A 56,279-nucleotide genomic window follows, 5' to 3' on the forward strand; every position below is an offset into this window, starting at 1 on the left:
TGGTCATGCCTGGCGACAACGTGTCGTTCGGCGTTGAGCTGATCGCACCGATCGCGATGGAAAACGGTCTGCGCTTCGCGATCCGCGAAGGTGGCCGCACCGTCGGCGCCGGCGTTGTGTCGAAAATCATCGAGTAATCGGTGACGGTGCTGAGATTATTCGTCGAATAATCTCGGACCCAACCGGTTGAACTAAAGAAGGCCGTCCCACTTGGGGCGGCCTTTTTATTTTTCACATTCTTCAGCTAAGGCTTTTCCAGAAAACAATTAATCGAATGGTGATCGGGAACGTGATCCAGAACAAAGCCGCTGCAGATAAAGCTGGCGCAAAAAGGACGATGATGATCATCCAACCAGGTGCTTGTATTAGGCCAAACCATGCTCCTGACAGCGCAAAAAACAGAAAGGTCAGGAGCAGCGCAAAACCCCCGATTTTCCTTGAACAGTTAGTGATTTCTTGTTGAGCTGCCGTTGTGGCGTGCCGTTTGAAGTAGAAAATTGCTGCCAGTGAGGCCCCGATTGCAAAGGGTAACAACAACAGTGAAATTTGAGCAATAGCCCCAATCACTCCAAAGCGACCGAAAGGTACCCCCCTAGGTATGCCCATTAAATCGTGGGAGAAGATAGAAATCAGATAAGATACCGCGATCCCGGGTATCAAAAATAGCCAAAACTGCCAGAATGATCTTGCCATTGTCTTCTCCAGCATTGAATGGCCATTCGTTTGAATATTGGTCATGTCGTCGCTTTGAGAAAAGGCAGGCAATACCCACTTGCCAAACCCGACCAACGCCAATAGCGCGCGGGTTCTCAACAAGAACGTCAAGGCGGCGTGAATCCCGCTTTTGGGGTTCGAAGAGGGTTGGCGATGCGCATTTTGCCTAGCGGCTTGCGCTCAAGACACCCCTGTCTCAGCCGCTACCCGCACAGCCTGGATGTTTTGGCCATAAACCTCAGGCTTATCCACTGATCCACCTTTGAATACCGCGGACCCGGCAACCAGCACATCCGCCCCCGCTGCCGCAACCAGCGGGGCTGTCGTTGGGTCAACACCACCATCGATTTCGATATGCACCGGGCGGTCGCCGATCATCTGTCGCAGCTTGCGGACCTTGTCGGTAAGGTCGATGAACTTCTGGCCTCCGAAACCGGGGTTCACGGTCATGACGCAGACAAGATCCGTAAGATCCAGCAAATGCTCGACCGCCTCGGCTGGGGTGCCAGGGTTAAGCGCAACGCCTGCTTTCATCCCTGCCGCTCGAATGGCTTGTAATGTGCGATGCGTATGTGGCCCGGCCTCGACATGCGCGGTCAGGATGTCGGCACCTGCGTCGGCGTACGCCTGAATGTACGGATCGACAGGAGTGATCATCAGATGCACGTCCATTACCGTCTTTACGTGCGGGCGGAAGGCTTTGACGGCAGGGGGGCCAAAGGTCAGGTTTGGTACAAAATGCCCGTCCATCACATCAACATGCACCCAATCGGCACCTTGCGCTTCGATCGCCTGAATCTCGGCGCCGAAATTGGCAAAGTCGGCGGACAGAATCGACGGAGCGATCTTGATGCTGCGGTCAAAGCTCATTGGGGGCCTCATGTCAGAAATCGAGTCGGCCCGCGTATACCTGCGATATGCGAGGTTGGGTAGGCCCCTTGGCGCTGTGGGCGTTTACAAAACTTTCACCGAACTTACACAAAGCCGTTGAAGATCGTCTTTAGCTGACCCCCAACATGAATTGGGGGTGGCTCGTGCTGCACATCAAGAAACTGACCAAGCGTTTTGGTGACAACGTCGCTGTGGACACTGCGACGCTGGAAATAGACAAGCCCGGGATGATCGGGATCATCGGACGCTCTGGTGCAGGTAAATCGACCTTGCTTCGGATGATCAACCGCCTGACCGACGCCAGTGAAGGTGAGATCAATTTTGAAGGTCGTGACGTAACCAAGCTGAAGGGTCGCGACAAGCGCGCCTGGCAGGCGGACTGCGCGATGATTTTCCAGCAGTTCAACCTGGTGCCCCGCATGGATGTGGTCTCGAACGTTTTGCATGGCACGCTGAACCGCCATTCCACGTTGGCCACCATGTTCAACCTGTTTCCGATGGACGAGATTCACCGCGCCATCGATATTCTAGATCGCCTGGGCATTGCAGAACACGCCCCTAAACGCGCCGAGGCGCTGTCGGGTGGACAACAGCAACGCGTAGCCATTGCGCGCGCGCTGATGCAGGACCCCAGCATCATTCTGGCGGATGAACCCATCGCCTCGCTTGACCCGATGAACGCGCAAGTTGTCATGCAAGCCCTGCGCCGTATCCACGAAGAAGACGGCCGCACTGTCATTGCCAATTTGCACACACTGGACACCGCCCGCCGCTATTGCGACCGCGTTGTGGGAATGCGCGACGGGCGCATCGTGTTTGATGGCCTGCCCGAGCAACTGACAACCGGTGTCGCCCGCGAAATTTATGGCGCTGATGCAAGTTTCTCGGAAGAGGCAACCTCGACCGAGATCGAAACGCTCGACGCAACCCAAAAAGCCCTGATGGAAGCAGAAGCGACCATCTAAACCACCCACCCCTTTCATCGACCGGCCGATGAAAGGCCGGCATATCAAACCGGAGAGACTCGAGATGAAAAAACTGATTGCTGCCCTGGTGGCCACAACTGCAATGGCCACACCGGCCCTGGCTGCGGATATCAACGAATTCCGCATCGGCATTTTGGGCGGCGAGAACGCTCAGGACCGTTTGAACAACAACGAGTGCCTGCGCGAATACACCGAAGAAACACTGGGCGTTGAAACCAAACTGTTCGCGCCTGCCGACTATGACGGCGTGATTCAGGGCCTGCTGGGCGGCACCATCGACATGGCATGGTTGGGTGCCTCGGGCTACGCCAAGACCTATCTGTCTGACCCAGAAGCCGTCGAACCGGTGCTGGTCAAGGTGAACCTGGACGGTGGTTACGGCTACTATTCGATCGGTTTCGCGCGCAAGGACAGCGGCATCACCTCGCTGGAAGATATGAAGGACAAGACCTTTGGTTTTGGTGATCCGAACTCGACCTCGGGCTATCTGATCCCTTCGATCGAAATCCCTGCAGCCACCGGCGCGACCATGGATTCGGGCGACTACTTTGGCGAAGTGAAATTCACCGGCGGCCATGAGCAAACCATCGTAGCGGTCAACAACGGTGACGTTGATGGCGGCGTAACATGGGCCGACGGTCTGGGCGATTGGGAAGACGGTTTCAACTCGGGCGCACTGCGCCGCGCGGTTGACGCAGGTCTGGTCGACATGAACGACATGGTCATGATCTGGCAGTCCAAGCCGATCCCGGAAGGCCCGGTTGTTCTGCGCCAAGCTCTGCCAGCAGATGTGAAAGAAAAGATGACCGCTCTGATGGCTGGTCTGGCTGAGAAAGACCGCGAGTGCTTTTACGGCGTAGCCGCGGGTGAAGCGAAGGCGTTCGAGCCGATCACCCACGAAGCCTACGAAGTCATCATCGAAGCACGCAAGCTGAAGTCTAACTAAGCCTGCACATCCCCAAGATCGGGGTCCGGTGTCGAAACCGGGCCCCGTTTTTCCACTCAGGAGCATTCCATGACAGACCTGACCGCAGGGTCCCCCAGCGTCGACCAGATCCGGGTCGACTATACCGAGATGACACGACGCAAGCGGGTCTATGGTGGTATCCTTCTGATCGTATTCGTGGCCCTCATGGCCGCCGGTTTCCAAACAGCTGACGATCGCAACGCCGGTAGCTTCATTGATGGCTGGCACCGCATTTTTGACTATCCGGCCGAAGTTTTGTCCGAGGCGTGGGAAAAAATCGACGCTCTGCCCGCCAATCTGGTCAAGTTCTTCCCCGCACTGATCGAAACGATCAACATTGCGGCCGCTTCGACGCTGCTTGGTACCATCGCTGGGACCTTTCTGGCGCTTATGTCGACGCGTGGTATGGCGCTTTGGCCATCGCTGATCCCGCTGTTTCGCCGCATCGCCGATGTGTGCCGCGCAATCCCCGAAATCGTGATTGCCTTGGTTCTGATCTTTGTACTGGGCGGCGGCCCGGTGCCTGCGATGATCGCTATCGCCATCCATACGGCGGGTGCGCTGGGTAAGCTGTTCTCGGAAGTGAACGAGAACGCCTCGTTGAAACCCGTCGAAGGGTTGCACTCGGTGGGCGCGAACTGGTCGCAAAGGATGTATCTGGGGGTCATCCCGCAGGTCGGTCCGAACTATGTCAGCTATGCTTTGTTGCGGTTCGAAATCAATATTCGCGCGTCGGCCATTCTGGGTTTTGTCGGTGCGGGCGGGCTTGGCTATGAACTGCGCAATTCGATGTCCTGGGGGCAGGGGCGCTACGACGAAGCCGCTGCGATCTTTCTTCTGCTGTTTGTCACCATCGTTGTTGTTGACCAAATTTCGGGGCTGCTGCGCGATCGCCTGACCCACGGATCCGAGAAAGGAGCGCGGGCATGAGCACCTTCGCCACAAATCTCAGCATTGACGAGCTTAAGGCTGAAGCCGGAAGTCTTTTCAATCGCAAGCGGCTACTTAACTTCGGCCTTCCCGGAGTAGTTCTTGCCTACCTGATTTACGTTTTCTTCGCGTTCGATGTGCCCGGACTGGCCGAGCGTGCAAATTGGGAAAACGGCAAGACGCTGGTTGCGGACAGCTACAGCTATAAGACCCATGTCGAACGCGATAACCGCAATGGCGAAGTTTCGGTCGCCATCGAGGGTGAGCGCAAGGGTGCCTATCCAGACGGTGAAGCCCCGGATTGGGTTACTCTGGGTGAGACAACGGTGATTGATCTGGAAGACGGTCACGTCGTGCGCTTTGGTCCAGAGACCGTTGAATATGACATTCCCGGCTACGGAACCGTTCGCGCCACGCCGACCCGTTCTGCAGGGGTTCAGGCAGAGCTGCCATCGTCTGAGGTGCCAGAGTGGATCAATGTTTCAAAAAACCGGATGGCGATTACCACGGATGCGGGCCGATTGACGGTAACCCGCAACCGGTCTGAGGTGTTCCGCTATTTCAACGGCTGGGAATTGTTCTGGTTCACACTGGACAGCCCCTACTATGGCAAGTCCTTCCCGCAGTTGGTCGGGCTGGCTGCCTCGGGTGAAGCGGGCGCGATCTTCAACGATTTCTGGACGAACAAGATGTGGCGGCACCAGGATGTGGCGTGGGCAATTTTTGAGACCATCCTCATGGCCTTTCTGGGAACGCTTGGGGCGGGTATGATTGCGCTTCCGCTCGCTTTTTTGGCGACGCGCAATTTCAACCCGCTAAAGTCGGTGCGGTTTCTGACACGTCGCGTGTTCGACTTTGTTCGGGGCGTTGATGCCTTGATCTGGACGGTCGTTCTGGCCCGAGCATTCGGTCCAGGCCCTTTGACCGGAGCGCTGGCCATTCTGGTTACTGATACGGGAACTTTTGGCAAAATCTTCTCGGAAGCTTTGGAAAACGTCGATCAAAAACAGATCGAAGGGGTGCAGTCCACAGGTGCGAATGCGCCTCAGCGCTACCGCTTTGGCGTTATTCCCCAAGTAACGCCGGTTCTGTTGAGCCAGCTGTTGTACTTCCTCGAGTCCAACACCCGCAGCGCGACGGTTATTGGTGCCATCACGGGTGGCGGTATCGGGCTTTTGCTGACTCAGGCGATTATTACCCAAAAGGATTGGGAAGAGGTCGCCTATTACATCGTCCTCATCATCCTGATGGTGATGTTGATGGATTGGTTCTCGGGTTGGCTGCGGCGGCGCCTGATTCAGGGTGAAGTCAAACCTAAACGGACGAAGGCCAAGGCCGTTAAAGCGGCCTGAGGTATCCTGAGTAAACACATGGCAAGACTTCAAGCGGATCAGCCGTTTCTGCATCCCGACTGCGCAATCTCTAACAGTGTGTTTGGTGCCTATGTCGAGATTGGCGCAGGAACTCGCGTGGCAAACTCAACGTTCGGGGATTATTCCTATTGTGATCGCACCTGCGACATTGCGAATGCGCGGATTGGCAAGTTTGCCAATATCGCCAGTTTTACACGGGTCGGCGCCACAGATCATCCGATGGAAAAAGCATCGCTGCACCACTTTCTGTACCGGTCTGCGGATTATTGGGACGGAGAGGCAGACGATGCAGATTGGTTTGCGCACCGGGCCAGCCGTACAACCGAGATTGGGCACGATACCTGGATCGGCCACGCGGCTATCATCAAGCCCGAGGTGACGATCGGACACGGGGCAGTTGTCGCGTCCGGGGCGATCGTAACAAAGGACGTGGCGCCTTATACGATTGTTGCAGGTGTCACGGCAGAACCGATCAGACCGCGATACCCCGCTGGCGTGGCAGAGCGTATGATGACCCTGGCTTGGTGGGATTGGGACAACGCGAGACTGCGTGCCGCTTTGCCTGATTTCCGGTCATTGTCTGCAGAAGCGTTCCTTGAAAAATACGAATAAGGTTTTTTATCCGACAACGTGGTTCTCCCGCGCCCGCGTGCGCCTCGGCAAAGCCGAAACGCACTTGCGGCCTTGGGCATAGCGCCGCGCTTTGCGCGGCGCTATGCCCAACGGGATGAGGCCTCTGTAAAGAGGTCGAAGACGGGCGGGAGGACCGCTGCGTTCAATCCTTGTCCAAGGTCAAAGTGACGCGTTCACCGGCAAAATAGGTCCGGCCGTACTCGACCGGTATATCGTTTACATCGGCGTTGACACCCACTGAATGTAACACTGGCGCCCCTTCTTGTAGACGCAGATGCAGCGCTTGAGTTGGGGTCGCCGCTCGTGCAGTCAGACGGGTCGATATACGTACGTAATCTGATACACCGCAAAGCTGCAGCGCTTTGGTGACGGACTGGGTGTCCGAAAGCGCCGTCAGAATGTTCGGCAGGCGCTCTGCGGGAAAAACGCTTTGAAACAAGGCGATTGGTTGCCCGTCTGCAAGGGACAATCCGTCATATACATGGACAGAATCCCCAGCGTTGAGGCCTAAAGCCTCGGCTTCAGCCAGATCCGCGGCGCGCGTGGTCAGCGTCAGGATTTTCTTGCCCGGAATTTTCCCGCTGGCGGAAATACTCTTGTGATACCGAACACGTTTTCCGATCGGGTAGTCCGTTGGCCGCGCTGCTACGAAAACACCCGCGCCGCGCCGGGCGTGAACAAGACCTTGCTCGGATAAGTCTGATAACGCCCTGCGCACAGTATGGCGGTTTACCCCATGTTTTGCTGCCAATTGCGCTTCGGTCGGAAGGCGGTCGCCGGTGTCAAAGCGCCCTTCGGCGATGTCGGCGGTCAGGCTCAGGGCGATGCTTTTCCAGACGGGTGTTTTGCTCATGTCATTAAATCTTCACACGCTAGCGGATTGCAGAGGGCGGGGTAGAGGTGTAATATTTGTCTAGTTGTATAGTTCAAGTAGACAACCCGGCCAAGAGGCTTTCATGGAAGATTTTGACAAACCAGTCGATGTTGCCCGTCAGAAGCGGATGGGCTTACTGGCCCGCGCGCCCGAAGAAGCCCTTATGGCGCTTTGGGGTCAAACGGGCGTTCATCCAGCGTATGAATGGCTGCGCGCCCCTGAAGTTGGCGGTGTGATGGTCCGGGGGCGGGCGGGAGCGGTTGGCGCTCCGTTCAATCTTGGGGAAATGACTGTTACGCGCTGTTCGTTGGTGTTGAAGGACGGAACGGTTGGCCATGGCTACGTGCAGGGGCGATCAAAGCCCAAGGCCGAGGTGGCGGCTTTGGTAGATGCTCTGATGCAGACCGACGCGGCCGAGGCCATCGACACGCAGGTGGTCCAACCCTTGGTGCAGCAGATGACGGCCACACAGACCAGCCGTGCGGCCAAAGCTGCCGCCACGAAAGTGGAGTTCTTCACATTGGTACGCGGAGAAGATTGATGAACGCACAACAGCAGTTCTCAGGCGGGTTTTCAAACGCCCCGATCGACGCAGCTCATGCGTTTCGGGCGGCCATGACAGTTATGGCGCGACCGGGTGAAATCAGGCAGCTTGCTGGTGCACGCCCGCCGGAGCCTTTGTCCGTGGCGGCCGGGACTTTACTGCTGACACTGTGTGATCCCGAAACAAGCGTCTACTTGGCGGGTGCGGCGGATACGGCGGATGTACGTCAGTGGCTGACCTTCCATACCGGCGCACCGATCGTTGATGCGACCCGTGCGGATTTTGCGCTGGGTACATGGCAGGCTTTAGGCGGCTTGGCACCGTTTCGCACTGGCACGCCTGAATACCCGGATCGCTCGGCGACACTGATCGTCGAATGTGACGCGCTTGCTCCGCAAGGCGCGACGTTGCGGGGGCCCGGCATCAAGGACACATCGCAGCTCTCTTTGCCAGATGTCTCAGCTTTGCAGGCGAATGCGTCGCTCTACCCGTTGGGTTGCGACTTCTTTTTTACCTGCGGGGACAAGGTCGCAGCCCTGCCGCGCAGCACTCAAATCTCTACGGAGGCCTGAACATGTATGTAGCTGTAAAAGGCGGTGAAAAGGCCATCGAAAACGCGCATTCCTGGCTGGCCGAGGAACGCCGCGGGCCAACTGACATTGCAGAGCTAAGTATCGCGCAGATCCGCACGCAGTTGAGTCTTGCGGTCAATCGGGTGATGGCCGAGGGGTCTTTGTTTGACCCCGACCTTGCAGCGCTTGCCATCAAGCAGGCACGGGGGGATCTGATCGAAGCAATTTTCCTGGTGCGGGCATACCGCACGACCTTGCCTAGGTTTGGCTACACGAACCCGGTTGAAACGGGCCAAATGGCCTGTGATCGCCGCATCTCGGCGACATTCAAAGATGCGCCGGGTGGGCAGGTGCTGGGGCCGACCTTTGACTATACGCATCGTCTGCTGGACTTCAAACTGGCCGCAGAAGGCGGCGAGGCGACCGCTCCCGAAGGCCCGCCTCGCATGGAGCCGACGCCGCATATAACTGAATTTCTCAAGGGCGAAGATATCATTCAGGAGGAACCGGCCAGTGACGCTGTTCCGGGTGACCTGACGCGTGAACCGATGCAGTTTCCTTCGAACCGTCCTTTGCGACTGCAGTCGCTGACGCGCGGGGATGAAGGTTTTGTGCTGGGCATGGCCTACTCCACCCAACGCGGGTACGCGCGCAACCACGCATTCGTGGGCGAGTTGCGGATCGGCAAAGTTCCTGTCGAAATGGATATCCCTGAACTCGGCTTCGCGATCGAAATCGGAGAGGTTGAGCTGACGGAATGCGAGACCGTCAACCAATTCCAAGGATCAAAGACCGAACCGCCGCAATTCACCCGCGGGTACGGGCTGGTTTTTGGTCAATCTGAACGCAAGTCCATTGCAATGGCACTGGTTGATCGCGCGCTTCGGTGGGAAGAGTTGGGCGAAGACAATGTCGGTGCGCCGGCGCAGGACGAAGAATTCGTCCTGAGCCACGCCGACAATATTCAGGCGACTGGGTTCTTGGAACACATCAAGCTGCCCCACTACGTGGATTTCCAGTCGGAATTGGAGCTGGTCCGAAAACTCCGCCGCGAAGCCCAAGAACGGATCACACCGAAGGAGGCTGCGGAATGAAGGCCGTTGTTTTCGATATCGGTGGGGTCCTGATCGACTGGCAGCCCCATCTGGCCTGGATCGATGCTCTGGGCTCGGAAGAGGCCGTTCACGCCTTTCTGGAACGCACCGATTTCCGGGCCAAGAATGCGCGTGGCGACAACGGAGAGCGCTTCGCGGACCTCGCCAAGGAACTGGATGATCCGCAGGATCAAGAGCTTTTTGCTTCGTATGTCGAACGCTACACCCGGACAGTGGAAAACCCGATACACGGAACATGGGATGTTCTGGATCGCCTGATGGCGCAGGGGACACCGGTTCATGCGATCACCAACTGGTCGGCAGAGACATGGCCCGAGGGGCTGAAGGTACACCCACGCTTGGGTGAAGTGTTCGGAACCCTGGTGGTTTCCGGTCAGGAAGGGGTGATGAAGCCCGACGCCCGGATTTTCCGAATGCTCTGTGACCGCGCAGGACACGCGCCAGAAGACTGCATCTTTATCGACGACGGGCTGCACAATGTCGAAGGCGCGCGGGCTGTCGGGATGGAAGGCATCCACTTTACCACACCGCAAGCGCTTGAGGCGGATTTGACGGAGCGAGGCGTGTTATGAGCGAATACAACTTTGCCTATCTGGACGAACAAACCAAACGGATGATCCGGCGGGCGATCCTGAAGGGCCTTGCCGTTCCGGGATATCAGGTCCCCTTTGCCAGCCGAGAGATGCCGATGCCTTATGGCTGGGGAACCGGCGGGGTACAGGTTTCGGCGGCAACGCTGACACCCGATGACAGGTTCAAAGTCATTGATCAGGGTGCCGATGACACCACCAATGCAGTTTCCATTCGCAAATTCTTTGAAAACACGGCGGGCGTTGAGACGACGGAAGAGACCGAGAAGGCGACCGTGATCCAAACCCGCCATCGTATCCCCGAAGCAAAGCTGCGCGAAGATCAGATTCTCGTCTATCAGGTGCCCATCCCGGAACCGTTACGCTTTCTTGAACCGCGCGAGACTGAGACGCGCAAGATGCACAGTCTGGAAGAATACGGGCTGATGCACGTAAAGCTGTATGAGGATATCAGCCAGCACGGGGCGATTTCGACCTCTTATTCATATCCAGTGATGGTGTCGGACCGCTACGTGATGGATCCGTCCCCAATCCCGAAATTCGATAACCCCAAGCTTGAGATGGACGCGATCCAGTTGTTCGGCGCCGGGCGTGAGCAGCGCATCTATGCAGTGCCTCCCCATACCAAGGTCGTGTCGTTGGATTTCGAAGATTATCCTTTTGAAGCCTCAAAGGCTGACCACCCATGCGATCTATGCGGGGCGGAAGACAGCTATTTGGACGAGGTCATCATGGATGACGCAGGAAACCGGATGTTTGTCTGCTCGGACACGGATTATTGCCGGTCTCGCCGTGAGGCCGGGCACCAAGGACGTTTGGCCAAGGAGGATGCGGCATGATGCGTGAGCACGTTTTGGGAATTGATCATCTGGGCCTGACGGTTGCTGACCTTGAGGCCACCAAAACCTTTTTCGTCGATGCCTTGGGCTGGGACGTGGTGGGTGGTCGGCCCGAATACCCATCAGCCTTTATCAGCAACGGCTCGGCAGTTCTGACGCTATGGCAGCAGAAAGGCGACGATCAGCGTGGCTTTGATCGGCACGCGAATGTGGGGCTGCACCATGTCGCCTTCAAAATCCCGTCGCGAGAGTCGCTGGATACCGTGTTCGACGCGATTAAGGACCGGCCCGGCGTTCAGGTGGAATTCGCGCCCGAGCCGTCCGGCGCAGGGCCCAAGATACATTTCATGATCCGCGAACCCGGCGGCAACCGGATCGAATTTGCCTATGACCCGAGGTAAGTGACATGACGCCGTTATTAAGTGTGAAGGACATCCGGAAAACCTACGGGGCCCGTATCGGGTGTGCGGATGTCAGTTTCGATCTCTACCCGGGTGAGGTGATGGGGATCGTGGGTGAAAGCGGATCAGGCAAGTCGACATTGCTGAATTGTCTGGCTGGTCATCTGGTTCCAGATCATGGGCAGGTCGTTTTTGATACGCGCGCGGATGGTCCGGTGGATACCGTTACCATGTCCGAGCCAGAGCGGCGGATGCTGGGCCGCACCGACTGGGCCTTTGTGCACCAACACGCCCGGGACGGCCTGCGCATGTCAGTCAGCGCGGGTGGGAACATTGGTGAGCGTCTGATGGCGGTAGGTGATCGCCATTATGGTCAGATCCGGGAACGTGCGGTCGATTGGCTTGGCCGTGTCGAGATTGACGAAAGCCGGGTGGACGATCGCCCGACGGCCTTTTCCGGTGGGATGCAACAACGTCTGCAAATTGCGCGCAACCTTGTGACTGGCCCCCGGCTGGTCTTCATGGATGAGCCCACGGGTGGGTTGGATGTGTCTGTTCAGGCCCGTTTGCTGGATCTGTTGCGGGGTTTGGTCCGCGAGATGGGGCTGAGCGCCATTATCGTCACTCATGACTTGGCCGTTGTCCGCCTGTTGGCGGATCGCCTGATGGTGATGAAGGACGGGCAGGTGGTTGAAACTGGTTTGACCGATCAGGTGCTGGATGATCCGCAACATGCATATACGCAGTTGCTGGTCTCGAGTGTGCTGCAGGTTTGAGAGGGCGACATGATCGAATTACAAGGCGTCAGCAAAAGTTTTACCCTTCACAATCAAGGCAGTGCAGTCATTCCCGTCATGGAGGGCGCGACCCTGAAGGTGTCCGCAGGGGAATGCGTTGCGTTGACCGGTGCTTCGGGCGCGGGCAAATCGACCTTGATGCGTGTGATCTACGGCAACTATCTGGCTGCGTCAGGTCAGGTGCTGGTCGGTGGTCTTGACGTCGCTCGGGCCCAGCCGCGCGAAATCCTCGCTTTGCGGCGCGATACGCTGGGATATGTCAGTCAGTTCCTGAGGGTCGTGCCGCGCGTGCCAACGCTTGAAGTCGTGGCCGAGCCTTTGTTGGCTGTTGGATGTGACAAGCAAGCCGCATTGGACAAGGCTGCCGGACTGCTTGCACGTCTGAACATTCCAGAACGCCTGTGGTCCCTTAGCCCCACGACCTTTTCCGGTGGTGAGCAACAACGGGTCAACATAGCCCGCGGCTTTGCACATGATTATCCTGCGATGTTGCTGGATGAACCAACCGCATCTTTGGATGCGCAAAACCGCGAAACCGTTTTGTCGCTGATCGAAGAGGCCAAGGCGCGTGGTGCTGCCATTGTAGGTATTTTCCACGACATAGACGCGCGCAACCGGGTGTGCGATCGCGAAATCGACGTGTCCGGTTTTACCCCCAAGGCCGCCGCATGACCCTAGCACCCGTCATAGCGGTTGTTGGTCCATCAGGTGTTGGCAAGGACAGCGTTATGGAAGCGCTTGACGCGACCGCTCCGGGTATACGTCGCGTACGTCGTGTGATTACCCGACCACCCGGTGAAGACGGCGAGGATTTCGACCGTGTATCTGCGGCCGAGTTCCAGCTGATGGTGGCCAATAGTGCCTTTGCACTGCATTGGTCGGCGCATGGGTTGTTGTACGGCGTCCCGCGCGAGATTGAAGCAGATCGTCAAGAGGCGGATGCTGTACTGGCCAACCTGTCCCGATCGGTTTTGTTGCAAGCACAAGCAGTATTCAAAGACCTGATCGTGATCTCTCTGACCGCTGATCCAGAGGTTCTTGCGCAGCGTTTGTGCAATCGCGACCGCGAAAACGCGGCAGAGCAGGCCCGACGCCTTGCGCGTGCATCGGCCCCCTTGCCCGAAGGTTTGGACCGTGTGATCGAGATAGACAACTCTGGTCCACTGACGCAAACGATCGACGCAATCCTGTCGCAGCTTCAACCTGAGAGGGCGTAGCGTTGGATCAGGTGGAACATACCATCCTCGGCCTCGCCCATAAGGGCCAAGTCGTTGATCTGAAAGGGCGCGGGCAACAACGGTGCCAACTCTGCTTCGAGCGTGGATTGAACCTTGGCCAGCGTTTCTTTGTCCAAGCGACCGCTGAGTGTGATGTGAAAGCGAAAGGCGTCCATCACGTAAGGATAGCCCCATTGAACAAGATTGGCGTCCTGCATGGCGTTCAGCCCCGCTGCCCGGCGCCGTTCCAGTTCGTCATCAGACGGGGGCTTGCGAAAGCTATCCAGATCGCGAACACAAGCCGCGGCCAGCGCATTCAGTTCAGTGGCATCTCCGACGGGGCGAAGGGCCAAAAACCGACCAAGCCGCGCAATTTCCAGCCCATCCAGCGTCACGGCAGGGCGCGCATGGGCAAGCTTGGCGCAAGCGTTCTGCAGGTCGGCAACTGTATTCCCCTCAGTCAGACGAAAGGGCGGCTTCATCGTTGCATGCAGGCCGTATTTACGCGGCACTGCGGTGACGGCAGCAAGGTCTATGCCATTCGCAGGTGGATGTTCCACCTCTCTCCCCGCTGCCATGTCCCAGCCCAGCCAGCGGGTTCCGAACTCAGTCCATTTGGCCCCGGCTGGGGGCGCAAAGTAAATCGCGTATCGCGTGAATGTCACATTGGCCTCCTAAGTGTGGCCTTCCCAATAGCTCAAACCGTGTGAAGTTCAGATGACAGAAGAAATGATCCTTGCCAATGCGACGCTGGTGCTTCCGAATGAAACGGTAACCGGCAGTGTGCGGATTGTCGGTGAAACGATTGCCGATGTTGCGACCGGCTGTGGTGTTCCGGCAGGCGCAGTGGATTGTCAGGGCGATTACGTGTGCCCCGGGCTGGTCGAACTGCACACTGACAATCTGGAACGTCACATCCAGCCACGTCCCAAGGTCGATTGGCCCCATGCCGCGGCTATCCTGGCCCACGATGCAGAATTGGCCAGCACTGGCATTACAACAGTTTTCGACGCCATGCGCATCGGGTCGATCCCAAGCGGGCAGCGTTACCAAAAATATGCGCGTGATTTGTCCCGCGAGCTTTGGCAGCTGCGGGAACAGGACGCGCTCAAGATCAGCCACTTCCTACACCTTCGGGCCGAGGTCTGTTCGGAAACGCTTGTTGAGGAGCTGGACGAATTCGATGCCGAGGATCGCGTCGGCCTTGTTTCTATCATGGACCACACTCCAGGGCAGCGGCAGTTTCGGGATATGACCCAGCTAGAGGCCTATATGAAGGGCAAGCACGGGATGAACGATGACGATTTTCTGCAGCACGTGGCGCACCTGAAATGTCTGCGTGACCGCCACGGCGACAAGCATGAGACCGAAACTGTCAAGGCGGCAAACCGGTTCGGCGCCATGCTGGCCAGCCATGATGACACAACGCGGGAACAGGTGTGCACTTCAGCGGGCCATGGGATTAAGCTGGCGGAATTTCCGACGACGGTCGAGGCTGCGCGCGCCTGTCACGATCATGGGATCAAGGTGATGATGGGCGCCCCAAATGTGATCCGAGGTGGGTCTCATTCCGGAAACGTCGCCGCGCGCGATCTGGCCGAGTTGGGCCATCTCGATATTCTGTCGTCCGACTATGTTCCCGCAGCGCTGCTGTTGTCGGCAACGCGCCTGGGTGACATGTGGGGTGACATGGCCCGAGGTCTGAAAACTGTGACGCTGACCCCGGCGCGGGTTGTCGGGCTTGATGACCGCGGCGAATTGCGCCCCGGTGCCCGTGCCGACGTGATCCGTTTTCGTATGCGTGAGGGGGCCCCGGCCTTGAACGGTGTCTGGTCGCGTGGGCAGCGGGTTTCCTGATCAGGATCTGTAGAACAGATAGCGATCCGGCGCGATGGTGTCGGGTCCTTTGATCTGCTGAAATCCAACCAGAGGTTGGCCAGAAATCAAAAGCCCCCCGGGCAGCATGACATCCGCAATGAACGGGCTTAGGCGCGCGGCTTCTGCAACGTCCTCTTCCTTGATGCCGCGTCCGAAATCATAGTGGGCCATTGCAATTCTTGGTCCGCCTTCGGCCAGTTTCTGTAACATGGGTTCGGCTTCACCTTGCAAGAAATCCTCGGCGGGCGGAGTGCTGGATGGGTGGCATTGTAGGACCCTGTCCATCACCCAGATGCGCCGGTCGGGCAGGATTTCCCTCAGGTGGTCATAGGTTCTGCCGTTGCCTAAACCCATGTCCAGAGCATCCCCGTCTTGCTCCGAAATCTGGTCGACCGCCCAGTTCAGCCCATCACGTTGAGCGGTCAGGCGGCGCAGCATGGAATCCAATCGGCTCATTCGGGTCTCCGTGTGTTTTCGTAGTCAGGCGCGGTCCAGACAGTTCCGGGACCGTCCAGAAGGCGTTTTATTAGATCTTGGGTGAAGGACCATATGTCCTCGTTATGTACAAGGTGGTGCGTCAGAATTCCGAAAGGTTCCGAGTTATCGCTTTGGTTCGCGCGTCGGGCGCGCAGAAGATCAACGGTCGTCGCAATCAGTTTGTCTGGCTGCACCAGCCCACGCGTCCCGCGCCAATCAATCGGATCCACATGCGTGTTGACCTGCAGCAATCCTGCAGCAGGTTGAGCCGTCTCGCGCGGAGCTGCCGTCGACATCATTCGGAACCCAAGCGAATGCAAATTTGTGACCACATCAGGCGAAATGCGGTTCCAAGGCGGCACAAACATGGGAAACAGACGTGAACCAAATTTGTCCGTCAGCCGCTCCAACCCAGCCTGCGCATCGCCAAGGATCTCCCGCATCGGGCGATGCAGGCGGAATTCCGATTTCTTTTCATCTGGCGGCGCATGGTTTTGGTGCGCCCAGCCATGCACAACCGGGATCAACGACTTGGTGCTGCCGACGACCGATACCAACCCGTCCTCACAGTCCCTTGGAACGATTGCCAGATGTACGGGAAGGTGCACATCCTCCGACAGCGCCGTAAGGCGCTCCAGTTCAGGTGTCACAGATATCGCGTCGTCGTCGCGCCACCACACCGGTAGGGAAAGACCTAGGCGCTGCCAGACGTCAAGCTCGGCGGTAAGGGGGCTCCAGTCCAGGTTCATGTGCGCCCCTCAGATAATAAGGTCGCTATTTCAACCGATTTCGCGGCGCCATCGAAACCCGATGAAAACTCGGATCTGGGCGGAGAGGATAGCACTCGGTTCACGGCCTGCGCCAAGGACGCGCCGTTCAAAGCCTGACTGCTCAGCACCTCAATCCCATTCAGATGAGACAAGCTGCGCGCACGCAGGGTCTGTTCGACCTCGTTGCCGTCGTCAAAGGGGATAAAGACCGTGGGTGTCCCCGCCTGCAGAATATCCAATGCGGTGTTATATCCGCACATACTGATAGAAGCTGCCGCATGATTAAGCATCTGACGGAAATCCGGCCTCACGGGTTCAATTGTCACGAGGGCGTCGCCCACAAGGGTTTGCAGTTCGGCTATGCGGTTCGGCGCGTCCTGCCCGCCGACCAACAGGCGCCAGCGCCTGTTGGGCATCTTGTGGGCGGCCTCGATGGCCGCGCGAAAGATCGGCTGCCCCACGGATCCGCCGCCTGCACTGACAAGGATCTCATCCTGTCCTGCGGCCTTGGGGTGCGGGTTCGCTGCTTTGGGTGCCACGAAACCAGTGTAAAACAAGCGTTTCTGCATGGGTTCAGTGACCGGCCAGCTGATCTCCAGTGGCACGATGTTCTGATCCGAATGCACTAAAACACCGTCATATTGCTGCAGCACAATTTGTTCTGTGCGTTCTGCCTTGGATGGCTTCGAAGGCGGGGCCAGAATATCTCTGACTGACGCAAGGATGACAGGCCGTATCGGCAAAGCCTGCGCAGCGTTCAAAGCGGCATCAAACTCAGAGGCCAGGGAGCGACGCCCAAATGGATAAAGCTCAGTGATTACCACATCGGGCGCAAAAGACCTCACCGCCTCGACAAGCGCTGTGCGGCGCGCATCATAATACGTATCGTCTGCCACATCGTCGGATTGGTCGAGCAGCCGAGTAAAATTGGTGCCGTCCGATCGCAAAGGCGGTAATCCCAAAAGGGTCATGCTGCGGCTGTCAAGCTGAGGGGCCGGCATCCCGCCTGAGACAACCAGAACGTCGTGATCTTTCTGCGCAAAGGCCCGACCCAATGTAAGGGCGCGGCTCAGATGTCCTGTACCCAACAAGTGGGTAACAATGATCATCACTTTCATGTTCGGGGCTCCGCTCGGATCAGGCGCACCGGTTCAGGTTCAGCGCGCATTGCCTGTGTGTCGACAATATACAAACGGTTGCGTTTGATTTTGAAGGGGGCAGGGCCGTCAAAGTTCCATCCCCATGCACGCGCCAGAATAACCCGCATGATCCCGATATGACAGACTGCGACGGTGTCTGCCGTCAGGGTATCAACCCAAGGGCGCACACGCGCCCAAAGCTCGGCTGGGCTTTCCCCACCGGGGGGGCGAAAATCCCAGGTCCAGTCCTCGATGTGCCGGTATCCGCTGTCTGGGTCTGCGATCAGATCGACGCCGCGCAGACCTTCCCATTCCCCCCAGTTCATTTCGATTAATGCTTCATGTGTGGCGGGCGGCTGACCGGTGACCAGCAACGCCGTTTCCTGCGCACGCCTGAGCGGGCTGGAAACGATCTGCGCCTTATCCCAAGTTTCGGGCAACTGGTAACCGGCCAGATCTTGCCGTGCCTCGTCATCCAATGGGATATCGCTGCGCCCTTGTATGCGACCCGCACGGTTCCAATGCGTATGGCCGTGGCGGAGCAGGGCGAGACGTGTCATGCTTGCCCCTCTGTCAACGGGCGGACCACTTGCCAAAACCGGTCTGTGGCGGCTGGGCTGAGATGCCGCGACCGGATCCGGTCGCGCGCTTTGGCTCCAGTTGCCAGTCGAAGGGATTGGTCACTTAAGAACTCACTTAGCCGGGCTGCCAGCTCTTCAGGGCCAGCGTCAACGGATGGATACTGTGCAGGCAGCAGCACATCTCGGACACCCGGACGGTCTTGTGCAACAACCGGCACACCGGCTGCCTGCGCCTCAAGATAAATCATCCCATATGCCTCATTCACACCTGGCCAGACCAATAGCGACGCGTTCTGGTAATGGGTTTGCAAGGTTTCCCGATCCAACAAACCCAGGAACCGAACTTTCGACCCGAAAGGTGCCATCAAAGCCTCTACGTCAGGTCTGGCGGGGCCATCCCCGGCAATGTCCAATGACCAAGGCTGCTCTAACAACCGCAGCGTTTGCGCCAGAATCTCATACGAGGCCATTTTGTCGCCGTGACGCATCATCCCAACCGTCAACATAGGGCCATCGCAGGATGATGCTACGGGCAGACGTGCAATCGGCAAAAATGGTGGTAACTCGACCAGTCGCTGATCGCCAAATCGTTCCCGTTCCAATGTGATTAGATCGTTTGCTGTGTGATAAAAGATCACCTGCGCGGCATCGCACGCATGATGCGCGGCCTGTGCGAAATCGGCCCAAGGGCCGGTCAGCCGACTGGTTGCGCGGGTGCTTTCCAATTGCACGTAGGGTATCCCCCGGGCATGGCAGACGTGCGGCCCCAAAAGGTCAGGAGCCTTGTAATAGTTGTGATAGGTAACCCAAAGGGCCGTGTCTTCGGGCAGTGTTTTGATCAACCGCTGTGCCTCGGCATTCGCCTCGGACCGCAATTTGCTTTGCAGTTGCTGATCACCGGTTTTGTCAAAGCTGCGCAGGTGCGAGACAAGCTCGACCTCATCCCCTTGGGCGCTAATGGCTTTCATAAGGTTACGCGCCATTTCCCGATCACCCGAGGGGACAGGGCTGTTCGGAGATTTCATTGGTGCGTAAAATGCGATCCGGGCCATCAGTCCCTGTCCGCCCCCAATGCGGCAAGGCGTTTGGACAGGACGGCGACCCCTGGGTCCATCCGAAACTCTGCCAATAGCCTTTCATAGGCTTTGGTGGACATATCTGCTGTTGCCACCGGGTTGTTCGCCAGTTGGGTGATTGCCGCAGCAAGCGCAGATGGTTCGTCTTCGGTCAGGGTTCCGTGCAGTCCGGTCTGGATGAACTCGGGGATCGCCGAGACGGGTGTCGACAGGATGGGCAGCATTTGAGAGGCAGCTTCCATCAAAACATTCGGTAATCCGTCGCGATCCCCATCCGTCGCGATACGACTGGGTAAAACGAAGAGGTCGGCGTCGCGCATTGCTGCGATGACCTCGGGCTGGTCACAGGCTCCTTTCCACGAAATCCGGTCTTCCACACCAGCCGCCTTAGCCTGTTGCTGCAGGGTATCGCCCAAATCGCCACCGCCGATATGAGTCCATCGCCAATCGAGCGTCTTGGGGAGGACAGCAAACGCGTCGATCAGGCGATCAAACCCTTTCTTTTCGACCAACCGCCCAACAGACAGCATGTGAAATGGGTCGCCCGCAGACCTCAACGGGCGATTGGGCGGAGATGGAAAGCGATCCAAGTCCAACCCATGATAGATCAATTCAACCCGTTCGGGATGATCCGCAAGGCCGCGCAGGTGCTCAGCTCCGATGGCGGTGCAGGTCGCGCCGAAAGCAGCGCCATAGGTGTCGCCCCGCAGCTTTTCGGTTTTTTCCCAGTCAGGAGACGTCCAGATATCCTTGGCATGGGCTGAAAAGCTCCATGGCAGGCCTCGCATAATAGCAGCGTACCTGGCGACCGAAGACGGTGTATGCATGAAATGGGCGTACATAACCCGGGTGCCCGGCGGCAACTCAGCCGCCAAGACGCAAGCCTGACCAAATCGCCGAATTCGATTATGCGATGGATCGCGCCGCAAGTCTTTGCGCCAGACCTCGTACGCTTTGGCGTAACCGGGCAAAGCCTGCGCAATCTGACGCGCGGACCAAATCCGCTCGGGTTCTTGGTACAGATATTCAGGTAAATAATGAACGTGACCATTGAAGCGGTCATGCAACGGATGGCGTTTCACATCCGTCGGGTGACGCAACGACCAGATATCAAAGCGATGGCCTGCATCCTGCAATGCAACCAATTCCTGCGCGATGAACGTCTCGGACAGGCGCGGCCACCCTTTGACCAGCACCGCAAGTTTCGGCTGTGTCGAACTCATCCGGTGGCCCGCTCCGGTTCCCCGGTCAGCAGGGCGTCAACGCGGTCGGTGACATAGTCCAGCCCGTCCAAAAGCCCGTCGTCGATGGCTTGCGAGGGCAGGGCTTGTTGGGGAAGGGCACGGATCGCCTGTATCATTGACTCTGCGGTCAGACCGTCGCGGCTTTCGTCCAACATGCGCACAAGGCCCAACTCTTCGGCGCGCGATGCCCGAATCCATTGTTCAAGCCGCGGTGTTGTACGCGGGACAATCACTGCGCGTTTGTCAAAGGATAGGACTTCGCAGAACGTGTTGTATCCGCCCATACACACTACGCCTGCAGCGCCTGCGAAAAGTGTTTCGATCTCAGATTCGAAGCCCACCGCAGTTACACGCCCGTTCAATGCCGCAACACGCGTTTCGAAGTCATCGCGCAACTCACCAGACAGGAAGGGGCCATAAACCAGCACGGCCCGTGGCGATAGTGTCGGGTCTTGCTCGTAAGCAGACAAAACCAGATTAACCATGGCCTTGCCGTCGCCACCACCGCCCGGTGTGATCAGGATATAGGGCTGTTCTGGGGGTTCATTGACCGGTCCAAGATCGCGGCGCAGGTAGCCTGTCCAATGGATACGGGCCTGCGCGGACGCGTTCAGAGGCAGTCCGCTTGTCGGGTCGTAGATCGAGCGCAGCCCATAGACCCAGATTTCATCATAATATTTTTCGGTGGCGCTTATGGCTTCTTTCCGGTCCCACTCGGCGGCCAGAACCTCGGGTTCGTCAAGCACGTCGCGCAAGCCGAGTACCATCTTGGCGCGTTTGCTCTGATAAAGCGCTTCGAGGGTTGGCAGTAGCTCACCGCGAAAACCGGTGGGCTCTTTGTCAACGATCAAAACGTCAGGATCAAACTGCTCGACCGCGGTGTGAATAAGACCAGCGCGCAGTTCGGTCACCTCTTCGATACCCATACCCATTGTTTGCGAGGCATAGGATCCATCTGGGCGTTTTGTTACCCCGGGCAGGCGGACATGATCCACACGCCGTGGAAAGGTAAACCGTCCCGCAACGGGCGAGCCTGTCAGGATCAAGGCCGAGGCCGAGGGATCTGCCTGCGTAATAGCTGCGGCAAGAGCCCGAGACCTGCGCAAATGGCCTAGTCCGAATGTATCGTGGCTGTAGAACAGAATGCGGGGTGCACGTCCGGTCTTGTTATTTTGTAGTCCTGGGCTCATTTCGTCGCCGTCTTAGTGTCTTGGTGCTATTCCGCGCGCCTGCACCACTATCGCATATGTTTCTTGGCTGCTTGCAAAAACTGCGGCCCTGATCCGCGAAAAACGACAAACATAGCCAATTGGCTACACCCTACAGAAATCTTTGCTGGCTTGCCCCGACTTACATCAAACGCTGGCTACGACCGAGCTGCGCTTGCTCTCACTACTGTCATATTCAGTTTTTGTCGTGTTGAAAACACTCGATGCGGCTTCAGTGCGCCAAGAACACGCCATACCGGGATAACACCCGGCAGCCCGTTGATGATTTGAACACGGGTATGTGGTTCTGTAATGTGCGGCGCAAACGTCGAATTGGATAGAAACCCTAATGAAACTTAGACTTGTTGCTATTTTCGCCCTTCTAGGCTGGGCGATGCTATTGCAGTTTCCAACAGGGGTTTTCGCTCAGACCTCGCTTATTCCGGGATATACCACGGGGGCAGATACCAGTTCGGATAGTTCCGAGGAAGGTGATCTTGCGGCTGCAATTCGCTCCGCAACTGAAGCCGGGGCGAGTGTGATCGTCATCGACAGCGCCGGTCAGATCGTATCATCGGGTGGAACAGCAGCAGGGGCCCAGGACGCTGGCCCACAAGACCCAATGGCGCAGGGGTCGCAGCTGATGAAAGCGCAAGAGCGGTTCTCGAAATTCAGGGCGTCGATGGAATCGCGGCTTGAGGCGCTGCCTTATTCAATATTCGAGGTCCAGTATGTTCTGCGCCAAACCAGTCCGGACGGTCGGATACAGACCTATGTCGAGGTTTTGTTCTGGAACATCCTTTTCCTTTTGATCGGGCGCTGGTTGTCGATTGAAATCTACGGCAAGCGACTGGCCAAAGGGATCGTGGTGGCGCGGTCAAAGGAAAACCCGCAAGGATATCGCGAGAAGATGCCCTTCCTTGTTTTCCGGTTTCTTATGGGTATCGGGGCTACGATCTTTGCGATGCTGATGGCGTTGATCGTTGGGTTCCTGTTTTTCGGCGAGGCCGAGGACCTTTCGATCCAATTCACGGTCACCGCAATTTTCACGGCGTTTTTCCTGTCGCGAACCGTGTCCGACCTGTGGCGCATGGTGTTGTCGCCTTATCTCAGCCAATACCGTCTGCCACCGTTTTCCGACAGAGATGCGAAACGGCTGTATATATGGGCATCTGCTTTGGCGACCTATGATATTTCGGTTGTTTTGTTTGCGACCTGGGTCGCGGATTTTGGCCTGAACTATAACGTCTACGCGCTGGTTTACGGCGGGCTGACCATGTTTGGCGCGCTGGGCAATGTGTTGATGATCTTATTCAACGCACGTGCGATTTCGCATGCCATCCGGGGTGGGCGCGCAAAGGATCAGGTTTCATGGATCTCGCGTTTTATATCGTTGGCATGGGCGCCCGTTCTCATTGTCTACATGGTATTCAGCTGGCTTAAACTGGCTGTGGATCTGGTCTTGGAAAACCAAAACTCGATCCCATTGGTTGCCAGCAGCTATGCGATTTTCATGTCTGTCGTTATTGCCTATGGCGCGATGAACTACCTGTTGGAAAGGTACTTTGATCGCAACCGGCAGATGGAAGACCTGAACGCGGACGGGGACACCGTCGCGGAAGTCGTTGAGGAAGAGGTGATTGAAACACCTCTGGCCGAAAAGCGGAAACACGCGATTCTAACCTATGAAGATCTGGCGCGACGGGTCGCAGGTATCCTGGCATTTGTTGTTGGGTTGTATGCGCTGGTCGTGATTTGGAACCCGGAGGCAAGCTGGAGCGAGGACCTGCCGATCGAACGCGCGCTGGACGTGATGGTGATCTTGTTCATCGGGTATATCCTGTTTCACTTTTTCCGCATCTGGATCGATACGAAAATCGCCGAAGAAGAAGACGATGGTGGAGCCGCAGCTGAGCTTGGCGACGAAGGTGGTGAAGGCGGTCAGAGCCGGTTGGCGACGTTGCTACCGCTTTTCAGAGGCGCGATTTTGGCCGTGGTGGTTGTCACCATTGTGTTGATTGTTTTGATGGAGCTTGGGATCAATGTCAGCCCGCTGTTTGCGGGTGCTGGTGTTGTTGGGCTTGCCGTGGGCTTTGGTTCGCAAACCCTTGTGCGCGACATCTTCTCGGGCGCCTTCTTCCTGATGGATGACGCTTTCCGAAAGGGAGAGTATATCGACATCGGCGACGTCAAAGGAACGGTCGAGAAAATCTCGGTCAGGTCGTTCCAGTTGAGACACCATCTTGGCGCTTTGAACACGATTCCTTTTGGCGAGATCAAAGTGCTGACCAATTACTCTCGGGACTGGGTCATCATGAAACTGCCTTTGCGGGTGACCTACGACACCGACGTTGAAAAGGTGCGGAAGCTGATCAAGAAGCTGGGACAGGAATTGCTGAACGATCCGGTCATTGGCGATAATTTCATCCAACCTCTCAAGTCGCAAGGCGTAATCGAGATGCAGGATTCGGCCATGATCATCCGGGTCAAATTCATGACCAAGCCGGGCGATCAATGGCTGGTGCGCAAGAAGGTCTATCAGGATATACGCGAGCTCTTTGCACGCGAGGGCATTCGCTTTGCGCATCGCGAGGTTACGGTTCGTCTGGCGGACGACAAAGAGGCTGAAGACTTGACGCCCAAACAGCGCGAGGCGGTGACCGGCGCGGTACAGGCCGCAATCGACGAAGATTATCTGGATGATATCGGCCCCAGCGGGGATGACAGGTAAGGCACCCTCCCGCCACCTTGAACAGTGTCTCTGACGAGACACAATTCAAGCTGTTGGGCCGGGCCGCGCGTTCCGCGCGGCGGTCGGTTCACGTGGTGAGCGAGGGCCAGGATGGTTGGGCTGTGCCCAGCTTGCAGGCTGGCAAGGGCCACGACATGCGGGCTTCACCGACGCGTAGGGCAGGCTTTAATCGATAACCTGGTCCCCATCCGGATTCTTCGGTCACGTCTGAGTAGTCCGGAGTGTCAGCTTTGGTGATCTTGTCGGATGTTTCCGATTTCCCGAGAACCGCAAGCAGCTCGGCCGTTCGTGCAAGAGACAACCGCGCTTGCATGACGGTGTTCCCGGACGCGGCCTCGGCCAATGCAGAAAGAACCGCGGCGGCCATCAAGTAGCCTGTAGCATGATCAAGCGCCTGTACAGGCAATGGTGTGGGTTTTTCAGCCTTGGCCCATTCACGGCCTGCGTCGGCGATACCAGCGCTCATCTGAACCAAGCTGTCAAATCCACGCCGATTGGACCACGGTCCTTGCCAGCCGTAAGCATTCAGGGTGACCTCAATGCGATTGGGTGCAAGTTCATCGCGCTTTGATTGGGTCAGCCCCAGTGCATCAAGCGCTCCGGGCCGGTAACCATGAACGAAAACGTCGGCCTGAGCTAGCAATCCTTGTAGTTTCTCAAGGCCCTGCGGAGACTTCAGATCAAGGTAGGCGCAGTTTTTGCCCAGAGAAATGTCCGGTATAACGCCGGGCTCGTCCCACTCAGGTGGATCGATACGCAGCACCTCAGCCCCGAAGGCCGCGAGCGTTCGTGTCGATACCGGTCCGGCCAGAACCCGGGTCAAGTCCAGCACTCGTAAACCTGACAATGGGCGTTCAGCACCGGCCTTGGGGCGGTCACGTAAGGTTATTTGGCGGGGATTGTGCCACCCGATCAACGGATCCCGTGATACGGCGCGGCCTTGGGGGTGATCGAGCCACTCTGCCCGGCTACGCATCGCTGCGGCGACCCCGCCTTTGGCCACGATTGCGTTTTCCAGATCTCCGGCATTCCAGGTCTTCACAGCGGCTGCGACCTTTGAGCGTTCGGCACCCACTTTGAGCACTTCCAAAGCCACTGCTCTGTGCCGTGGCAAATTTGTATGCAGCCTAATCCATCCGTCGGCCGCCTCATAATCGCCAGCGACGGCGTCCCACAGGTTCGGCATTTCCCAGCCATTGGGTTTGAAGGAAAACCCATACCACAGCGATGCGAGCCTGTGATCAACGGAAACTTCGGGCGCGGCACTTGAAAGGTTCAGAGCGGACATCAAACGCGCCAATTCTTGCCCAACGGCGGCAAAGCTGGCAGTGGCCAGTTCCGAAACCGCATAAACACTTGGGCGCGCGCCTGATCCCGTTACCCGATAGCTGTCAGCAGCTGGAAGGGCGGAGATCAGCGTCATTGCTGATACGGATCAAGGCTGTCGCGCAAACCGTCGCCCAGGAAGTTGAACGCCAGAACAACGACGATGATCGGAAGCATCGGAATCGCGGTCCACGGATAGATCTCGATCGAAGCCAGGTTCTGTGCATCGTTCAGCATCACGCCCCAACTGACCGCGGGCGCGCGCAACCCAAGCCCAAGGAAGCTGAGCGCGGTCTCTCCAAGGATCATCGCTGGGATCGACAACGTAGCCGAGGCAATCAGGTGCGACATGAAGTTCGGCAGCAAATGTTTGCGGATCACCCGCCCTGAACTGGCACCCATCATCTCAGCCGCGCGTACATATTCTTCTTCGCGAAGGGACAGGAATTTGGCGCGCACCGATCGCGCCAAACCGGGCCAATCCAGAATCCCAAGGATGATCGAAATGATGAAGAAAACGGCGACCGGGCTCCAGTTCGAGGGGACCGCTGCCGATAACGCCAGCCACAATGGCAGTTCCGGAAGCGAACGCAGCACTTCGATAACGCGGTTGATGACCCAGTCGATCCTGCCGCCGAAATACCCGGCCATGGACCCGAACAGGATGCCCAGGAAGAAAGACACCGAAATACCGATAAGGCCAACTGTCAAAGACAGCTGCGCGCCATACAGGATGCGACTGAAGACGTCCCGGCCCAGCCTGTCGGATCCCCAAAGAAACACGGTGGCGCCGTCAGGAGGACAAAACAAATGGGTGTCGCTTTTGATCAGGCCCGCCAGTTTATATTCAGCCCCTTCACAGAAAAACTTGATAGGGCGTGGGTCATCCGTGTTGGGTATGAATTTCCACTGGAAGGTCTCCAGATCCGCTTCGGCCACGATTGAGTAGACGTAGGGGCCTATGAACTCGCCCTCGTGAAACCAGTTTATGCTTTGCGGCGGCGCATAGAGGTGTTCGTCATTCCGCTCATTCGGGCCGTAAGGGGCGATAAATCCGGCGAATGGCAACATCAGATAGCAGAGCAGCAGGAAGACACCCGAGATCAGCCCCAGCTTGTGCGTTCGGAATTTTCGCCAGACCAGCAGCCAGTTTGGCGCGTCGAGATCGGCGCGCTCGACCTGTTGCAGGGCGGCGTTGGGATCAAATGGGGCGTCGTCGACATAGCGACCATCAGATCGTTTGCTCATGCCTTGCGCCCCTCATAGCGAATGCGCGGGTCCAGCATGACCAGCAGAATGTCGGAAATCATGGTGCCGATCAGCGTCAGCAATGCGACGAACATCAAGATGAACGCAGACAGGAACTGGTCTTGCGTTTTAAGCGCTGTCAGCAAGGTTGGCCCGATGGTTTGTAGACCCAGGACAACCGACACCAGAACCGATCCGGACACCATCGAAGGCAGCAGGTTGCCGATGTCAGCCACAAACGGGTTGAAGGCCACGCGCAGCGGGTATTTGGTCAGCATTCGTGATGGGGCCATACCTTTGGCGATGGCGGTTTCTACGTATGGTTTACCCAATTCGTCCAGCATGTTGGCCCGCAAGCGTTGCATCATCGCAGACGCGCCCGAGGTGCCGATCACAAAGGTCGGAACGATCAGGTGCAGCAGGATGGATTTTAGCTTGTCCCAGCTCATCGGTTGACCCTCGAAGGATGGATCCATCAAGCCGCCAATGGGTAGGTTGAAATACTGATGACCGTAATAAAACAGGATCAACGCCAACAAAAAGTTAGGAGTCGCCAGACCGAGATAGCCGACAAAGGCTGACGTGTAATCAATCCACGTCCGTGATTTTGCAGCCGCGAGAACGCCAAGAGGCAAAGCCACCGCGTAGACGAAAAGGATCGCGGCAAGGTTGACGACCACGGTCAGCCAAAGCGTGTCGCCCACGATCTCGGCGACAGGGCGGTCAAATTCGAAGGACCAGCCATAATTGCCTTGAATCAAGCCCTCGAACCCGTGGGGGCCCGGCCAGAATCCCATCCATATCAGGTACTGTTCCCACATCGGACGATCCAACGCATATTCGGTACGTAGAAATTCGGCCTTGGCCACACCGGCAGATTGACCCGAGGCCTGCAATTCCGCGATCTGGTTGCTGAGGTAGTCGCCGGGCGGCAGGTTGATGATCACGAAGATCAGGACCGACACCACAAGCAGCGTCAGCAGCATCGTGAAAAAGCGATACACCGCATAGCGCAGCATGACCATTTAGCTGCTCCTGTCAGTCGGCGAAGAAAAACTCGTCCGGACGATGAATGCCGAAATGCGCGCCGGGCTCCCACGCCCACATGGCCTGTTCGGGGACGTTACGCAGACGGTTCGACACGACAATTGGCTGGGGTGCCCCATTCAGAATACCGATAGCGTAAAGCTGATCTGCGTGGATTTTCAACATTTCACCCCACGCAGCCTCGCGCTCGGCGTCAGTTTCAGCGATTTCCCAGTCATGAGCCAACTGCATCAGACGTTCAGCTTCGGGCATGTCGGGCGGCTCACCGGCTTCGCCTCCGGTCTGGTAATATTGCCCCCATTTGGGCCAAGCCAGAAACACCTGATCGGTCGGGGCGAGGTACGCAGGTGAAGTGTGCAGTTGTGGAATGCCGTCATCCCAGCCGAACCACACGGATGCCATAGTATTTCCGGCAAACACGCGGTTGCGCAGAATGTCCCTGTCTAATGGACGCATCACCAGATCAACGCCGATTTCGCGCCATGTGTCGGTGACGATTTGTAGAGCATTTTCAACTTCCTGACGTTCGCCAGCGGTTTCGATGATCAGTTCCATCGGGCGGCCATCGGGCAACAGGCGAATGCCATTCTTGTCGCGTTCGTTCAATCCGGCCTCGTCCAACAGTTTGTTGGCCATATCGGCGTCGTGCTGCGCCCACGCGTTGGCATTTTCCTCGTCATAGAAAGGTGAGGCTGGCAAAACGGACATGGCGCCGGGTTGTGCTAGTTTGAAGTACAGCGCTTGGTTGATCGTTTTGCGGTCAATCCCCAGTGACAATGCCCGGCGAACGCGCACGTCCCGCAGCACTTCGCGCCATCCATCATCGGCGTAGTTCAGGTTGGGATAGATGGCGATTTGCGAGGCAACGCCGGTTTTCCACAGCAGTGTCTTGTAGTTCCCGCCAGCTTCGCCTTTCTTCAGGATCGAAGCATCGCGGAACGCCAGACCGCGTCCTTGCAAATCGGTTTCACCAGCATTGGTTTTTGCTGCGACCAGACCGGGTGCCACAATCTCCATCTCTACCACGTCGATATAGGGCAACTGCACGCCATTGCTGTCGATGCGGTGATAGTAGGGGTTGCGGACAAAGTTGTGGCGGATCTTCTTACCCGAGCTTGCATTCAGCCAGGGTTGCAAGGTCGGCAATTCGTGATTGTCGAATTTGTACAGGTTGTCCAACTTGTTGTGCAACGCCGCCCAACTGGTGACACGCGCATCTTCAACCTGAAACGCCAATTCTTCTACGTCCGCGAATTTCTCGTGGTACTGTTTGAGGAACTCGGACGGGCGATAAATAAATGGTGGTCGCGCTTGCGCCAGCGATTGCAGGAAATCCGGATTGGGTTCGTCCCATTCAAAAACAACGGTCGTTTCGTCCGGGAATGTTACTGTTGGCGCTTTGCCCTCGACGATAAGGAAATCTGGCGGCCCCGATGGGCTAAGCAGTTCGTTGTTGGCCACATCTTCCCACCAGTACCGAAAGTCCTCGGACGTGAAGGGCGACCCGTTTGACCATTTGTGCCCCTCCCGCAGCTTCAACGTGAATTTGCGGTTTCCTTCGTTTTCAAACGAGGACAGCAGGTCAGGCACAATCTCGTAGTTTTCGTCGAACCCGACCAACCGCGCATAGCCATAAACGACCATCTGACGGATGTCTTTCGAGCGGGTTACCATCGTGCGGAGCGTTCCGCCCGGCGTTCCAAACTCACGCCCCTTTGCAGCCAGATCGACGATCAGCGGCTCGTAAGGCAAACGTTCGTCAACAGGCGGGAGATTCCCGGAACTGACCTCGTCAGCCCAAAAATCATTTTCCTGGGCTTGAGGCGTTTCTGCCCATGCAGTCGTCATCCACGATGTGCACAGGGCGGCGGCCATTAACAGGGGGCGAGTGGTCTTAAACATGGCATCTTACCTTATGGCCGGGTTCCATCTCTACCAAGGAAGGTATCATGGAGTCGGTAAATCGGAAGGCGTCATCCCAACTGTCCGGCGAACCGGCGCCTAAAGCAACCAGATTTAAGTCGATGGGCCGGTTGATGTCGGGTTCCGGTTGAGCAGCAATCAACGCCTTGGTGTAGGGGTGGTGCGGGTTATAGAACAAAGTTTCGGGTGGGGCCTGTTCGACGACAAGGCCTCGTCGCATTACCGCAACCTCGTCGGCAATGCGGGCCACGACTGCAAGGTCGTGTGATATGAAGAAATAGGACAGGTTCAAACTTTCCTGCAGGTTTTCCAGCAGAGTCAGGATTTGTTCCTGCACGGAAACATCCAAGGCCGAGGTCGGCTCGTCGCAAACGATAAGTTGCGGGTCCAGCATCATTGCCCTTGCGATTGACAATCGTTGGCGCTGACCGCCGGAAAAAGCGTGCGGGTAACGTTTCAGCATGTCGGCATTCAGCCCGACCCGTTGCAACATCTCGGCCGCTTTATCACGTTGTTCGGAAGGTGAGCCGATCTTGTGGATCTCCAGCGGCTCGGTCATCGCATCCTGAATGCGCATCCTTGGGCTGAGCGAGCTGTATGGGTCCTGAAACACCATTTGGGCCTTGCGCTGAAAAGCGGTGCGCTGGGCGCGGCTCATGTGGTGGACAGTGATCGGCTGATCTGCAGGTGACGTGCGAAACAGAACTTCACCGCCGGGATCAGGGGGTTCGGCCCCCAGCGCGATGCGGGCTGCCGTGGTTTTTCCCGATCCGCTTTCGCCAACGATTGCCAGCGTTTTACCGCGTGCCAGTATTAGGTCTACGCCCCGGCACGCGTGGATCAATCGGTCCCCTTGCCATCCTTTGCTCGACCGCATGGTGTAGGTCTTGGAGACATCCTTCATCTGCAGGATCAGGTCTTCTGCGGGCATCGGAATGCCGACGGCGTCCTTGTCGGGGATCGCTGGAGCGGCGTCGAACAATTGTTGGGTGTAAGGATGTGCCGGAGACGTCAGGATTGGCGCAGCGGCGCCAGCCTCCATGACCCGACCCTTGTGCATGACGACCACCTGTTCGGCCATGTTCGCGACCACGCCAAGGTCATGCGTCACTAGGATCAAGGCCATCCCGGTTTCGCGCTGCAATTCTTTGATAAGCCCCAGAACCTGAGCCTGCGTCGTGACGTCCAACGCGGTCGTAGGTTCGTCGGCGATCAGCAGTTCCGGTTTGGACACCATGGCCATGGCGATCATGGCGCGCTGACGCATCCCGCCCGACAGCTCGAACGGATAAGAATCATAGGCGCGTTGCGGGTCAGGGAAGCCGACGCGCTCGAACTGTGTCAGCACTTCTTTGCGCGCTTCCGCCTCGGATGCACCGCGATGCAGCCACAGAACTTCGCTGACCTGATTGCCGATCTTGTGCAGGGGGGACAGCGATCGCATCGGCTCCTGAAAAATCATCGAGACCCGATTGCCCCGAATATTACGCATCTGACGCTCGGTGATCGCTGTAAGATCTTCCATGCCTTTGGAATCGTTCAGCGTAATTGTGCCCGATCGTATCTGCGCCGTGCGCGGTAATATCCGCAAGGCAGCCCGGCAAGAGATGGTTTTACCCGATCCCGACTCGCCGACCAAGGCCAGAGTCTGCCCGGCCTCGACGTCAAAACTGACGCCGTTAACCACAGCTTCACCGGCACCAAAGCCGATGCTCAGGTCTCTGACAGACAACAAAGCAGTCATACGGGTATTCCACCCGTTAGGCCGATACTCGGCATGAGCTAGTTCAACTCCCCGTGTTTTTTGACATAGTTTCGCTCGGTTGGGCCCAACTAGTCAAACCCGTTCTTGGGTAGAAATGTCGCGGTATTATGAAACTGGGGCCAAATTGCCTACACAAAGCCTTGAGGATTTGTCATCTAATGCGACGTCGGCCTCTGGTTATACGTCGGCAGATATCAAGGAGAGATTTCCCGTGCCCGATCCCCAAAGCCGCCTGGACCTGTTTATTGACCGTATGGTGTCACAACGCGCCTGTCTGGATTACGCAATCGCCGAGACAAGCGGCATGTCCGGACCCGTATTCGAACTGGGATTGGGTAACGGGCGGACCTATCACCATATGGTTCAATATATTCGGAACCGTCCGGTTTACGTTTTCGAGCGGGCCGTTGCCTCGCACCCTGATTCCACACCGCCAGAGGACCGCGTAATTCTTGGGGACGTGCGCGACACCTTGCCAGCGGCGACCGATCGGTTCGGAGCGACCGCCAGCCTGATCCACGCTGACCTTGGGGGTCACAACCGCGAAAAGAACGACGCCTTCGCCCGTTTCGTATCGCCTTTGATTGAACCGCTGCTCGCACCGGGCGGGTTGATGGTTTCCAGTGACCGGATGTATTTTGAAACGCTGACCGAGCTACCCTTGCCTGCAGGCGCGGTTGTCGGTCGGTGCTTTGTCTACCGGCGCTGATCGCAGAGGGACCGATATGCTTTTCTATGATTGTTCCACTGCCCCCAATCCGCGTCGGGCCCGGATGTTTATCGCGGAAAAAGGGTTGGAGATCGAAACACGCGACATCTCGATCGCGAAAGGAGAGCAACTGAGCGAAGCGTTTCGCGCCATAAATCCCAATGCGACGCTACCGGTTTTGATCACTGACGATGGTACCGTGTTGACGGAAAACCTTGGGATTGCCGCTTATCTTGAGGCGTACAGCCCCGAGCCACCTTTGATGGGGCGCACTGCGGATGAAAAAGGCTTGGTTCTGATGTGGAACAGCATCGTTGAGCAGCAGGGCGGAATGCCAATTGCCGAGGCGCTGCGCAATACACATCCCGCGTTCGAAGGTCGCGCAATACCGGGGCCGACAGGGTATGCGCAAATCCCCGAATTGGCACAACGCGGCACCGATCGCGTTGGCCGGTTTTTCCAGATGTTGGAAGGACGTCTGTCAGACAGTCCTTTTGTGGCGGGCGATAGCTTTAGTCTCGCCGATATATCCACCTATGTTTTTGTCGATTTCGCACGCGTTATCAAAATGCGCATCCCGTCGCAAAACGTCGCGACGCAGGCATGGTTTGACAAGATCTCGGAACGTCCAAGCGCACAGCTTTAAATAACCGCTTCCTGACGGCACTTGTTTCGCGCAATGAACTGTACAGAAATGTCTAGACAGATGTGAACAGTGCGTCTAGCGTCCTGTGCGAGTCATGCGGGGGAGTGCGGGATGAAATCTCAGTATCGTGTTGTCGTCATCGGAGGTGGTGTTGTCGGGGCATCCGTTCTGTATCACCTTGCCAAGTTCGGTTGGTCAGATGTGGTCATGCTGGAACGGCGACGGTTGGCTTCGGGATCATCGTGGCACGCAGCCGGAGGTATTCACGCGCTGAATGCGGATCCCAATATGGCCTCACTGCAGGCTTATACCATCGACCTGCTGAGCGAAATTGAAAAGGAATCAGGCCAGAATATCGGGCTTCATATGACGGGTGGTCTGACACTGGCGGGAACGCCCGAGCGGTGGGAATGGCTGCAGGCCAACTACCGCATCTTCCAGTCCATCGGCATTGATGACTGCGAGTTGCTTTCACCCGAAGAAGCGCAGAAGCGTTGCCCGATCATGTCTACTGATGGCGTTCTGGGTGCGATGTGGGCCGATCGCGAGGGCTATATCGACACGACTGGCACGGTGCAGGCTTATGCGACAGCGGCCAAGAAACGAGGTGCCGAATACTACGAAGAAACCAAGGTCGAGGAACTGATCCAAACCGCCGATGGCTGGCAGGTCGTGACCGACAAGGGCACCATCACCTGCGAGCATGTGGTGAACGCCGCGGGTCTTTGGGCCAAACAGGTGGGCCGTATGGCAGGGGTTGAGCTGCCGGTCTCTCCGCTGAAACACCACTATCTGATAACCGATACGGTACCCGAGGTTGCGCAGGCGGATTTTGAGATGCCGATGACCGTGGACCTCGAAGGGTTCACCTATATGCGGCAGGATCAGAAGGGTGTTCTGGTTGGCATCTACGAGGTTGACCACGAACACTGGGCCATGGACGGGGCACCTTGGAACTATGGCGAGGAACTGTTTCAGGAACAGCTTGACCGGATTGAAAATGAGCTGACGCTGGGTTTCGAACGCTACCCCTCAATCCAGAATGTGGGCATCAAGACATGGGTGAACGGCGCGTTCACCTTCTCGCCCGATGGTAACCCTCTGGTCGGGCCGGTGCCGGGCAAGCGGGGCTATTGGTCGGCCTGCGCGGTGATGGCCGGGTTCCTGCAGGGCGGTGGCGTCGGTAAAACGCTGGCCGAGTGGATGATCCATGGTGAGCCCGAGGCCGACGCATGGCCCATGGATGTGGCGCGCTATGGCGATTTTGCGCAGAACAAGCGCTATATTCGCGAGACAACCGGTCAGTTCTATTCGCGCCGTTTCGTGATGACCTATCCGAACGAACAACTGCCCGCAGGCCGTCCCCTCAAAATGGCCCCGGCGCATGATGCGATGACCGAAGCCGGGTGCAAGTGGGGCGTCAGCTGGGATCTTGAGGTGCCGCTGTACTTTGCGCCGAAAGGGTTTGAGGAAACGCCGACGCTGAAACGGTCGAACGCGCACGACATCGTAGCTGAGGAATGCAAGGTGATCCGGGAAGGTGTGGGTCTGCTAGACATCTCAGGCTTTTCGCGATTCGAGGTAACGGGTCCGAATGCGCTGGCCTGGCTGGATAAGGTCATGGCCTCAAAACTACCCGCGCCGGGGCGCGCCAAGCTGGCCCCGATGCTGGGCGAGAACGGGCGGCTCAAGGGTGATCTGACCGTGCTGAACTGGGGCGATGGCACCTGGTGGATCATGGGCAGCTATTACCTGCGCGCCTGGCATATGCGCTGGTTTGATGACCATATGATGGATGGCGTCACCGTCCGCGATCTGGGCGAGGAATACTGTGGGTTCGCCGTTGTTGGCCCGAAATCAAAGGTGGTAATTGAGAAACTGGCAGAACAGGATATCTCGGGCCTGAAATTCATGGGCTGCGGGAATTTCGATATCGGTCTGGTTCGTGCCCGCGTCGCGCGTATGTCAGTGACCGGTGAGAAGGGATACGAGATCAACTGCCGCTATGGCGATCACGTCAAACTGCGCCGGATGCTGTTAGAAGCGGGTTCTGACGAGGGTATCCGCGAATGTGGGTTTAACGCTATGCTTTCCACGCGGTTGGAAAAAAGCTTTGGTATCTGGTCGGCGGAATTCACGCAAGCTTACACGCCCGGCATGACAGGCATGGACCGCTGGATCGACTGGGATAAGGAATTCATCGGCAAAGACGCTGCCATAGCTGAGCGTGACGGCAATGGACCCGCACAGGTACAGGTGACGCTTGAGGTGGACGCACTGGATGCGGATGCCAGCGGGTACGAACCTGTTTGGGCCGGTGACGAACGTGTAGGATTCGTGACCTCGGGTGGCTACGGGCACTACACAGGTAAATCGCTGGCAATGGCGTTGGTTGATCAGGACAAGGCGGAACCGGGGACTGAGCTGTCGGTGCATGTCGTCGGTGTTGAAAGACCCGCCCGTGTCGTCGCACCATCCCCCTACGACCCGCAGGGCAAGGCGATGAGGGGCTGATGGACGTCTCACAAACCTCTGAGCGCGGACGGCGACGGCGGGGACGCGGCGCGGATGCCAAGCCAACGCCGAGCCGCGATGTAAATTACCGTCAGCTCAAAAACCCGTTTCCTCAGATGGAGGTTTTTCCGGCAGACCAGATTGCCGACATGCATGAAACGGCATTGCGGGTCTTGCAGGAACTGGGGGTGAAATGCCTGTTGCCAGAAGCGCGCCGTATCTACGCCAAGGCGGGCGCGCGCGTGGATGAAAGCACCGAAATGGTTTTCATCGGACGCGATTTGGTTGAGGCGGCGGTTGCCTCGGCCCCGAGATCCATCGCCTGCAGGGCAGGGGCACGGCGGCGCGATTTCACCCTGGAACTGGGCAGCCTAGTTTTTCAACCCGGCGCAGGTGCCCCGAACGCAACAGATCTTGAACGCGGTCGTCGCCCGGCATCCGGACAGGACTATCTGGAGTTTCTGAAGCTCACGCATCATTTCGACGTGTTCCAGATGATCTCACCACAGGTCGAACCTCAGGATGTGCCGACCAATCTGCGCCATTACTTTACTACGCAGGCGCAAATGGAATTGACGGACAAGTTTCCGTTTTTCTTTTCGCGCGGTACGCCGCAAGTGATGGATTGCTTTGAGATGCTATCCATGGCGCGCGGTTTGTCAGACGCAGAATTTTGCGCCAACCCGCATTGCTATACAATCATAAACACCAACAGCCCGCGCACATTGGATATCCCGATGGCGCAAGGGTTGATCGACTTTGCGCGCCATGGCCAGATGTCGATCATCACGCCGTTTACTTTGATGGGTGCGATGGCGCCGATCACGGTGGCCGGGGCTATTACTTTGTCCCACGCCGAGGCGTTGGCGGCTTTGACCCTGACCCAACTGACAAATCCCGGCGCTCCGGTTTGTTATGGAACGTTCACCAGCAATGTTGACATGAAATCCGGTGCGCCAGCCTTTGGAACACCATCCCATTTCCAGGCGTCGCTTGCTGCAGGCCAGTTGGCGCGGCATCTGGGGCTGCCGTGGCGGTCGGCGGCAGGGTCTGCGGCCAACATCAACGATGTGCAGGCGGCGAACGAGAACCAGTTCGGGCTGTGGGGCTGTCTCATGGCTGGGGCCACGGTCATAATCCATTCGGCCGGGTGGTTGGAAGGTGGCCTGACGGTATCCTTCGAGAAAATGATCTGCGACGCCGAAGTGCTGAATATGGTGGCCGAACTATGCGCCGGGGCACAGGCCGGAGCTGACGAAATCGGCTTTGACAACGCGCTCAGTGAGGTTGACCCAAGCGGGCATTTCTTTGCCGCCAGCCAGACAATGGAGCGGTATAACACCGCGTTTTACGAACCGCACTTGCATGATTATGCCAACTTCGGAACCTGGACCGAACGCGGTGCCGTCGATGCCAATCACCGTGCGACGGGTGTGTGGAAGGATATCCTCGCCAATTTCCAAGCCCCGACTCAAGATGCAGGGCGCCTTGATGCGTTGCAGGATTTTATCGCCCAACGGACGCAGGAGGGCGGCGCACCGCCGGAGAGTTAAATGAATACCAAACCCATCCTCCATCGCGACGACCCAGAGGCCGAACCGCTGGTCGGCAACGTCAAAGTTACGCGTGACGACTGGTTGAACGTGGCAATGGATGTGCTGATCTCAGACGGGATCGACCAGATCAAGGTTCTGAATCTGGCAGAGAGGATGGCCGTGTCGCGGTCGTCCTTCTACTGGTATTTCAAATCACGTCAGGAATTGTTGGATGCGTTGCTGGCACGCTGGCAAGCGCTGAATACAGCGGCGCTGGTTCAACAGGCAGAGGCACCGGCGCAGACCATTACGGCCGCCGTCTGCAACGTGCAGAGATGTGTTGTGAATACCGATCTGTTCGATACTGCGCTTGATTTTGCCGTGCGCGATTGGGCGCGCAAATCCGGCAAAGTGCGACGCGCGCTGGATCAGTCGGATACGCGTCGTCTTGAGGCCCTGCACGCAATGTTCACGCGGTACGGGTATTCCGAGATCGAAGCCGAAACCCGGGCCAGGGTGCTCTATTATATGCAGATCGGATATGATCTTGCGCAGTTGAACGAACCATTCTCGACCCGGATATCAATGGTTCCTCATTACCTTTACGCCTTTACCGGCGTCGAAGCCAAACCCGAAGAAGTTGAAGAATTCAGCGCATATTGCAGGCGCTATTGGAAAGGAGATCCGTCATGACCCAACCAGATGCAATCATCATCGGAACCGGCGTAATCGGCGCAGCCACCGCGTTTGAGATGGCAAAGGCTGGGTGGAAAACCCTTTCGCTGGACCGCAACACACAGGTGGGGCACGGCTCCACCGCAGGGTCCTGTGCGATCATTCGAATGCACTATTCAACGTTTGATGGCACCGCATTTGCGTGGGAGGGGTATCACTATTGGCGTGACTGGGCCCAGTATCTTGGACTGCCTGCAGATGCCAATCTGGCGCAATTCCGCGAGACCGGTTGCCTAGTCATGAAGACCGACGCCAATGAGATGTTGGTCAAGCACATGAAAAACAGTGCCGATCTGGATTGCCCGTTCGAGGAATGGTCACCTGAGAAAATCACCGAACGTCTGCCCGTGTATTCTCTGGAGAGCTACGCACCTGCGCGTCGTATGGATGACCCCGAGTTTGGCCAGTCAAACGGGCGCAAGATGCAAGGGGGCGTGTTTTGGCCTCAGGCCGGATACGTGACGGATCCAGCCTTGTCAGCGCAGAATCTGATGGAGGCTGCGAAGCAACACGGGGCCGAATTGCGAACGGGTGCCGAGGTTGTCGAAATCCTGACGGATGGCGGACGTGTTTCCGGTGTCAAACTCGCCTCGGGTGAGGTGATCAACGCCAAGGTTGTTGTGAACGTTGCCGGGCCGGGCTCGGCGATTGTGAACAAGATGGCGGGCGTATTGGGCGACATGACCATCGAAACCCGACCGTTGCGTCAAGAGGTCGTGCACGTTCCCGCGCCTGAAGGGTTTGATTTCGAAAACGACGGTACAATCGTGTCAGACAGCGATATTGCCCTGTATTGTCGCCCTGAGCATGGCAACCACATTCTGGTCGGTTCCGAAGACCCGGAATGCGATCCGCATCAATGGTGCGAAGATGACGTGAACTACAATCACGATTTCACCGATCAATGGACCACGCAAGCCATGCGTTATGCACAGCGTGTTCCAACCTTGGGTATTCCGTCCAAAACGCGGGGGGTTGTTGATTTGTACGACGCGTCGACCGATTGGATTCCGATCTATGACAAATCCAGCCTGCCGGGATTCTACATGGCTTGCGGTACAAGCGGAAACCAATACAAAAACGCGCCGATCGCCGGAAAGATGATGGCAGCACTGATCGATTATTGCGAAGGCGGTGCGGATCACGACTCTGACCCGCTGCAGTTTGAACTGCCTTATATCAAGCGTACGATCAATGTTGGGTTCTATTCGCGCAAGCGCCCGATCAACGAAGAAAGCAGTTTTTCAGTCTTGGGGTAGTTTAAGTCCGAAAACGTTCTACACTTTCCTGTGACCGCAGAGAAAGGCAGGACCCCGGAATGACCGAGACGAAGCCACGCGTGTTGATATTGGGAAGCGCTCCGTCAGCTATGGCAGCGCGAGATTGGGCGCGCGATGCTTTTTCGCATATTGTCGCGATCAATAACGCATGGCGGATTCGCCCGGATTGGGACATCCTGATCCACCCCGAGGATTTCCCGCAAGAGAACCAGCCACAGGTACTGGCGGCAGGTCAACGGATCGTCGGCGCAGAGGAATATGTTCCTTTGCAAAACGAATTCGGCGGGTTCGTTTATGCCGGTGGAACGATGGCGTTTACAGCCGGGTATTGGGCTCTGGCCGCGTTGAAACCATCGGTTTTGGCGTATTTCGGGTGTGACATGATTTACCCGAAATCGGGCCAGACGCATTTCTACGGCCAAGGCACGGCTGACCCGTTGCGCGCAGATGTGACGCTTCGGTCGCTCGAGGCGAAGTCGGCGCGCTTGGCCTTATTTGGCGCGGCACAAGGCTGTCACACCGTCCGACTGTCTAGAGGTGAAAGCCGTCTTGTTTTTCCTTCGGCGTCGATCGAGGCGCTTTTGTCGGCTGACTTGCCTTCGACAGCGGGGATGGATACAGCCCTGCGGGCGGAACGCGAGTTGGGTTATTTCGTTCCATCGGGACGTTACTGGGAAGTGAGTCAGGCATTTGATCCTGCCAGCATAGATCGCATTGACCGGCAGTGGTTGTCTGCATACCGGCAATCCGAAATAGAGAATGTCGCCTGAATATTCGCTAGGCGGCGAACTTCACCCAAGCCCAGACCATCGCCACATAGGTTAGGTTGTGCAGACACTGGTCCAATCCAGCAGCGCGCCAAAAGGCTGCCTGTGACGGCATAAGTTGCTTTTTGTCGGAATAGCTGGCTTTGGCGAAATCGATATTGAAATGAACGATCCATTCAAGTGCCGCGATGATCAAAATAAATGACCACGGCGCGCCAAACAGAAAAAACACAATGACCGAGCCCACAATATGCACTGCTGCATGTTGTGCGCGTCCCATATGGAAATATTCAGCCCGCCCCGCCAGCATTTTGGGCGTCTGGAGGTAGTAGTCCGCAAACATATGTTTGATCTGCAATAAGCAGAGCATCAAAAACACTGCGCCTAAATTGGCATGCAACTGAATCCTCCCGATATCGTCCTGTGGACGAGACTAGGGTTTAATGTGTGGTTGCGCAAATGAACTTGTTCACACTCGGCGAATATCTGATCAAATTTGAAACTATTTGCGTCGTCTGTATTGATTACGGTAACTTCGGGGTGTTGGATTTGCGACACATACGGCAAGATCGGGTCATTGATCCGCTATAGGGGCAGGTTCCATAGAACGCACAATCTTCCGATTTATTTGGGAATATTCGAAACGCGACCAGCTGATTTTGCTGGCCGTCACCTCGACCCTGTTCCCGCTGCTGTATCTGACGCTGGAGCTGCCCAAGCGGATTATCAACGATGCAATTGGTGCGGCCAGCCCCGTGGTGCGCGTTTTTGGATTTGATCTGCCACAGATGACATTTCTGATCATCCTGTGTTTCGCGTTTCTTGCGGCAGTTCTGGCCCACGGGTTGATGAAAATGCGGATCAACACGATGAAAGGCGTGTTGAGCGAACGCATGCTGCGCCGTTTTCGGTACCAGTTGATCAGCCGCGCTTTGCGCTTTCCGCAGCCCTATTTCGAACGGGTCAGTCAGGGCGAGATGGTGTCCATGATCACGGCGGAAAGCGAACCGATGGGCGGTCTGATGGGCGATGCAATCAGCCAGCCTGTTTTGCAGGCGGGGCAGATGATCACGATTCTGTCGTTCCTGTTCCTGCAAAGTGTTTGGTTTGGCTTGGCGGCAGTTGCGCTTATTCCGCTGCAGGCCTGGTTGATCCCCAAACTTCAGCGGCAAATCAACTTGCTGAACAAGGAACGCATCCAAGAGGTGCGAATACTGGCGGCGCAAATCGGTGAAAACGCTGCCGGGGCTTCGACCCTTAGGACCAATGGCGGGTGGCGTTACCGGCGCGCGATGATCTCTGACCAGCTCGGGCGCTTGTTCGGCATTCGGTTTGAGATCTATCAGAAGAAGTTCTTTATGAAGTTCATAAACAACTTCATCTCGCAGCTGACGCCTTTCATGTTCTATCTGGTGGGTGGTGTGCTTGTCCTGCAGGGATCTGTTTCGCTGGGTGCCTTGGTGGCGGCATTGGCGGCTTACAAGGATCTGAGCTCTCCTTGGAAAGAACTGCTGACTTATTACAACCAGACACAGGACATGTCTTTGCGCTGGGACGTTGTCATCGAACGGTTTGCCCCGCCCGGTATGGTGGATGAAAAACTGTTTGAAGAGGAACCAGCAGAGCAGCCTCGTCTGAACAGCGACATCGTTCTGGATCATGTTTCGGTTCGGGATATGGATGGCAACCAGGTGCTGGATGACCTGAACCTGACATTTGCCGGAGGGCAGACAATTGGTATAGCGGCGCCCAGCGAGGAAGACAGGCGCGCGATTGCTGAATTGCTGACGCGTGAAATACTGCCAACATCTGGTCGTCTGGAAATCGGGTCGGAAAGTCTGTCGGGACTGCATCAAAGCACTATCGCGGCGCGGATTGGCTATGCTTCGTCTCGGCCGATCATGTTTCAGGGAACGCTAGGCGACAACGTCATGATGCCCATGCGTTTCAAACCATTGACCGCGCAGACAGACGATCCCGGCTTTGCGGAAACCCAACGCGCCGGAAACAGCGCGGACCCGTTCAAGGCCGAGTGGTTGAACCCGTCTCTGGCCGGAGTGCAGGACGCGGGTGCGCTGCGTGACTGGTGGCTGCACCTGATCGACGGCATGGGTTCGGGCCCCGCCTTGTTCCAGCGCGGGGCGGAACAGGTATTCGAAGCGGATGATCATCTGGCACTTGCCCAGAAACTGGTCGAGCTGCGCCCTGTTATTCAAAAGGCCGTTCACGACGCCGGCCTCGAGCAGCAAGCGTTGATTTTTGACCGCTGCTGTTACAACCCAGCCCTTCCGGTGGCAGAAAACCTGTTGTTCGCAACGCCGCGCGTTCCGGTTACGCAGGAATTGCTGGCGCAGCAATCGGTGTTTCTGGGACAACTGCGCGAGTTGGGTCTGGACGAAACACTGGTCAACCTGACCCGCGATGTGGTCGATATGCTACGGCAGATCTTTGGACTGGATGGTACCGACCACCCGCTGTTCCGAAAATTGGGTCTCGAAGCGCAGACTTATGAAAGCGCGATAGAGCTATTGGAACGCACCCGTGACGAAGGTGTCTCGGGGTTGGACGACGAACAGCTTGCCAATTTGCTGGCGGTTCCAGTGGTCATTTCGGCCGAACAAATTGGCCCTGCATTTTCGGATGAATTGAAAAACCGCATCCTCGAGCTGCGTCACAGCCATTCTGACAAGCTTTTGGAAACGCTGCACGATGTGTTTGTTCCGCTTGATGCCTCAGAATTCGCCCCCGGCCTGACCGTGATGGAGAACGCGCTTTTTGGTAAAGTCAGCCAGATCGGAGGCGCACGGTCCGATGAGGTTCGAAAACTGATCGTGGACGTTTTGGACCAGAACGGTGCGCGCCCGCTGGTTGTCGAATTGATCTACGATGTGCCAGTTGCATTGGGGGGGCAGAATTTGCCAGCCGTATTCGCAGAACCCTTAGCGTTTACACGTGCGACCATCAAGAAACCCGACATTCTGGTTCTAGACAATGCGCTGGCCAGCTATGACATGGCGACACAGGTTGCGGTGTATAAGAACCTGCGCTCATTGCTGCCCGAGACGACGGTAATCTACCTGAACGAACAGTTCGACAACCCGGATGTTTTCGACGCGTATTTCGAAATACGACAGGGGCGGGTGGTGTCAGACGAAGGACCATCGGACGTGGAAGAAGACAGCGCCGCTTCGGCAGATCTGGCGCGCAAACTACGCGCGCTGGAGCAGACCCCCTTGTTCTCGGGCCTTGATCGTCGACAGCTACGCCTGCTGGCGTTTGGGGCGCGTTGGTTCGATGCCAAACCGGGCGAAATCGTATTCCTCAAGGATGATCAGCCGACCGATGGGGCTTATGTGGTTTTGGACGGCGAAGCAGGATTGTACCTTCCGCAGCAAAGCGGACCAGACCAGTTGATTGCGACCGTCGGGTCGGGTGCGTTGGTTGGAGAATTGGGGCTTATCCGCAAGGAACCTCGGGCGCTCAGCATGATCGCGGAAACCAACCTGTCCTGTTTGCGGATCGGCGAAGAAGAGTTTCTGGCCGTTGTCGAAAACGATGCCGCCACAGCCTTCAAACTGCTTCAGGTCATCGCCGGGTATGTGTCGAATTAACGCTGCGGCTTGCAGAACAGGTCATAAAGCAGTCCGATCACTTGGGCAGTATTTCCATCCTGCAGGGAATAGTAGATCGTCTTGCCGTCGCGACGGGTCGAAACCAGTCCCTCGCCGCGCAGTCGAGCCAACATCTGGCTGACCGCGGCCTGTCGGATATCGAGCAGTTTTTCCAGCTCACCCACTGATTTTTCGCCGTCTCCCAGATGGCACAAGATCATCAAGCGCCCTTCGTGTGCCAACGCCTTTAGAAACGTTGCCGCCCGCGCGGCACTGTCTTGCATATCGGACAAAGCATCTGCCTTGGTCTGAAGGTCATCTTCCTTGAGCGTCACTGCGGGCCTGCCTGCAACTAGGGGGTCGCTGTAATATGCCCCAGATTGCGGGCGGTTGTCACCCCTCGGTTGCAGGGGCACCACCTTGAAACGCGTTACCATTTACATAATCACAGGGATCTTCCTGCATCTGCAGATGTAGTCCGGTGTCTTGATAAGGGTGCGCACGGGCAAGATCCTCGTCAACTTCGATACCAAGCCCGGGCGCGGTTGGGGCGGTAACGAACCCATCTTCAACCTTTAGACACCCTTTGATCAGCGCGTCGTGGAACGGCGTTTCGATGGTCTCTAACAGCAAGATGTTTGGTATCGAGGCCGCCAGGTGAATGTTCGCCGCCCATTCAACCGGTCCGGCATATAGGTGAGGTGCCATCTGCGCATTGAAAACCTCAGCGATGGCGGCAACTTTCTTCATTTCCCAGATGCCCCCTGCGCGTCCCAGAGCAGGTTGCAGGATTTCGGCGGCACCCGCCCGCAAGACAGCGCTGAACTCGGCCTTTGTCGTCAAACGCTCGCCGGTGGCGACTGGGATACGGACGTTGCGCGCAACGCGTGCCATGTCTGCGATCATATCCGGTGGCGTAGGTTCCTCGAACCAGAGCGGGGAAAATGGCTCCAGCGCTTGTCCAAGCCGGATCGCACCGGCCGTGTTGAACTGGCCATGGGTGCCAAACAGAAGGTCCGCTTTATCGCCGACGGCTTCGCGGATCGCCTTGCAAAAGGCAACGGACATCGAAATGTCGGACATTGCGGGCATGTGCCCGCCACGTATCGTATAAGGCCCGGCTGGATCGAATTTGACGGCGGTGTACCCGCGCCGCACCATCTCGGCCGCGCATTCCCCGGCCTGATCAGGGGCGGTCCAAAAGTCGTTCAGGTTATGATGCGGTAGGGGGTAAAGGTATGTATAGGACCGAATACGTTCGTTCATCAGCCCGCCCAGCAGCGCATAGACGGGGCGATCACGATCTTTCCCGAGGATATCCCAGCACGCAATCTCGAGCCCGGAAAAGGCCCCCATCACGGTCAGGTCCGGGCGCTGAGTAAACCCGCTGGAATATGCCCGACGAAACATCAGTTCAATGTTCTCGGGGTTTTCACCTTGCATGTGACGTTCGAAAACGTCTCGAATGACATGTTGCATCGCGTCGGGGCCGACCGATGACGCGTAGCATTCACCCCAGCCCGTGATGCCTGTGTCCGTCGTGACCTTGACCAGGATCCAATAGCGCCCACCCCAGCCGGGGGCAGGCGGTGCGGTGATGATGATATCCAGATCCTGCAGCTTCATGGCATCTCCTCCGGCGCGTCTTGTCAGGTTCTGTCAAAGACGATGACGTTTCTTTTTGCTGATCCGGTTTTGGTATCGGCGATCGCATCATTGATTTGCGACAATGACCAACGGCCCGAGATCAGCTCATCCAGTTTCAAGCGGCCCTGTTCGTAAAAGTCGATCATCCACGGGATATCCCGCTGAATGACAACGTCGCCCATTTTGGACCCGACCAAACCCTGACCCAGCGCGGCCAGAATTACCGGTTCGTAATTTGCGGTATCACCGGAATGAGGCATCCCGATCATGACCGCCTTACCGCCCGGTCCCAGATATCTGGGTGCCTGATCATAGGCTGGAATTGCACCAACGGTGATCAGAACAGCGTCTGCTCCGCGCCCGCCCAACGCTTTGTAGGCGTCTTTCCACGGCGTTCCAGAGGTCGCCAACACGCCGTGCGTTGCCCCAAATTCCATCGCAATACCCAGCTTTTCCTCCGTCACATCGACGGCCACGATGCGCCGCGCTCCGGCAATGCGCGCGCCCTGGATTGCGTTCAGTCCGACACCTCCGGCACCAATCACAACCACGTCTTGTCCCGGACGAAGACCAGCCGCGTTTACCGCCGCGCCGACGCCGGTAATCACCCCGCAGGACAACAAGCTTGCCACGTCTTTTGGCATGGTCTCGGGTATTTTCACGATCTGGCGATGGCTGACCACAACCTTTTCCGCGAAAGCGCCGCACGCCATAGCTTGCTCGAGCGGTCCACCATCGGATGTGCGCAGTGGCCCCTTGACCGTGTCATAAGGCGTTTCGCAGATTGTTGGCTTGCCCCCCGCGCAGGATGGGCAGGACCCGCAAGCGCGGATCAGTGTCACAACCACCGCGTCGCCAACCTCAAAATCACCGGCGGATGATCCGACGGCCGTGATGACGCCTGCGGCCTCGTGCCCATAAACTGCCGGCAGAAATCCACCCCACGCGCCGCTGGCATATGAGATGTCCGAGTGACAGATGGCGACGGCGTCCAGTGTCACCTCAACCTCGCCAGACCCCGGAGGTGCGATTTGCACGTCTTCGATGATCAGAGGCTCGTCAAACGCCCTGCAGACGGCGGCTTTGATTGTTTGCATTGCTTCCCTCGTTCGCTTTGGACCACGGTGGCGTGCTCGAAAGCGTATCGCAAGGCGGAAACCGTCACGGATATGTCGTTGTTAGGCCTTTACGTTGCGTGCTTTGATAAACAGCGCAAAGCCTATGACCATCAGAACCATGGCCAGCAAAAATGGGGCACCGGGCAAGTAGATGCCAGATCCGGGTCTGGCAAAATGGGCAAAGACACTGGTCATGAGCAGAGGCGAAATCACCATGGAAAGCGCGTGAAGGGATGTCAGAACGCCCTGCAATTCGCCCTGTTGCGAATCCGGCGTCGCGCGGGACGTCATGGCCTGAAGCGCTGGCGTAACGACCGCGCCCAGAGCGGTGATTGGGATCAGCATAAGCGCAATGAACCCGTTCGTCAGAAATGCCAGCAGAAGGAAGCTGAGAATTTCGAAACCCATCCCATAGATAATCGTCACCCGTTCGCCCAGATATCTGGTGGCGGGGCGGATCAACCCGCCCTGAACAGCCGCCATGCCAATGCCATAGACCCCAAGGGACAGGCCGATCATCTGCGGTGACCACCCAAACCTTTCGGTGGTGAAGTAAGCCCAGATGGCAGGGTAGACGTAAATCGAAACGGAATAGAGGAAATACACCCACAACAGGGGCCGAATACCCGGCAAAGCAGCGATTGCACTCAGGGAATTTATCGGGTTCGCGCGCTTCAGGCTGAATGCCCTGCGTGTTTTGTCGGTTACTGTTTCTGGCATCACAAACAGGCCGAACACAAACGTCAGTCCCGACAAACAGGCCGCTGCCCAGAAAGGCGCGCGGGTGCCATATTCGCTCAGCAGACCACCGATCACGGGGCCCAGCACAAAACCTACACCGAAGGCGGCGCCTAAAAGGCCAAAGTTCGCGGCCTTTTCCGCAGGCTTCGATACATCCGCCATGAACGCGGCTGCAGTCGCGTGTGTGGCTGCTGTGATCCCGCCGACAACTCTACCTGCCAGCAGCAGCCAGATGCTGCCCGCCATAGCCATCACTACATAGTCGAGCGACATCACAAACAGCGACACCAGAAGGATAATTCGACGTCCATACGCATCTGAGAGATTGCCGAGCACCGGACCAAATACGAATTGCATCGCCGCGAATACGGTACTGAGGACACCGCCCCAAATCGCTGCGCTGGCAAGTGTTCCGCCCTGAACCTCGACAATGAGTTCCGGCATGATTGGCAGCACCAGACCTATGCCCATGGCATCGATCATGACTGTCAGCAGAACGAAGAAATAGGGCAGGCGCATGAAAACCGCAGATTGGTGATTTCGGTTACTCTAGTTAGACGCGGTCGCGTGTCAAAGACATCCGTGATCAGTCTTGCGTGGTGAGTGCGTTTTCAATCGTGCTGAGGACTTCTGCAAGCTCGGCGGGATGCGAGAAGAACGGTGAATGCCCGCTGTTCATGTTGTGGCGCATGTGCGCTGGAACACTGTGGCTCATTTGTTCTTGATACTCGGTTGGGATCGTTTGGTCATCCAATGTGCGAATATAGGCTTTTGGAACGCTTGAGAAATTTTCGCCTAAGGGGAGGGAGGTGTCTTGCGGCGCGATCGCCTGTGGGCACAGGCGGGCAAAGGCGTATGGCGTAATTTCCGGTGCGCAGTCATGATAAAAAAGACCCTGAACCTTGTCAGGTTTTACGGAATATGACAGCCCATCAGCCGACTTTTCAACGGCATCCCCAATGGTTTGCCGCGGGGATTGTTTTCGCATTTCGATCATCGACAGCCCGTCACGCGGAACGTAAGCGCAGAGGTACACCAGCGCACGCATGGCTTTGGGGTTTTCCTCAGCGGCCGCGCTTATCGGGTAACCACCCCAGGAATGGCCGACGATGATAGTTTGCGGTGTGCTTGCCGACAGCACGGCGTCGCGACAATTCCAAAGCGTCACATCGCCGATGGGTGTCGGATCGGCACCGTGGCTTGGCATGTCAATAGTGCGTGCCGTATGCCCCAACTTTTCGAGCGCGGGGATCAGATCGCGCCAGCACCACGCTCCATGGCACGATCCATGAACCAAAAGGAATTCCGCCACAGCTTTGCTCCTTTTTATATATGTCCGATGTCGGTCAAAAACGCCCGCAACAGATCGGCATATTCGGCGGGGCGCTCGACACATGGCAGGTGTCCCGCTCGGCGTATCAATTCAAAGCGAGAGCCCGGGATCAAATCAATGGTCTCTCTTACCAGATCGGGCGGGGTAGAGCCATCCTCGCTGCCCGCAATTCCCAAGGTTGGCAGGCGCAGGCCGCTTGTCGGTGTGTAGAAATCGGTGCCTGAGATTGCGGCGCAACAGCCCACATAACCGTGCTGCGATTGACGGACCATCATATTGCGCCAAAGCAAATGCTCGGGCGAGGCAAGGAAATCCTTGGAAAACCAACGGGTCATGGTTGCATCGGCCAACGCTTCGATACCGTCCGCCTGAACTGCGTCCATCCTGTCCTGCCACATCGCAGGCGTTCCGATTTTGGCGGCCGTGTTTGAGAGGACAAGACCGCGGATCAGGTCAAGTCGTTTGACCGCGAGACCCTGTGCAATCAAGCCGCCGATCGAAAGGCCCACGAACACGCAGTCGCGCACCTCAAGATGGTCCAGCAGGCGTTCTGCGTCCCGTACTAGTGTTCCCATCGAATATGGGGCTGTTGGTGCCGAGGACAGCCCGTGTCCTCGCTTGTCGAATCTGACGATCCGAAGACCAGCGGGCAAAAACGGCAATATCGCATCCCAAAGGCGCAGATCTGTCCCCAGCGAGTTGGCGAAAACAATGGGCGGTCCGTCGGGATCTCCGTCGATCTGGTAATGGATTTGCACATCTCCGAAATCTGCAATTTGCATTGTATGATCTCCGTTCATCCCCGTAGAAGCCGCCAATCTGCCCGACACATCGCAGACGGTCAGGTCAGGAATTCCAGCGCTTTGCCAAAAATCGCTGGATCGGCATTCCCGCCAGACGCGACAACGATCACCGCGTCCCCTTCGATTTCGTCACTGCGAAATAGTGCCGATGCAAGCGAAACGGCTCCGCCCGGTTCAAGCGTGATCTTTAGGCGGAGGAAGGCCAGGGCCATTGCGTGCAATGCCTCGTCTTCTGACACCGAAAGGCCCGGCCCGCACAATCGGTTGAGAATTGGAAAAGTAATGTCACCGGGCTGCGGGGTCAGGATCGCGTCGCAGATGTTGCCGGAAGCCGCTGGATTGCTTTGAATGCTACCGGCAGCAAGCGAACGTTTGATGTCATCAAAACCCTCTGGCTCACACGGGCGGGCGCGCAGACCGGGGGCATGCCCCTCAAGCGCCAGGGCGATCCCTGATGTCAGGCCTCCGCCCCCGCAACAGACCAGAACATCGGCGTTTTGAACGCCCAGTTCCGCAGCTTGGCGGGCGATCTCAAGGCCAACAGTGCCTTGCCCGGCTATTACCTGAGGTTCGTCATAGGGTCGGATCAAGGTCAAACCGCGCTCGGCGGCTATGGCCTCGCCGATATCTTCCCGGCTTTCGTTGGCGCGGTCGTATAAAACGACCTCTCCGCCCAGGGCGCGAGTATTTTCGATCTTAAGTTGCGGTGCATCCGACGGCATTACGATGACAGAAGAAATGCCGTGCAGTGCTGCGGCATAAGCCACGCCTTGCGCATGGTTCCCCGAAGAATAGGCGATCACGCCGCGTTGACGATCCGCAGCGCTGAGCGCTGAAATAGCCGACCATGCCCCGCGGAATTTGAAGCTGCCCGTGTGCTGCAGGCATTCCGGTTTCACAAGCACTCGTCGACCCGCCAGTTCATCCAGAAACGGAGAGGTCAAAAGAGGGGTCACCCGCGCGTGCCCATCCAAGCGGGTTGCAGCGGCTTCGATCATGTCCAGCGTGCTCATACGGCGTCCAATACCTTTCGAATAAGGTCAAGAGAGTCCGGCTCATCCAGAAATGGCGCATGGCCGCGATCCGGTACTTCGACGGACAAAAGGCCGGGGTGTCTTACATGCATCTGGGTCAGAGTGTCTTTTCCCAAAATATCAGAGTTCTGTCCCCGAATAGCGCCCGTCGGGATATCTTTCAGCGCTTCGAAAAACAACCACATGTCGGGGATTGCCCCTGCCGCGGCCTGCTCTAACAATGCCTTGCGCAGGGCAGGGTCATATCGCATCCGAAGGCCTTGCGCGGTTTCTTCGTATTGAATCCGGGCTTGCTGTTGCCAACGCGTCAGGGACACGCCGGGAAACATCGGCTCCATAAGGTGCTTTAATGCAAGCGCGGCCTCGTCGTAGGTTTTTGCAGCGGGTTGCTTGCCGACATAGTCCATGATCTTTGCGATCCCGGACAGCTCAAGCACGGGCCCGACATCGTTCAGGACGACCCCCGACAGGCGTTCGGGATGGCTGGCGGCCAAAGCCATCGCGATAAGCCCACCGCGCGATGTTCCTATGACGGTGACCCGATCAAGCCCGAGGTGATCCAGCAATTCGACCACGTCGTGAGATTCGCGCAAAACGTTGTAGTTCATGAAGTCAGGATCATAGTCCGACTGACCACGTCCCCGATAATCCATGGCGATCACGCGCATGTCGGAAAGATGCGGGGCGAGGAAGGAAAAATCGCGGGTATTACGTGTCAAACCTGCAAGACACAGGACGGGTTTACCCGAGCCCGTGTCCTCAAAATACAGGTTGATGCCGTCTGAGGTCTTGAAAAAGGGCATCAGAGTCCAGCGATCTGCGGAATGGTTGTGAGGTCCGACAGAACATGTGCGGGTTTCCACGGTAACCGGTCCATCGGCTCGCCTGCACGATTCACCCAAGTGGTGACAAAGCCGTATCCACTGGCGCCAGCGGCATCCCATCCGTTTGAGCTGACGAACAGAACTTCGTCACGTGAACCGCCAAAACGCTGTTGAACAAGGTCGTAAACCGTTGAGTGCGGTTTGAAGACGCCAACACTCTCGACAGACAAAACGTCATCCAGCACATCGCCTATGCCAGCCGACTGCACTGCACCATCCAGCATCGGCGGTGACCCGTTTGACAGGATTGCGGTCTGCAATCCTCCGGCTTTCAAAGCGGCAAGCATCTGGGGCACCTCGGGGTAAGCCTGCAGTTCCCAATACAAGTCAAGAAGGCGCTGCCGCAGTTTTGCGTCGCCGTCCAAACCGGCGGCTTCCAGTGCCCAGTCCAAGCCGTCTTGTGTGACGTCCCAGAAATCCGCATGCGCATTGGCAACCGCGCGCAGCCACGTGTATTGCAGCTGCTTAAGCCGCCAATGGTTCGCCACCTCGGGCCATTTGTCTTGCAAAGCTTCAAAACCCGGCTCGGTCGCAGCTTGACGGGCCGCAGCGGCAACATCGAACAGCGTGCCGTAGGCATCAAAAACACAAGTTGTAATCGGCATTTCATCCCCTCCCTCGGTCGGGCGCAGGTTTGCACAACGCTGCGGCGCTTAAAAGAGGGAAGGGTTTACAAAGACGTGTCAGACCGTAGGTTTGGCCGTTCAACTCTTTGAAGGCCGGAGGCCAAAATGACCGCAATCAAGCAGGGCGACACTGTTCGCATTCACTATACCGGGACGTTGCTGGACGGGAACGTATTCGACAGTTCGGATGGGCGGGACCCGTTGGAATTTGTGGTCGGATCCGGCCAGATCATACCGGGACTGGATAGTGCCATGCCGGGTCTGGCAGTGGGCGATAAGAAGCGGGTCGAGATTGCCTGCATTGATGCCTACGGCCCCATCAATCCGGCCATGCGGCAGGACATCCCGCGCGAGGGCATCCCCGATGACATCCCGCTGGAGCCGGGTTCGCAACTTCAGATGCAGACACCGGATGGTCAGGTTATGCCGGTTACAGTCGTTGAAGCCAACGAGGCAACTGTAACTCTGGATGCCAACCACCCGTTGGCGGGTCAGGACCTGACTTTTGACATTGAAGTCGTCTCAATCAACTGACCGTATTGGCAGTCAGAGTGGGTCAGCCCGCAGCCAGGCTGGCCCATGATACAAAGGCTGTACGGATTTGCGGTTGTGTGAAAAACACGAATAAAATCAATAGTGTTGTCAGCACCAACAGCGCCAAGCGCCCGCGTACAGTCAAAAAACCCGGTTTGCGTCTGGACCGCGAACTGCGCTTGTTGCTTTCAAGTATGTGATCGGCTTTGCTCATGCCGATATCTCTGCCGGTGAAAGATGGTCAAATCTGGGCACCGGCAGGGAAAGTTCAGGTCACATGAAATCTGGTTGCGGCATTCCCAGCACATGGAAACCACCGTCGACGCGGATAATCTCCCCCGACGTACAAGCCCCGGCATCCGAGGTCAGATAGACTGCGGTCCCGCCAACGGCCTCGAGCGTCGCGTTCGAACGCATTGGCGCATTGTTATCGCAGAACTTGTAGGTTTTACGCGCACCGCCGATTGCTGCACCGGCCAACGTCTTCATTGGGCCGGGCGAGATTGCGTTGACGCGAATCCCTTCGGGGCCCAGATCATTGGCCAAATAACGTGTCGCCGATTCCAGTGCAGCCTTGGCTACGCCCATCACGTTGTAGTTCGGTACAACACGATTCGATCCCTGATAGGTCAGCGTTAAAAGCGTACCGCCATTGTCTTTCATCAGCGGATACGCGCGCCGTGCAACTTCGATAAACGAGTACGCGGACACATCCATCGAGTGTTTGAAATTCGCGCGCGTCGTATTCAGAAACCGGCCCGTCAGTTCGGACTTGTCCGAATAAGCGATTGCGTGGACCACAAAATCAATCGTCGGCCAGCGTTCGCCCAGTTCCGAAAAAGCCCGATCTAACGAGTCGTCATCGGTGACATCCGCATCAACCATGAAATCGCTGCCGAGGCTTTGGGCCAAAGGTTCCAACCTTTTGCCGAATGCCTCGCCCTGATAGGTGAAAGCCAGCTCGGCACCAGCCTCGTGCATGGCCTTGGCGATACCCCAGGCGATCGAGCGGTCGTTCGCCACGCCCATGATCAGGCCGCGTTTACCTTTAAGAAGATCCGACATCACATTCACCCGTTAAACTTTGACAGAACCATGGATCCATTCGTGCCACCAAAGCCAAAGCTGTTGGTCATCACACTGTCCAAACCCGCGTTTTCAACCACTTGAGTTGCAATTTCACCGGGCAGAATGCCTTCGGCAAGAGTGTCGACGTTAATCGACGGTGTTATAAAGTCGTTGTCCAGCATCAAAAGGCAGAAGATCGCCTCTAGCGCGCCAGCCGCACCCTGCGCATGGCCGGTCATCGACTTGGTCGACGAAATGGGCGGCACGTTGCCTTCGCCAAAGATACGGCGCACTGCTTCGACCTCGCCCACATCACCGACTGGGGTCGAGGTGCCGTGGGCGTTGATGTAGTCAACCTTTCGCCCTTCGGGCAAGGTCGATAACGCCAAACGCATCGCGCGTTCGCCGCCTTCGCCCGATGGGGCTACCATGTCGTGGCCATCGGATGTGGCCGCATAGCCGGTTACCTCGGCGTAGATCTTGGCGCCGCGTGCCAACGCGTGATCCAGATCTTCAAGCACGACGATGCCGCCACCGCCCGAGATCACGAACCCGTCGCGGTCCTGATCAAACGCACGAGAGGCTTTTTCGGGCGTGTCGTTGTATTTGGACGACATCGCGCCCATCGCGTCGAACAGGCAGGACAGGGTCCAGTCCAGCTCTTCGCCGCCGCCAGCGAACATCACGTCCTGCTTACCCAGCATGATCTGTTCTGCCGCGTTACCGATGCAGTGCAGCGAAGTTGAACAGGCCGAGGTGATCGAATAGTTGATGCCCTTGATCTTGAACGCAGTCGCCAAGTTCGCGGAAATGGTTGAGCACATGCATTTGGGCACTGCAAACGGGCCGATACGTTTCGTCGCACCGTTCTTCAGAACGGTCTGATGAGCCGTCAGCATGGCACTGGTCGACGGGCCGCCAGAACCGGCCACCAACCCCGTGCGTGGGTTCACGACCTGATCTTCACTTAGACCGGAATCCGCAATAGCTTGGCTCATTGCAATATGGGCGTAGGCCGCGCCGGGCCCCATGAACCGCAGCGTCCGCTTGTCCACATGTTCGGCTACGTTGATTTTCAGCGACCCGGCGATCTGGCTGCGAAAGCCGTGCTCAATCATCTGCTCATTGGCTTCGATGCCGGATTTTCCGGATTTGAGTGAGGCCAAAACCTCTGCGGCATTGTTCCCGATGGAGGAGACAATCCCCAAACCGGTGACAACTACTCGACGCATGTGCGTGCTCCTTATTTCGAGCCGATCAGGCTCAGGCTTCGGACAGAACGACTTTCATGTCCTTGACGTCGTAAATCATTTCACCGTCCGCTTCGACGATTCCGTCTGCGACACCCATGGTCAGGCGACGCGTCTGGATCGCTTTTTTGAAATCGATTTTATAAGTCAGCATCTTACGGTCCGGGCGGACCATGCCGGTCAGCTTGACCTCGCCCACACCGACGGCCATGCCGCGCCCCTGCCAGCCACGCCAACCCAGATTGAAGCCCGTCAGTTGCCACAATCCGTCAAGGCCAAGACAACCGGGCATGATCGGGTTGCCCGGAAAATGGCAGTCAAAGAACCATAGGTCAGGCGTAATGTCGAACTCGGCCAGTACGTGGCCCTTACCATGTTCACCTCCATCAGCCGAGATATCGGTGATACGGTCCATCATCAACATTGGTGGGGCGGGCAACTGCGCATTGCCGGGGCCGAATAATTCGCCACGGGCGCATTTCAGCAGATCATCCTTGTCAAAGCTGCTCGGGAATTGGGCCATTCTGCCGCCTCTCCTGCCGGGGTTCGTTCATTTAATCTGGCCTCGTCTAGCACCCGTTAGCAAGGTCCTGCAAGAGCGGCGGCCCACATCCTGTTGTGTTCAGTCTATTCTTTGCGAATGAATTTCATTTGAAATTACCTGAGTACAACACCTATATATATACCAGCAACAAAACGGTATCGGATTCATGACACCAGAAAGCCAGAGCATCGCCACCGATTGGTTGGTTCAAGCCGGACTGCGCCCGACGCGGCAACGCGTGGCCTTGGCTGAACTTCTGGTGGGTGATGGCCGTCATCGCCATGTAACGGCGGAAAGCCTGTTTGAATCGGCCAAGAAGAATGGCGATGCTGTTTCGCTCGCCACTGTTTACAACACGTTACGTGCGTTCTGTGATGCAGGTGTGTTGCAGGAAATCACTGTGGATGGGTCGAAAAGCTATTTCGATACCAATACGCACGACCACCCGCATTTCTTCTGGGAAGACGAGGGTCGCCTGAGCGACGCACCGTCCGAAGAGTTGGTGATTCAGCGTCTGCCCAAAGCGCCGGAAGGTGTGGAAATCGCGTCCGTCGACGTGGTAATCCGTCTGCGCAAGAAGTAACTAACAACTGTTTCTGATGTCAGGCTGACGTGGTACCCACGCGCGCAGCCGTATTAGCTTAGACGCTGGCCAATGCCAACGCTAGGCTGGCGGTGACTTCTAAAGTTAGGGCTTGAACAAGGTCTCGCACCCCAGGCAAAACACCCGAAATTCTACCGGAGACCAAGATGACCCACCCACTTGTTACGCAAGAGATGATCGATACCTATCAGCGCGACGGTGTGGTTTTGGTCAAGGGGCTGTTCGCAGACTACGTGAATACCCTTCGGGAAGGTATTGAAACCAATATGGTCACGCCGGGCCCCTATGCTTCGGACAACAAAAAGCAGGGTGAAACAGGTCTGTTCTTTGATGATTACTGCAATTGGTCGCGTATCGAACAGTTCCAAGATGTCGTTCATAACTCTCCAGCTGCCGAGGTAGCCGCGGATCTGATGCAA

General features: G+C 57.1%; 58 protein-coding genes (1 of these 58 running past the window's edge). 28 read left to right on the forward strand and 30 right to left on the reverse strand.

The annotated features are described in order from the left end of the window. Positions 1–137, forward strand: a 137-nt coding sequence (locus ACR0BD_RS03050) for an EF-Tu C-terminal domain-related protein (protein ID WP_480829390.1), incomplete at its 5' end; no start/stop codon positions are given. Between the two features lie 103 nt (positions 138–240). On the opposite strand, the gene ACR0BD_RS03055 is transcribed toward ACR0BD_RS03050, so the two are convergent. Next, a complete protein-coding gene (locus tag ACR0BD_RS03055) occupies positions 241–795 on the reverse strand; it encodes a hypothetical protein (protein WP_480828831.1) in 555 nt (184 codons plus the stop codon). A gap of 99 nt (positions 796–894) precedes the next feature. After that, positions 895–1,584 (reverse strand): ribulose-phosphate 3-epimerase, encoded by a 690-nt coding sequence (gene rpe, locus ACR0BD_RS03060; protein WP_480828832.1) that lies wholly within the window; start codon positions 1,582–1,584, stop codon positions 895–897. Between the two features lie 164 nt (positions 1,585–1,748). On the opposite strand from rpe, the gene phnC reads away from it, so the two are divergent. From phnC to ACR0BD_RS03085, 5 genes are all read left to right on the forward strand, one after another. Then, complete coding sequence (gene phnC / locus ACR0BD_RS03065) at positions 1,749–2,570, forward strand: phosphonate ABC transporter ATP-binding protein (protein WP_480694940.1); 822 nt, start codon at positions 1,749–1,751, stop codon at positions 2,568–2,570. A 64-nt stretch (positions 2,571–2,634) separates the two neighbouring features. Next, a complete protein-coding gene (phnD, locus tag ACR0BD_RS03070; protein WP_480694938.1) occupies positions 2,635–3,537 on the forward strand; it encodes a phosphonate ABC transporter substrate-binding protein in 903 nt (300 codons plus the stop codon). Between the two features lie 69 nt (positions 3,538–3,606). Continuing rightward, entirely contained in the window at positions 3,607–4,488 is an 882-nt protein-coding gene (phnE, locus tag ACR0BD_RS03075; protein WP_480828833.1) for a phosphonate ABC transporter, permease protein PhnE, read from the forward strand. Beyond that, the gene (gene phnE, locus ACR0BD_RS03080; protein WP_480828834.1) at positions 4,485–5,840 is read left to right on the forward strand and encodes a phosphonate ABC transporter, permease protein PhnE; all 1,356 of its coding nucleotides are present in this window, start codon (positions 4,485–4,487) and stop codon (positions 5,838–5,840) included. The genes phnE (ACR0BD_RS03075) and phnE (ACR0BD_RS03080) overlap by 4 nt, the downstream gene beginning before the upstream one ends. Before the next feature lie 18 nt (positions 5,841–5,858). Then, positions 5,859–6,473 (forward strand): LbetaH domain-containing protein, encoded by a 615-nt coding sequence (locus tag ACR0BD_RS03085; RefSeq protein ID WP_480828835.1) that lies wholly within the window; start codon positions 5,859–5,861, stop codon positions 6,471–6,473. 163 nt (positions 6,474–6,636) lie between these two features. Here the strand turns inward: ACR0BD_RS03085 and phnF are convergent, their stop codons facing one another. Further along, on the reverse strand, positions 6,637–7,347 hold the full coding sequence (gene phnF / locus ACR0BD_RS03090; RefSeq protein WP_480828837.1) for a phosphonate metabolism transcriptional regulator PhnF: 711 nt from the start codon (positions 7,345–7,347) through the stop codon (positions 6,637–6,639). A 103-nt stretch (positions 7,348–7,450) separates the two neighbouring features. Here phnF and phnG point away from each other — a divergent pair, with 103 nt between their 5' ends. Genes phnG through phnN form a run of 9 tightly spaced genes read left to right on the forward strand, consistent with a single transcriptional unit; the run spans position 7,451 to position 13,443 of the window. After that, complete coding sequence (gene phnG, locus ACR0BD_RS03095) at positions 7,451–7,909, forward strand: phosphonate C-P lyase system protein PhnG (RefSeq protein WP_480828838.1); 459 nt, start codon at positions 7,451–7,453, stop codon at positions 7,907–7,909. Then, complete coding sequence (gene phnH / locus ACR0BD_RS03100; RefSeq protein WP_480828839.1) at positions 7,909–8,484, forward strand: phosphonate C-P lyase system protein PhnH; 576 nt, start codon at positions 7,909–7,911, stop codon at positions 8,482–8,484. The genes phnG and phnH overlap by 1 nt, the downstream gene beginning before the upstream one ends. 2 nt (positions 8,485–8,486) lie before the next feature. Further along, a complete protein-coding gene (locus tag ACR0BD_RS03105; protein WP_480828840.1) occupies positions 8,487–9,578 on the forward strand; it encodes a carbon-phosphorus lyase complex subunit in 1,092 nt (363 codons plus the stop codon). Further along, on the forward strand, positions 9,575–10,171 hold the full coding sequence (locus ACR0BD_RS03110; RefSeq protein WP_480828841.1) for an HAD family hydrolase: 597 nt from the start codon (positions 9,575–9,577) through the stop codon (positions 10,169–10,171). Before ACR0BD_RS03105 ends, ACR0BD_RS03110 begins: the two co-directional genes overlap by 4 nt. Further along, positions 10,168–11,028, forward strand: coding sequence for an alpha-D-ribose 1-methylphosphonate 5-phosphate C-P-lyase PhnJ (locus ACR0BD_RS03115; RefSeq protein ID WP_480828842.1), 861 nt, complete (start codon positions 10,168–10,170; stop codon positions 11,026–11,028). The genes ACR0BD_RS03110 and ACR0BD_RS03115 overlap by 4 nt, the downstream gene beginning before the upstream one ends. Next, entirely contained in the window at positions 11,025–11,429 is a 405-nt protein-coding gene (locus ACR0BD_RS03120) for a VOC family protein (RefSeq protein ID WP_480828843.1), read from the forward strand. Before ACR0BD_RS03115 ends, ACR0BD_RS03120 begins: the two co-directional genes overlap by 4 nt. A 5-nt stretch (positions 11,430–11,434) precedes the next feature. Continuing rightward, positions 11,435–12,205 (forward strand): phosphonate C-P lyase system protein PhnK, encoded by a 771-nt coding sequence (gene phnK, locus ACR0BD_RS03125; protein ID WP_480694916.1) that lies wholly within the window; start codon positions 11,435–11,437, stop codon positions 12,203–12,205. Between the two features lie 9 nt (positions 12,206–12,214). Beyond that, the gene (gene phnL / locus ACR0BD_RS03130; RefSeq protein ID WP_480828844.1) at positions 12,215–12,898 is read left to right on the forward strand and encodes a phosphonate C-P lyase system protein PhnL; all 684 of its coding nucleotides are present in this window, start codon (positions 12,215–12,217) and stop codon (positions 12,896–12,898) included. Next, positions 12,895–13,443: a phosphonate metabolism protein/1,5-bisphosphokinase (PRPP-forming) PhnN gene (gene phnN, locus ACR0BD_RS03135; RefSeq protein WP_480828845.1), complete on the forward strand. Its 549-nt coding sequence runs from the start codon at positions 12,895–12,897 to the stop codon at positions 13,441–13,443. Before phnL ends, phnN begins: the two co-directional genes overlap by 4 nt. Here the strand turns inward: phnN and ACR0BD_RS03140 are convergent. Then, positions 13,425–14,108, reverse strand: a complete 684-nt coding sequence (locus ACR0BD_RS03140) for a DUF1045 domain-containing protein (RefSeq protein WP_480828847.1) — start codon at positions 14,106–14,108, stop codon at positions 13,425–13,427. The two genes, phnN and ACR0BD_RS03140, sit on opposite strands and share 19 nt — an antisense overlap. A gap of 52 nt (positions 14,109–14,160) precedes the next feature. On the opposite strand from ACR0BD_RS03140, the gene ACR0BD_RS03145 reads away from it, so the two are divergent. Then, positions 14,161–15,300: an alpha-D-ribose 1-methylphosphonate 5-triphosphate diphosphatase gene (locus tag ACR0BD_RS03145; RefSeq protein WP_480828849.1), complete on the forward strand. Its 1,140-nt coding sequence runs from the start codon at positions 14,161–14,163 to the stop codon at positions 15,298–15,300. On the opposite strand, the gene ACR0BD_RS03150 is transcribed toward ACR0BD_RS03145, so the two are convergent. The 7 genes from ACR0BD_RS03150 to ACR0BD_RS03180 are packed head-to-tail and all read right to left on the reverse strand — an operon-like array spanning position 15,301 to position 21,798. Further along, positions 15,301–15,777 carry a class I SAM-dependent methyltransferase gene (locus ACR0BD_RS03150; protein WP_480828850.1) on the reverse strand — a complete coding sequence of 159 codons (477 nt, stop codon included), beginning with the start codon at positions 15,775–15,777 and terminating at the stop codon, positions 15,301–15,303. Next, a complete protein-coding gene (locus ACR0BD_RS03155) occupies positions 15,774–16,547 on the reverse strand; it encodes a polysaccharide deacetylase family protein (protein ID WP_480828851.1) in 774 nt (257 codons plus the stop codon). The genes ACR0BD_RS03150 and ACR0BD_RS03155 overlap by 4 nt, the downstream gene beginning before the upstream one ends. Further along, complete coding sequence (locus ACR0BD_RS03160) at positions 16,544–17,686, reverse strand: glycosyltransferase family protein (protein WP_480828852.1); 1,143 nt, start codon at positions 17,684–17,686, stop codon at positions 16,544–16,546. The genes ACR0BD_RS03155 and ACR0BD_RS03160 overlap by 4 nt, the downstream gene beginning before the upstream one ends. Then, on the reverse strand, positions 17,683–18,267 hold the full coding sequence (locus tag ACR0BD_RS03165; protein ID WP_480828853.1) for a histidine phosphatase family protein: 585 nt from the start codon (positions 18,265–18,267) through the stop codon (positions 17,683–17,685). The genes ACR0BD_RS03160 and ACR0BD_RS03165 overlap by 4 nt, the downstream gene beginning before the upstream one ends. Beyond that, the gene (locus ACR0BD_RS03170; RefSeq protein WP_480828854.1) at positions 18,264–19,340 is read right to left on the reverse strand and encodes a glycosyltransferase family 4 protein; all 1,077 of its coding nucleotides are present in this window, start codon (positions 19,338–19,340) and stop codon (positions 18,264–18,266) included. The genes ACR0BD_RS03165 and ACR0BD_RS03170 overlap by 4 nt, the downstream gene beginning before the upstream one ends. After that, a complete protein-coding gene (locus ACR0BD_RS03175) occupies positions 19,340–20,587 on the reverse strand; it encodes a glycosyltransferase family 4 protein (protein WP_480828855.1) in 1,248 nt (415 codons plus the stop codon). The genes ACR0BD_RS03170 and ACR0BD_RS03175 overlap by 1 nt, the downstream gene beginning before the upstream one ends. Continuing rightward, entirely contained in the window at positions 20,584–21,798 is a 1,215-nt protein-coding gene (locus tag ACR0BD_RS03180) for a glycosyltransferase family protein (RefSeq protein WP_480828856.1), read from the reverse strand. The genes ACR0BD_RS03175 and ACR0BD_RS03180 overlap by 4 nt, the downstream gene beginning before the upstream one ends. A gap of 367 nt (positions 21,799–22,165) precedes the next feature. On the opposite strand from ACR0BD_RS03180, the gene ACR0BD_RS03185 reads away from it, so the two are divergent. Then, the gene (locus tag ACR0BD_RS03185; RefSeq protein WP_480828858.1) at positions 22,166–24,547 is read left to right on the forward strand and encodes a mechanosensitive ion channel domain-containing protein; all 2,382 of its coding nucleotides are present in this window, start codon (positions 22,166–22,168) and stop codon (positions 24,545–24,547) included. A gap of 88 nt (positions 24,548–24,635) precedes the next feature. Here the strand turns inward: ACR0BD_RS03185 and ACR0BD_RS03190 are convergent, their stop codons facing one another. Genes ACR0BD_RS03190 through ACR0BD_RS03210 form a run of 5 tightly spaced genes read right to left on the reverse strand, consistent with a single transcriptional unit; the run spans position 24,636 to position 31,856 of the window. Continuing rightward, a complete protein-coding gene (locus ACR0BD_RS03190; protein WP_480828859.1) occupies positions 24,636–25,991 on the reverse strand; it encodes a CoA transferase in 1,356 nt (451 codons plus the stop codon). Continuing rightward, on the reverse strand, positions 25,988–27,142 hold the full coding sequence (locus tag ACR0BD_RS03195; protein WP_480828861.1) for an ABC transporter permease: 1,155 nt from the start codon (positions 27,140–27,142) through the stop codon (positions 25,988–25,990). Before ACR0BD_RS03195 ends, ACR0BD_RS03190 begins: the two co-directional genes overlap by 4 nt. Continuing rightward, on the reverse strand, positions 27,139–28,167 hold the full coding sequence (locus ACR0BD_RS03200) for an ABC transporter permease (RefSeq protein ID WP_480828862.1): 1,029 nt from the start codon (positions 28,165–28,167) through the stop codon (positions 27,139–27,141). The genes ACR0BD_RS03195 and ACR0BD_RS03200 overlap by 4 nt, the downstream gene beginning before the upstream one ends. A 13-nt stretch (positions 28,168–28,180) precedes the next feature. Then, the gene (locus tag ACR0BD_RS03205; protein WP_480694884.1) at positions 28,181–30,091 is read right to left on the reverse strand and encodes an ABC transporter substrate-binding protein; all 1,911 of its coding nucleotides are present in this window, start codon (positions 30,089–30,091) and stop codon (positions 28,181–28,183) included. After that, positions 30,084–31,856 carry an ABC transporter ATP-binding protein gene (locus ACR0BD_RS03210; RefSeq protein WP_480828863.1) on the reverse strand — a complete coding sequence of 591 codons (1,773 nt, stop codon included), beginning with the start codon at positions 31,854–31,856 and terminating at the stop codon, positions 30,084–30,086. The genes ACR0BD_RS03205 and ACR0BD_RS03210 overlap by 8 nt, the downstream gene beginning before the upstream one ends. 274 nt (positions 31,857–32,130) lie before the next feature. Between ACR0BD_RS03210 and ACR0BD_RS03215 the strand changes: the two genes are divergently transcribed. The 7 genes from ACR0BD_RS03215 to ACR0BD_RS03245 all read left to right on the forward strand — a co-directional run bounded on the left by ACR0BD_RS03215 (position 32,131) and on the right by ACR0BD_RS03245 (position 40,066). Then, positions 32,131–32,586 (forward strand): class I SAM-dependent methyltransferase, encoded by a 456-nt coding sequence (locus ACR0BD_RS03215; protein ID WP_480829391.1) that lies wholly within the window; start codon positions 32,131–32,133, stop codon positions 32,584–32,586. 16 nt (positions 32,587–32,602) lie between these two features. Then, positions 32,603–33,232: a glutathione S-transferase family protein gene (locus tag ACR0BD_RS03220; protein WP_480828864.1), complete on the forward strand. Its 630-nt coding sequence runs from the start codon at positions 32,603–32,605 to the stop codon at positions 33,230–33,232. A 111-nt stretch (positions 33,233–33,343) separates the two neighbouring features. Continuing rightward, positions 33,344–35,746 carry a GcvT family protein gene (locus tag ACR0BD_RS03225; protein WP_480828865.1) on the forward strand — a complete coding sequence of 801 codons (2,403 nt, stop codon included), beginning with the start codon at positions 33,344–33,346 and terminating at the stop codon, positions 35,744–35,746. After that, complete coding sequence (locus ACR0BD_RS03230) at positions 35,746–37,299, forward strand: trimethylamine methyltransferase family protein (protein WP_480828866.1); 1,554 nt, start codon at positions 35,746–35,748, stop codon at positions 37,297–37,299. The genes ACR0BD_RS03225 and ACR0BD_RS03230 overlap by 1 nt, the downstream gene beginning before the upstream one ends. Further along, positions 37,300–37,974: a TetR/AcrR family transcriptional regulator gene (locus ACR0BD_RS03235; RefSeq protein ID WP_480828867.1), complete on the forward strand. Its 675-nt coding sequence runs from the start codon at positions 37,300–37,302 to the stop codon at positions 37,972–37,974. After that, on the forward strand, positions 37,971–39,275 hold the full coding sequence (locus ACR0BD_RS03240; protein ID WP_480828868.1) for an NAD(P)/FAD-dependent oxidoreductase: 1,305 nt from the start codon (positions 37,971–37,973) through the stop codon (positions 39,273–39,275). The genes ACR0BD_RS03235 and ACR0BD_RS03240 overlap by 4 nt, the downstream gene beginning before the upstream one ends. Positions 39,276–39,334: 59 nt before the next feature. Next, a complete protein-coding gene (locus tag ACR0BD_RS03245; RefSeq protein WP_480828869.1) occupies positions 39,335–40,066 on the forward strand; it encodes a hypothetical protein in 732 nt (243 codons plus the stop codon). Between the two features lie 7 nt (positions 40,067–40,073). Here the strand turns inward: ACR0BD_RS03245 and ACR0BD_RS03250 are convergent, their stop codons facing one another. Next, the gene (locus tag ACR0BD_RS03250; protein WP_480828871.1) at positions 40,074–40,433 is read right to left on the reverse strand and encodes a DUF3307 domain-containing protein; all 360 of its coding nucleotides are present in this window, start codon (positions 40,431–40,433) and stop codon (positions 40,074–40,076) included. 244 nt (positions 40,434–40,677) lie between these two features. Here ACR0BD_RS03250 and ACR0BD_RS03255 point away from each other — a divergent pair, with 244 nt between their 5' ends. Continuing rightward, positions 40,678–43,674, forward strand: a complete 2,997-nt coding sequence (locus ACR0BD_RS03255; RefSeq protein WP_480829392.1) for an ABC transporter transmembrane domain-containing protein — start codon at positions 40,678–40,680, stop codon at positions 43,672–43,674. Here ACR0BD_RS03255 and ACR0BD_RS03260 read toward each other — a convergent pair. The 9 genes from ACR0BD_RS03260 to ACR0BD_RS03300 form a co-directional block, all read right to left on the reverse strand. Then, on the reverse strand, positions 43,671–43,958 hold the full coding sequence (locus ACR0BD_RS03260; RefSeq protein ID WP_480829394.1) for an ArsR/SmtB family transcription factor: 288 nt from the start codon (positions 43,956–43,958) through the stop codon (positions 43,671–43,673). The genes ACR0BD_RS03255 and ACR0BD_RS03260 overlap by 4 nt on opposite strands. 109 nt (positions 43,959–44,067) lie before the next feature. Then, complete coding sequence (locus ACR0BD_RS03265; protein WP_480828873.1) at positions 44,068–45,300, reverse strand: mandelate racemase/muconate lactonizing enzyme family protein; 1,233 nt, start codon at positions 45,298–45,300, stop codon at positions 44,068–44,070. A 23-nt stretch (positions 45,301–45,323) separates the two neighbouring features. Next, the gene (locus ACR0BD_RS03270; protein WP_480828875.1) at positions 45,324–46,418 is read right to left on the reverse strand and encodes a Zn-dependent alcohol dehydrogenase; all 1,095 of its coding nucleotides are present in this window, start codon (positions 46,416–46,418) and stop codon (positions 45,324–45,326) included. A gap of 81 nt (positions 46,419–46,499) precedes the next feature. Next, a complete protein-coding gene (locus tag ACR0BD_RS03275) occupies positions 46,500–47,699 on the reverse strand; it encodes a TCR/Tet family MFS transporter (RefSeq protein WP_480828876.1) in 1,200 nt (399 codons plus the stop codon). Positions 47,700–47,766: 67 nt separating this feature from the next. Further along, entirely contained in the window at positions 47,767–48,492 is a 726-nt protein-coding gene (locus ACR0BD_RS03280; protein WP_480828877.1) for an alpha/beta fold hydrolase, read from the reverse strand. A gap of 14 nt (positions 48,493–48,506) precedes the next feature. Continuing rightward, positions 48,507–49,295 (reverse strand): 3-oxoadipate enol-lactonase, encoded by a 789-nt coding sequence (gene pcaD / locus ACR0BD_RS03285; protein ID WP_480828879.1) that lies wholly within the window; start codon positions 49,293–49,295, stop codon positions 48,507–48,509. 59 nt (positions 49,296–49,354) lie between these two features. Next, positions 49,355–50,329 (reverse strand): threonine ammonia-lyase, encoded by a 975-nt coding sequence (locus ACR0BD_RS03290; protein WP_480828881.1) that lies wholly within the window; start codon positions 50,327–50,329, stop codon positions 49,355–49,357. Then, entirely contained in the window at positions 50,326–51,153 is an 828-nt protein-coding gene (locus ACR0BD_RS03295) for an alpha/beta fold hydrolase (protein ID WP_480828883.1), read from the reverse strand. Before ACR0BD_RS03295 ends, ACR0BD_RS03290 begins: the two co-directional genes overlap by 4 nt. After that, positions 51,153–51,839 carry a haloacid dehalogenase type II gene (locus ACR0BD_RS03300; protein ID WP_480828884.1) on the reverse strand — a complete coding sequence of 229 codons (687 nt, stop codon included), beginning with the start codon at positions 51,837–51,839 and terminating at the stop codon, positions 51,153–51,155. The genes ACR0BD_RS03295 and ACR0BD_RS03300 overlap by 1 nt, the downstream gene beginning before the upstream one ends. A 126-nt stretch (positions 51,840–51,965) precedes the next feature. Here ACR0BD_RS03300 and ACR0BD_RS03305 point away from each other — a divergent pair, with 126 nt between their 5' ends. After that, positions 51,966–52,394, forward strand: a complete 429-nt coding sequence (locus ACR0BD_RS03305) for an FKBP-type peptidyl-prolyl cis-trans isomerase (RefSeq protein WP_480828885.1) — start codon at positions 51,966–51,968, stop codon at positions 52,392–52,394. A gap of 22 nt (positions 52,395–52,416) precedes the next feature. Here the strand turns inward: ACR0BD_RS03305 and ACR0BD_RS03310 are convergent, their stop codons facing one another. The 4 genes from ACR0BD_RS03310 to fabA are packed head-to-tail and all read right to left on the reverse strand — an operon-like array spanning position 52,417 to position 55,235. Continuing rightward, entirely contained in the window at positions 52,417–52,608 is a 192-nt protein-coding gene (locus tag ACR0BD_RS03310; protein ID WP_480828886.1) for a hypothetical protein, read from the reverse strand. A 59-nt stretch (positions 52,609–52,667) separates the two neighbouring features. Continuing rightward, positions 52,668–53,459: an enoyl-ACP reductase FabI gene (locus tag ACR0BD_RS03315; protein ID WP_480694849.1), complete on the reverse strand. Its 792-nt coding sequence runs from the start codon at positions 53,457–53,459 to the stop codon at positions 52,668–52,670. A 5-nt stretch (positions 53,460–53,464) separates the two neighbouring features. Beyond that, positions 53,465–54,694 carry a beta-ketoacyl-ACP synthase I gene (fabB, locus tag ACR0BD_RS03320; RefSeq protein ID WP_480694847.1) on the reverse strand — a complete coding sequence of 410 codons (1,230 nt, stop codon included), beginning with the start codon at positions 54,692–54,694 and terminating at the stop codon, positions 53,465–53,467. Between the two features lie 31 nt (positions 54,695–54,725). Beyond that, positions 54,726–55,235: a bifunctional 3-hydroxydecanoyl-ACP dehydratase/trans-2-decenoyl-ACP isomerase gene (gene fabA, locus ACR0BD_RS03325; protein WP_480517532.1), complete on the reverse strand. Its 510-nt coding sequence runs from the start codon at positions 55,233–55,235 to the stop codon at positions 54,726–54,728. Between the two features lie 187 nt (positions 55,236–55,422). On the opposite strand from fabA, the gene irrA reads away from it, so the two are divergent. Further along, positions 55,423–55,839 carry an iron response transcriptional regulator IrrA gene (irrA, locus tag ACR0BD_RS03330; protein WP_480694845.1) on the forward strand — a complete coding sequence of 139 codons (417 nt, stop codon included), beginning with the start codon at positions 55,423–55,425 and terminating at the stop codon, positions 55,837–55,839. 167 nt (positions 55,840–56,006) lie between these two features. Next, a protein-coding gene (locus ACR0BD_RS03335; RefSeq protein ID WP_480828887.1) for a phytanoyl-CoA dioxygenase family protein crosses the window boundary here: on the forward strand, positions 56,007–56,279 show its start. Its footprint extends 534 nt past the window's final position; 273 of the gene's 807 nt are visible here — the first part of the coding sequence; the start codon lies at positions 56,007–56,009; its stop codon lies off the right edge, out of view.

The sequence above is a fragment of the Ruegeria sp. G5 genome, assembly GCF_056533365.1.

Bases quoted from the DNA above. Each gene is read 5' to 3' on its own strand.
- rpe (WP_480828832.1), bottom strand. From the start codon at position 1,584: ATGAGCTTTGACCGCAGCATCAAGATCGCTCCGTCGATTCTGTCCGCC.
- phnD (WP_480694938.1), top strand. From the start codon at position 2,635: ATGAAAAAACTGATTGCTGCCCTGGTGGCCACAACTGCAATGGCCACA.
- phnE (WP_480828833.1), top strand. From the start codon at position 3,607: ATGACAGACCTGACCGCAGGGTCCCCCAGCGTCGACCAGATCCGGGTC.
- phnE (WP_480828834.1), top strand. From the start codon at position 4,485: ATGAGCACCTTCGCCACAAATCTCAGCATTGACGAGCTTAAGGCTGAA.
- ACR0BD_RS03085 (WP_480828835.1), top strand. From the start codon at position 5,859: ATGGCAAGACTTCAAGCGGATCAGCCGTTTCTGCATCCCGACTGCGCA.
- phnF (WP_480828837.1), bottom strand. From the start codon at position 7,347: ATGAGCAAAACACCCGTCTGGAAAAGCATCGCCCTGAGCCTGACCGCC.
- phnG (WP_480828838.1), top strand. From the start codon at position 7,451: ATGGAAGATTTTGACAAACCAGTCGATGTTGCCCGTCAGAAGCGGATG.
- phnH (WP_480828839.1), top strand. From the start codon at position 7,909: ATGAACGCACAACAGCAGTTCTCAGGCGGGTTTTCAAACGCCCCGATC.
- ACR0BD_RS03105 (WP_480828840.1), top strand. From the start codon at position 8,487: ATGTATGTAGCTGTAAAAGGCGGTGAAAAGGCCATCGAAAACGCGCAT.
- ACR0BD_RS03110 (WP_480828841.1), top strand. From the start codon at position 9,575: ATGAAGGCCGTTGTTTTCGATATCGGTGGGGTCCTGATCGACTGGCAG.
- ACR0BD_RS03115 (WP_480828842.1), top strand. From the start codon at position 10,168: ATGAGCGAATACAACTTTGCCTATCTGGACGAACAAACCAAACGGATG.
- ACR0BD_RS03120 (WP_480828843.1), top strand. From the start codon at position 11,025: ATGATGCGTGAGCACGTTTTGGGAATTGATCATCTGGGCCTGACGGTT.
- phnK (WP_480694916.1), top strand. From the start codon at position 11,435: ATGACGCCGTTATTAAGTGTGAAGGACATCCGGAAAACCTACGGGGCC.
- phnL (WP_480828844.1), top strand. From the start codon at position 12,215: ATGATCGAATTACAAGGCGTCAGCAAAAGTTTTACCCTTCACAATCAA.
- phnN (WP_480828845.1), top strand. From the start codon at position 12,895: ATGACCCTAGCACCCGTCATAGCGGTTGTTGGTCCATCAGGTGTTGGC.
- ACR0BD_RS03145 (WP_480828849.1), top strand. From the start codon at position 14,161: ATGACAGAAGAAATGATCCTTGCCAATGCGACGCTGGTGCTTCCGAAT.
- ACR0BD_RS03150 (WP_480828850.1), bottom strand. From the start codon at position 15,777: ATGAGCCGATTGGATTCCATGCTGCGCCGCCTGACCGCTCAACGTGAT.
- ACR0BD_RS03155 (WP_480828851.1), bottom strand. From the start codon at position 16,547: ATGAACCTGGACTGGAGCCCCCTTACCGCCGAGCTTGACGTCTGGCAG.
- ACR0BD_RS03160 (WP_480828852.1), bottom strand. From the start codon at position 17,686: ATGAAAGTGATGATCATTGTTACCCACTTGTTGGGTACAGGACATCTG.
- ACR0BD_RS03165 (WP_480828853.1), bottom strand. From the start codon at position 18,267: ATGACACGTCTCGCCCTGCTCCGCCACGGCCATACGCATTGGAACCGT.
- ACR0BD_RS03170 (WP_480828854.1), bottom strand. From the start codon at position 19,340: ATGGCCCGGATCGCATTTTACGCACCAATGAAATCTCCGAACAGCCCT.
- ACR0BD_RS03175 (WP_480828855.1), bottom strand. From the start codon at position 20,587: ATGAGTTCGACACAGCCGAAACTTGCGGTGCTGGTCAAAGGGTGGCCG.
- ACR0BD_RS03180 (WP_480828856.1), bottom strand. From the start codon at position 21,798: ATGAGCCCAGGACTACAAAATAACAAGACCGGACGTGCACCCCGCATT.
- ACR0BD_RS03185 (WP_480828858.1), top strand. From the start codon at position 22,166: ATGAAACTTAGACTTGTTGCTATTTTCGCCCTTCTAGGCTGGGCGATG.
- ACR0BD_RS03190 (WP_480828859.1), bottom strand. From the start codon at position 25,991: ATGACGCTGATCTCCGCCCTTCCAGCTGCTGACAGCTATCGGGTAACG.
- ACR0BD_RS03195 (WP_480828861.1), bottom strand. From the start codon at position 27,142: ATGAGCAAACGATCTGATGGTCGCTATGTCGACGACGCCCCATTTGAT.
- ACR0BD_RS03200 (WP_480828862.1), bottom strand. From the start codon at position 28,167: ATGGTCATGCTGCGCTATGCGGTGTATCGCTTTTTCACGATGCTGCTG.
- ACR0BD_RS03205 (WP_480694884.1), bottom strand. From the start codon at position 30,091: ATGTTTAAGACCACTCGCCCCCTGTTAATGGCCGCCGCCCTGTGCACA.
- ACR0BD_RS03210 (WP_480828863.1), bottom strand. From the start codon at position 31,856: ATGACTGCTTTGTTGTCTGTCAGAGACCTGAGCATCGGCTTTGGTGCC.
- ACR0BD_RS03215 (WP_480829391.1), top strand. From the start codon at position 32,131: ATGGTGTCACAACGCGCCTGTCTGGATTACGCAATCGCCGAGACAAGC.
- ACR0BD_RS03220 (WP_480828864.1), top strand. From the start codon at position 32,603: ATGCTTTTCTATGATTGTTCCACTGCCCCCAATCCGCGTCGGGCCCGG.
- ACR0BD_RS03225 (WP_480828865.1), top strand. From the start codon at position 33,344: ATGAAATCTCAGTATCGTGTTGTCGTCATCGGAGGTGGTGTTGTCGGG.
- ACR0BD_RS03230 (WP_480828866.1), top strand. From the start codon at position 35,746: ATGGACGTCTCACAAACCTCTGAGCGCGGACGGCGACGGCGGGGACGC.
- ACR0BD_RS03235 (WP_480828867.1), top strand. From the start codon at position 37,300: ATGAATACCAAACCCATCCTCCATCGCGACGACCCAGAGGCCGAACCG.
- ACR0BD_RS03240 (WP_480828868.1), top strand. From the start codon at position 37,971: ATGACCCAACCAGATGCAATCATCATCGGAACCGGCGTAATCGGCGCA.
- ACR0BD_RS03245 (WP_480828869.1), top strand. From the start codon at position 39,335: ATGACCGAGACGAAGCCACGCGTGTTGATATTGGGAAGCGCTCCGTCA.
- ACR0BD_RS03250 (WP_480828871.1), bottom strand. From the start codon at position 40,433: ATGCTCTGCTTATTGCAGATCAAACATATGTTTGCGGACTACTACCTC.
- ACR0BD_RS03260 (WP_480829394.1), bottom strand. From the start codon at position 43,958: ATGCAAGACAGTGCCGCGCGGGCGGCAACGTTTCTAAAGGCGTTGGCA.
- ACR0BD_RS03265 (WP_480828873.1), bottom strand. From the start codon at position 45,300: ATGAAGCTGCAGGATCTGGATATCATCATCACCGCACCGCCTGCCCCC.
- ACR0BD_RS03270 (WP_480828875.1), bottom strand. From the start codon at position 46,418: ATGCAAACAATCAAAGCCGCCGTCTGCAGGGCGTTTGACGAGCCTCTG.
- ACR0BD_RS03275 (WP_480828876.1), bottom strand. From the start codon at position 47,699: ATGCGCCTGCCCTATTTCTTCGTTCTGCTGACAGTCATGATCGATGCC.
- pcaD (WP_480828879.1), bottom strand. From the start codon at position 49,295: ATGCAAATTGCAGATTTCGGAGATGTGCAAATCCATTACCAGATCGAC.
- ACR0BD_RS03290 (WP_480828881.1), bottom strand. From the start codon at position 50,329: ATGAGCACGCTGGACATGATCGAAGCCGCTGCAACCCGCTTGGATGGG.
- ACR0BD_RS03295 (WP_480828883.1), bottom strand. From the start codon at position 51,153: ATGCCCTTTTTCAAGACCTCAGACGGCATCAACCTGTATTTTGAGGAC.
- ACR0BD_RS03300 (WP_480828884.1), bottom strand. From the start codon at position 51,839: ATGCCGATTACAACTTGTGTTTTTGATGCCTACGGCACGCTGTTCGAT.
- ACR0BD_RS03305 (WP_480828885.1), top strand. From the start codon at position 51,966: ATGACCGCAATCAAGCAGGGCGACACTGTTCGCATTCACTATACCGGG.
- ACR0BD_RS03310 (WP_480828886.1), bottom strand. From the start codon at position 52,608: ATGAGCAAAGCCGATCACATACTTGAAAGCAACAAGCGCAGTTCGCGG.
- ACR0BD_RS03315 (WP_480694849.1), bottom strand. From the start codon at position 53,459: ATGTCGGATCTTCTTAAAGGTAAACGCGGCCTGATCATGGGCGTGGCG.
- fabB (WP_480694847.1), bottom strand. From the start codon at position 54,694: ATGCGTCGAGTAGTTGTCACCGGTTTGGGGATTGTCTCCTCCATCGGG.
- fabA (WP_480517532.1), bottom strand. From the start codon at position 55,235: ATGGCCCAATTCCCGAGCAGCTTTGACAAGGATGATCTGCTGAAATGC.
- irrA (WP_480694845.1), top strand. From the start codon at position 55,423: ATGACACCAGAAAGCCAGAGCATCGCCACCGATTGGTTGGTTCAAGCC.